The organism is Lederbergia galactosidilytica, from assembly GCF_017873565.1.
Lineage (GTDB): Bacteria > Bacillota > Bacilli > Bacillales > Bacillaceae_C > Lederbergia > Lederbergia galactosidilytica.
In genome coordinates, this window is record NZ_JAGGKH010000019.1 from 1 (window position 1) to 57,671 (window position 57,671).

Sequence of the window (57,671 nt, forward strand, 5' to 3'; positions counted from 1 at the left end):
CGTGTTTGTCAAGAGCGATTGCGGTAGCTTACCACCACATTTAGACCGTAGAGCTACGTTTAGGCTTTTGTTTTCATAGAATTTTTGACACTACCACTATAAAACTCTAATATGCACTATTATAGGGGTTCACAAGCTATTTCGGCAAGTCTTATGAAGAAATAGCATAGATTAATTTTCATGAATATGACTTTATTTCCAGATTGTAATTTCAATCATTCCCGGGGAGTAGATTAATCTAGGCCGAGCATATTTATACTTTTTATTGAAAAGTTATTTATGTAACCTTGAATATCGTTAAACCATATTCTCAAACACCCGTAGATTTCCCATAAGTAAAAAAATGTAGACAAAGTGAAATCCGCTTTGTCTACACGTGAAAGAAATCCCTTTTAATTTCCTTGGATGTATTTCGCCCGTGCCTCTATGAATATCTTACTTAGAAATTTCTCTGAATCATCCGTATCATTCTCTTGATAGACTTGAACTTCCCCTTCCTTTACGGGGACTTTTCCCTGGGTAACACCTCGAATCGCGTATAAGCCGTCTTGTTCCGGTGACAAGAAGAGTAGATATTGCTCACCTTCATTCATATTTTTATACCCATTATAACTAATTTGCTTTGTTCCATCAGAAAAGGAATGTTCCATAATCGGAATCGTATTTTCTTCTTTTATTTTCGCATTAGCCTGCTCATTTTTCATCACTTTATCGATTTTGAAATTTGCAGTTGTAATATCTCCATCCTCTGTCCGAGAAATATTTGGCTTCTCCTCACTTTTCTTTGTCCCAAGAACGATAATCTCCGTAGCTGCATCAAGATCAACAAACGAATCAAAACCTTCTGCTTTCCCAGAAATAATTTGGACTTTTGAACAAGCGACTAATAATAGCAGACAGATAATCGAAGACAATGCAATTAATGAAAACCTTTTCAATTCCTTTCACCTCTATTTATATTTTGCCTTTAATCCATTATAATCATCTTGTAATAGATAGTCCTTTTTGTTAAAGCCTGTTGCACGCATTACAGAAATTGAGTTATTTGCTTTTTGAGTATGACTTAATCCCGCTTCATGCCTACCTCATGAAGAATCGTTTCGCGCTTTTCGATTCCACCTAACTCGTCAGTCCACTTCTTATATACAACGATATGTCCAAGCCCTTGGCTAACCGCATAGATGTTACCGTTGTAACTATTTTTATAATGGACTCTAATATTACCACTACCTCTATTGGTTGTTTGTTTACTAATATTTATCTCAGGTGCAGCCCCTATTCTTATTACTCCCGTTTGTACATTAGAAGTTTGTCTGCTTAAATATTCTTGACACCTACCACTCGATAAATTTCAAGTTCCCTTTATAAAATGAGCGCCAATCTATATAACGCTTAATTTGAGTTTCACACCTTATAACAACGCGATATTTATTCTTTTTAAATGCCATTCCACATAAGCGTTAAATTTTGACATGATTAGGGTATTTACATTAAATCCACCGAAAGAAAAACTGTATTCATTCCAACTATTTTCCGATTATTCCTTATCTATATTCCTTCCTACTGTGACTAAAAAGCCCGACGAACTTTTTCATTGGCTGCGGATTTAAGAACCTATTTTTTGACGACAAAACGATGTCGCTTTGTGATTTGCGGCCTCCATACCGAAGACACTAAAAGTAGGCAGAGATATGGTGGCATTTCCATCCCTTCCCTTCAAACTCCTGCACGGATAACATGGGATCTAGCTCCAAAGATTAGTTTCCTTCATAAAAAATGAGTTTATTTCCAAATGGATCATGGACAGTGAATTCCATTGTACCCCAAGGTGATCTCTCTAGCCCTGGGCGAGCATAAGTATAATTCTTTGCTAAAAGCTGTTGCTGGAATTCCTTGATCTGGTGTACCCTTATTCTTAAAGTAGTTCCAGGTGAAGCATCCCCATGATGTTCTGACAAATGAAGGATACAACCTTGTTGAGAAACTTGCATGTACATGGGGGAATTTTCGTCGAATTGATGCTTCCAATCAAGATTAAAATCTAAAAAATCTAAATAAAATTCTTTTAATTTCTGTCTATCAAAAACTCTTAAAATAGGAATTATCTCATTTGTAAGTGAATGTACCTGTTCCATTTTTCTATAGACTCCTTTCGTTACTACTCTAGGTATGGCCAAAATATTGCTTTTATTTTAAAAATATATATAATAATATTGTTCTTATTTTTCTATTATGCTGGGGGTTTATTTTTAATGAAGAACAAAGTTGTAGCAGGATTACTTGGTATCTTCCTAGGTGGTTTCGGTGTTCATAAATTCTCCTTGGACAAATTGGACTAGGGGTTGTTTACCTTCTATTTTGTTGGACCACTATTCCAGGAATTATTGGTTTTATTGAAGGGATCATTTATATCGCAACAAGCGATGAAAACTTTGATAAAAAATACAATAACGCCGCTTAAAAAATCGCAGGGGGAGTATCCCCTGCATTTTTATTGAAAAGAAAGTCAATCATTTTTTCTTTATTAATATCAATCTCTGAAAAGCAATCCAGATAATCCATTTTTAAGAACCTACTTCTTCACGGAGCTGGCTATGGAATAAGTCGTAATAGAAACCATGTTGTTGCAGTAAAGTTGTGTGTGTTCCCTTTTCGATTATTTGCCCCTGGTTTAATACCAAAATTTGATCAGCATTTTGGATTGTATTCAATCTATGCGCAATTACAACACTTGTTCTTCCCTCCATCAATCGCGATAGCGCTTCTTGAATCTTCATTTCCGTAATCGTATCAATATTGCTTGTAGCCTCATCTAAAATAAGTAAAGAAGGATTAGAAAGCATCGCCCTTGCAATTGATAAGAGTTGTCTTTGCCCTTGACTAATCCCACTACCATCCTGTTTGAGAATGGTATCATATTGATTTGGTAGTTTTGTTATGAAAGAATGGGCATTTGCCATTTTTGCTGCCTCTTCCACTTCCTTATCAGATGAATCAAGTTTTCCATAGCGAATATTTTCCCGAATTGTCCCTTGAAATAGATAGGCATCCTGTAAAACAAATCCCATATGACTTCGTAGATTATTTCTTTGAATGGTGTGGATATCCATACCATCAACCAATATCGTCCCACTACTTGCTTCATAGAAACGGGCAAGAAGGTTAATAATCGTCGTCTTTCCTGCTCCCGTGGGGCCAACAAGAGCAACTGTCTCACCTGGTTTAACTTGGAAGTTTATTTGGTAAATTGTTTGATTTTGCTCTTCTTGATCATATGAGAAAGACACATTCTTAAACTCGATTGCTCCATTAATATGGTCAATTTTTCGGCTTGATTTCTGATCTTTTTCTTCTTCTTCGTCCAGTATTTCAAACACTCTTTCTGCTCCAGCAACAGCTGAAAGTAATGTATTAAATTGATTGGCTAGTTCGTTTAAAGGACGAGTGAACTGACGTGAATATTCTGTAAAGACAACGATTGTTCCGATGCTTACATAGCCTTTTAAAGCCAAAATTCCGCCTGCACCTGCAATCACTGCAAAATTTAAATTATTCAACATGTTCATTAGCTTGGGAATAAAGCCAGAGTATACTTGGGCCCAATAACCTGCGTTTCTTAACTTTTCATTTTTCTCCATAAATTCACTGATTATCTTTTCCTCTTGAGAAAAAGTTTTCACGATTGTTTGCCCAGCAATCGTTTCTTGAATAAATCCATTTAAATCGCCAAGATGCTTTTGTTGTTCTTTAAACAACCTGCCTGTACGATTTGTGATCCATTTCATTCCAAAATACATGATTGGAACGACAAACATTGTGATTAAAGTTAGTAATGGACTTAATATTAACATGACCGTAATAGTGCCCACAAGCGTAATGATACTAGAAGAAAGCTGAATAACGGAGGTATTTAACGTTTGGCTGACATTGTCAATATCATTTGTCAAACGACTCATTAATTCTCCATGTTGACGTTTATCAAAAAACTTAATTGGTAATTTGTGAAGTCGGTTAAAAAGCTGTTTTCGCATTGTAAAGACTGTTTTCTGACCTATACCAATCATCCAATAACTTTGCATAAAGCTTGTAAGCGAAAAGAAAAAATAGACAAAAGCAATCATAACAAGAATAAAAATTAATGTATGTCCATTGTTTTCAGCAATATACTTATCGATAGTTTTACCAATTAAAAATGGTCCTAACAAGCCAAGCGAAGAACTCGCTAAAACTGTGAACAGTACGAGGATTAATTGGCCTCGATAAACATCGAGATATCGCCAAATGCGTAATAAAGTTCTTTTCCAATTTCTTACTTTTTCCACCTTCATTGGTTGCCCTATCTTCTTATTAGACATCTGCTAACCCTCCCTTAGTAAATTGAGACTGATAGATCTTTTGATAAAGGGGGGAAGTCCTTAATAAAGTTTCGTGATTCCCGCATGCTACTAAATTTCCCTCTTCCAATAAAAGAATTTGGTCAGTTTTCATAGCAGTTGTAATTTTTTGCGTAATAATAAAAATAGTAGAGTCATACTTTTCTAAGGCATCTAATAGCTTTGCTTCCGTCTTCATATCAAGAGCACTTGTACTATCATCTAAGAATAATAGCTTTGGCGTGCGAACGAGGGCTCTAGCTATTGAAAGTCTTTGTTTTTGTCCCCCGGATAAATTAACCCCTTTCTGTCCTACTTTTGTTTGAAACCCTTTAGGTAATTCCTGAATTGTTTTGTATATCTGTGCATCCTTAGTACTCTCTAAAATTTCTTCGGCAGATGCCCCCTCTTTCCCCCAGGCAATATTGCTTTCAACTGAACCAGTAAATAAAATAGATTCCTGTGGCACAAAACCGATTTGTTTCCTAAGTGATTGTAAGGTCATATTCCGAATATCTTGACCATCAATCATTATAATGCCCTCATTTACATCATAAAGTCTTGGTATTAGCTGAAAGAGTGTTGATTTCCCTGCCCCTGTTGCTCCCATAACAGCAATCGTTTCCCCTGCGTTTGCTGTGAAGGATATATTTTGCAGTACATAATGGTCAGTTCCAGGATATTTAAAATTAACATCCTGAAATTCTACTCTTCCCGTTTGTATCCTTTTATCTGAAAGTGCCGATACATCATCTTCCAAATCAATAGGTGTTCTTAGAACTTCCGTAATTCGTTGAGAAGAAGCAGTCCCGCGAGAGAATGCCATAATAATCCAAGATAGCATGGATAAAGCCATAGTAATTCGAAAACCATAGTTGACGATTGCAACAACTTCCCCTACATTAACTCTTGCTTGATGGACATCTGCTGCTGCAAACCATAGGATAAATAATATTGCTAGATTCATAAAAAATAATAAAAGCGGTCCTAGTAACTCCACTAATCTAAGCGATTTCACTGTTTGTTCTCTTAAATCTTTGTTAGCTTTACCAAAACGATTTTCTTCAAAATTCTTTCTAATAAATGCCTTAATCAGACGGATCGACGTTAAATTCTCTTGCATCACATTATTGACCTTATCCAACTTATCTTGTACGAATCGGAATAACTGACCTGTTTTTTTCATCATCCAAATTAGGACAAGCAGTAAAATCGGAATTGGCAGGACTAAAATAAGGGCCAACTTTACATTAACAAGAAAAGCCATCGTTACCCCACCAATGATCAATAACGGCGTGCGCAATGCAACTCGCAAACTCATGAACAATGTATTCTGAATTTGAGTAATATCATTGGTTAGGCGGGTGATAAGCGAAGAGGTTTGAAACTGAGCTAAATTATTAAATGAAAATGATTGCACTTTTTTAAATACGGCAGAACGAACATCAAAGCCAAAGCCCTGACTGGCATGGGCAGAAAAATAAGAGTTCGTTATGCCAGCAATAAACCCAAGTAGGGACATTCCAACCATGATTCCCCCCCACTTCATTACAGCATTTAAATCTTGCTTTAAAATACCTTCATCAATTATATTTGCCATAAACATGGGATGCCATAATTCTACCGCTAGTTCCACAAGCATTAGCATCCAAGCTATGGTCATTGCCCAACGATATGGTTTTAAATATGAGATCACTTTCTCCATTTATATTCCCCCAGATCATTCGTAAATCTAAATATATTTTTATTACCTAATCTTAAAGTAAAAAGCAGAAAATGTCATCCAATCATGCTGATTTTTCAAAATCTTAGTAAAATACAATAGTTATGGAAGAATTCCGTCAAGTATGTTTAAATAAAATGATTAACTATGTTTTGAAGGGAAATATATGCAATGAAGAATTTAGAAAGAGCGACGTTTGCAGGTGGATGTTTTTGGTGTATGGTTAAACCATTTGATCAATGGGACGGGATCGATCGTGTTGTATCTGGATATTCCGGAGGCATATTAGCAAATCCAACCTATGAAGATGTAAAATCAGGGAAAACAGGCCATTATGAAGTTGTGCAAATCACTTTTGATCCAAAACAAATGCCTTATGAAAAATTATTAGAAATCTATTGGCAACAAATTGACCCAACAGATGCAGGCGGGCAATTTCATGATCGTGGTGATTCCTACCGCACAGTCATATTTTACCATAATGAAGCACAAAAAATCGCCGCTGAAAAATCAAAAGAAAAATTGGCCGCTAGTGGCAAATTCAAGAAACCGATCATCACTGAGATTAAACCAGCAGAAACATTTTACCCTGCTGAAGATTTTCACCAAGACTTTTATAAAAAAAACGAAGCGGACTATTTAGCTGACAGAGCAAAATCAGGGCGGGATCAATTTATACAAAAACACTGGTAATGGGGACAGTCCCCCACCACGGTAACGCGGTAATGCGATGGGGGACTGTCCTTTCAAGAAGTTGTATAATCAATTTGATCATCGTCAAGTAGCTTTAATGGTCTTTCTGCTGGTCCTTCTAATACTTCCCCTGTATAGGTAAAGCGTGAACCGTGGCATGGGCAATCCCATGTTTTGTCCCCACTGTTCCAATTTACTTCACAGCCCATATGGGTACAGGTTGTGTCGATGATAAAAAGTTGACCTTCCTCAGTCTTATAGGCACCAGCACGTTTCCCTTTAATGGAAATAGCCGCACCTTCTCCTGCTTTTATATCTTTTAATTCTTTGTCGGGAACTTCTAATTTTCCCGTAATGAGGTGTGAGGCAACGTTTAAATTTTCCTTAATAAATTTTTTCACACTCGGATTCGCCTTGAATCTCGCGGGTGCAAATAATTCTTTATAAGGATTGTCCTTTTCTATAATCAAATCACTGATTAATTGGGCAGCAACATGACTGTTGGTCATTCCCCATTTCCGATAGCCTGTGGCTACAAAAACACGACTACCTGCAGATAATTCACCAATATAGGGTAATTTATCTGGAGTAACAAGATCTTGTGTAGACCATCTGTAGTCAATTTTTTCAATACCGAATTCTTCCAATGCAAATTTTTCTAACGCTTTATAATGATCTATTTCATTTCCCCCTTGTCCAGCCTTATGGCCGTCCCCGCCAATTAATAGCATTTGCTCCCCGTCGATTGTCACAGGACGAATGGAACGTGTTGGCTGCTCTGCATTAATATACATCCCTATTGTAACAGGCTTCAGTGGCTTTCCAGCAATCACATAAGAACGCTCTGGGTAGAGACGGGAAAAATATCCTCTGTTATCGTGAAAAGGAAAATGAGAAGCGGAAACAACGTAATCTGCTTCAACACGTTTTCCATTTTTAAAACGTATGGTAGGTGGAGAACCTTCTTCCATTTGGGTGGCAACAGAATTTTCATATATTTGTACACCGAGGTTCTCTAGTTGCTCAACCATTTTCACTAAGTAGTGAAGAGGATGAAAATGTCCTTGATTTTTCATAACGATGGCGCTTTTATGTGGTAAATCGATCGAGAGTCGGTCTATTAATCCGCCCTCAATCCCCAATTTTTGATATGCCTCTGCTTCTTTCTTAATTTCGCCAATATAACTCTCGGTATTGGTATATATATAGGCATCCGTCTTTTGGAATTCGCATTCAATATTGTATTCCCTGATCCATTTCTCGATTTGCTTTTTTGCATTTTGGTTGGCTTGATAATATAGTCTAGCTTTATTTTCTCCAAAATGCTGAATCAATTCATTATAGATTAAACCATGTTGGGAAGTGACTTTCGCCGTTGTATGCCCTGTTGTTCCCTTAAATAGGGAATCTGCTTCTAATAAAGCAACTTGTAATCCCTCTTTTGCTAATTTAAAAGCCGTAGTAATCCCTGTGATCCCTCCTCCAATGATGGCCACTTCTACTTTTAAATCATCCTCAAGGGAAGGAAATTTATGTACTTTTGTGGAATGAATCCACCATGACTCTGGGGATGCCGGAGACGTTCTATCGCTATTATGACTTTGCTTCATTATTGAATCCTCCTTCGATTTCCTATTAATTGATATTCCCTCAAAATCATATTTTATGTAAAGTTATGAATTTAAAGTGAAAAGGATTGCCTTTTTACAAAGACAACCCCCTTTACATTAACTGATAACAGGTAGCACTCTTACTTCTTTTTCCATTTCCGATTTACAAATCGGACAAATCGTTTTTTCTTCATTAGAAAAGGCATCCCTCATCCAACATGAGCATTCTTCATTCGTACATGACCAAACAATTGTTTCTTTCTCTGGAATAGGTTCCTTAGGTCCCCTTCGATAAGCCATGGCAAGATCCCCTTTCACATTTATAATTTTATTATACGCCAATAAGATCAATAAACCAAATCACCATGTAAATCATTATTCAGGTAAATATAAGTCTCTCGATTATGGGAATTTTTGCGTAAGAAGGTATTCTGACTTCTCTATAATAGAATGAAGCTTTTTTGCATTTTTATGATACATTTGTTTAGCCGTTTCTGAATCGGTTTCAAGTGAGAATGTTTCCAAATCAGCTTGACATTTTTTTAAAGCTGTTAAAAGAGATTGCCTTGGTTTTGCTTCAGGTATTTGTATCTTGTCATCATATATATCCACAGTTAATTGACCATATGTATCAACTTGACCTAAATACACATTTTCAAGTGCTACACCTAATTTCTCTAATTCAATTTCAAGCCATGATCTGTTTAGTCCTCTTGATGTAAGACCGATATCTATGATCTTTCCTTCCATAATGACGGTTTGAGGAACTTTTTCAGGAGCTACTTCTAATTGAAGATCCGCTGGAGTAATGGGTTGCTTATCTTTTTTAAGCATTACATTTAGATCCCCATTCGATTCCAAAATGGCAAATTCCACATCAGCAATTTGAAAGGCATTCTTCTTTCTTAAGAGTTGTAATAATTCATCAACTGTGTACTGTTCCTTTGATAGATTTTCCTCTTGGATTTTTCCATCTTTAATGACAACAGTAGATGAACCCTCAATGAAGTTACGGACCTTTTTGCTTTTTAGCCCGATAATCCCTGCAACAAAAGGAATGATTGTCCAGATTAAAAGACTATATACCCCATTCATATAATTGGTTTCCAATCCTGTAGAAATTTCTGCTGCTATACTACCGATCGTAATTCCAACAATATATTCAAAAAAGGATAGATGTGATAATTGTTTTTTTCCTAACCATTTTGTTAATAGAAATAAGATAATGACCATGGTTGAAGAACGAAGGATGATTTCAAGCCAATTAGGAATATCCACTAATTTCCCCTCCCTTTTATGAATTTCGATACTGTTGTTCTTCTGCCTTCATAAATTCAAGCCTTTGCTGTAAATCTAGGATGACTGAATTCATATCTTCCATACATTCATGAAAAACCCTTTTGGCTTCATGATCAGATGTGATGTCAGCTAATCGACTAAATTCAGCTTGAATGGCTTTTGCAGAAGCAAAAGTTCCTTTGACATTGGCAAATACAGTCATTTTTGTATCCTCCTAGAAATAGAAGAGGCAGGGACAACATCAAATTGATTAATCTTAAAGGGAAACAATTTAATCATTTAGTGACATAACTCTTGCGGGAGAAAAAGCATGAGGCCTCACAGTGTGAGGCTCACCATGCGAGCATGAAAGTGAAGTATATTTCCGGAGCTAGAGTTTGCACTAAGCATTATCTTGTTCAGATTCATCTTTGATATAAAATGCTTTAGTCCCTGCCTCTATTTAAATTACTGGTTATATTGCGGCTCTTCCTGTAAAATTTCTTGTACTCGTGGTTCCAGTGAATCAATAATAGACTGAGTTTGCTGTGCACATGTTTTGTAAAGTTGTTTCGCTTGTTGATTATCAGTATCTAACGCAAATCCTTCAAAACTTGCCTGTGCTGTTTTTAAACCAGTTAATGTTTGCTGCACCTTTGTGATAACAGTCATTTTATAAGCCTCCTCAATCTTTTTTGGAACGTTCATATTATGTGATTCTGCCCATCATCCATACATTGAAAAAAATGGGAATAGAGTTAAATACGTTGACTACAACTCAAAACACTCAAAACGATAGGATTTTTCATCCAAAGTTACGATTAGACATAAAAAAACAGCATCACTATAACCAGTAGCAATGCTGTTTTAAGATATAATTAAACACTAGTTTCTAATTCGCGTTTTAGGTTTTCGATTCTTTCTTTTACCTCGTCGTCACAAAGATTATGTTCCTGAATATATAAATTTCTTGGATGAACACGGCATTCATCTGTACAACTTCTCATATACTTATGTTCATTTTCTTCTGAACATAAGATTTGTTTATTGCATTCGGGATTTGCACAGTTTACGTAACGTTCACACGGTGTGCCATCAAAATAATCGCGTCCAACGACGACATGTTCTTTTTGATTAACTGGAACAGCAATTCTCTCATCAAAAACATAGCATTGCCCATCCCAAAGTTCACCCTGAACTTCTGGGTCTTTTCCATAAGTTACAATACCCCCATGTAGTTGGGCGACATCTTCAAAACCTTCTTTTTTAAGCCATCCAGAAAATTTCTCACAACGAATTCCACCGGTACAATAGGTAAGGATTTTTTTTCCTTCCAATTTCTCTTTATTTTCCCGAACCCAATCAGGTAACTCGCGAAATGTTTTAATATCAGGTCGGATTGCTCCTCTAAAGTGACCAAGATCATATTCATAGTCATTACGTGCATCAAGCACAATTGTTTTTTCATCTTGCATAGCTTGAAAGAATTCACTTGGCTTTAAATATTTCCCTGTAATTTCATGTGGGTTGATATCATCTTCCAAGCGAAGCGTAACAAGTTCCGGGCGAGGGCGTACATGCATCTTTTTGAAAGCATGCCCATCAGCTTCGTCTATTTTAAAGATCATTGTTTCAAAGCGAGGATCTTTTTTCATTTCCTTCATATATGTTTCTGTTTGTTCCCACGTACCAGAAACTGTACCATTAATTCCCTCACTAGCTACTAGGATTCGCCCTTTTAACCCAATACTTTTACAAAGCTTTAAATGTCTCTTTGCAAACACATCTGGTTCTTCAATTTCTACATACTGATAATACAACAATACTCGATAATTAGGATTTTTTTCCACAAAAAATACCACCTATCCTGTTATATTTGCAAGATATAAACGTGTTTAGGAGGATTCAATTTCGGTTTCCCGAATATATACACTTTACTCTTACTCCTTTATTTTACCGATTCTAAAGTATAAAATCAACACCAACTAACTCCAGAATCAATTGTCTAATTGATTAAAATAGTTAAAGTATTTTCAAGAATCTTAATTAAGTTTATAATAAAGGAAATACTTTGTAATTCACTTCTCTCTTATGCGGACTGTCAAACTTATCTAGCTTTTATACTTCACGGGTGCAAATTCTCGATAATCTCCAGAAAGGATGATGAAATGAAACAAAGCAATCTAGAGTTCAAACAGCACCATAAAAAGTTAAAAAGAAAAATTTTATTTTGGCGTATTATATTAGTGACGATTGGCGCTATTTTAATGGCGATTTCTCTAGAGTTGTTTCTTGTTCCCAACAATATATTAGACGGCGGGATTACTGGTATATCCATTATACTCTCTCATCTAACTGGCTGGAGAGTGGGATTTATCCTTTTCTTCTTAAATCTCCCTTTTATTTACCTCGGTTATAAACAAATAGGAAAAACATTTGCTCTAACAACTTTGTATGGAATCTTTATTTTATCACTCACATCCGTACTATTAAATAATGTATATGTCGTAACTAACACTTATTATTAGATACAGTTTTTGGTGGAATTATTTTGGGTATGGGTGTCGGTATCGTAATTCGCTTTGGTGGATGCCTTGACGGAACAGAAGTATTATCCATTCTTCTAAATAATAGACTCCCTTTTTCAGTTGGAGAAATTATTATGTTTTTTAATTTCTTTATTTTTGTTACGGCTGGTTTTATTTTTGGTTGGGAACGTGCGATGTACTCGATAATTACATATTTCGTTGCTTTTAAAATTATTGATATCGTTGTAGAAGGATTAACTGAATCCAAAGCCGTGTGGATTATAAGTGAGCATTCGAGAGATATTGGTGAAACCATTTTAGCAAGACTTGGAAGAGGTGTAACTTATTTAAGTGGTGAAGGGGCGTTTACAGGAGACGATAAAAAGGTTATTACGAGACTTGAAGAATCAAAATTAAAATCTATTATAGAAGATCATGATGATTCAGCCTTCCTTGCCATCGGAAATATTTCAGAAGTACATGGGGGACATTTTCGAAAAAGACATATTCATTAACAGTAATAGCGGAAGCTCTCAACTTAAAATGGAGGCTCCGCTAACTTTTAACTTTATCAATAATACTTTTTTGCATAGAGAAGTTATAGTTACAGATCATTTCTCAATCAACTTAGTAAAGAGTTCTTCCACAAAAGCATCACATTCATGGATTGAATATACAGGTATTTTCGGCAGTGTAGCATTGGGAATCCAGGAAATAATTGCTTTAATATTGGATAATTCCTTTAATTGCTCTAGATCATCCTCATTTCGGATTAACACAAACTTTGCAAAGCTCTCCCTTTTATATCCTTCAATAAAGAGAAGATCTAGCGAAAAGGCCTGATAAATGGAAACAATCTCTTTTAAATTCCACTTTAAGTTTGGTGTCTCTAATTGTAAAATACCCTCTCCTTCAACAGCGGAAACAACTGCCCCAGCAGTTAGATGCTTTTTGCTATCTTTTTGTTGAATCTTTCCCTCAGGAGCTCCTCCATGACCATGGTGTTTTATTGTTCCGATTCGAAACCCCTGTTTTTGTCCATAAGCAATTAATTTTTTCATCAAGGTTGTTTTCCCACTATTTTGGAAGCCTACAATTTGGAAAATCTTGGTTCTCTCCATGGATCCTCACTACCTTCTTGATCTTCTAACAATAAAATATCAGCAGAGTCTTCAACTGTGAATCCTTTTGTTCCTCCTGGCAGTATCGCTAAACAATCTGCCCATGCTAATGATGTGACCACACCTGACTTGTCTAATCCGACTGGATTAGCATATACATGTCCGTTCTCTATGGATAGCTTGCATCTAACAAATCGACTGAATGGATTTGCTTTTGAAAAATCAGTTTTCATTTTCCCAGTAATTTTCTTTAAATATGGTTTATTTGAATAAAGCCAATAACGAATATATGGGCGTACATATAATTCAAAGCCAACATAGCAAGCAGAAGGATTTCCAGAAAGGCCGAAAAAGAGTTTTCCATCTTTTTGAGCACAGCTTGTCACACTTCCTGGTCTCATCGCAATCTTATTAAATAACAGTTCCGCCCCTAGCGCTTGATAGACCATTGGCATATAATCATAGTCTCCAACTGATACTCCTCCCGTTGTAATCACAATATCACAATCTGCCATTGCCCTTTTGACGATCGTGAGCAAGTCTTCAAATTGATCTGAAACAGATCCATATCGTTTGTGTTGGCCTCCAGCTCTAGCTATTTGGGCTTCAATCATATAACCATTACTATTACGAATTTTCCCAGGAACTAAATCTTCTTCTGGTTGTAATAATTCACTACCAGTTGTAATAATTCCCACTAATGGAGGGGTAACACAAGGGACTTCATTATATCCGAAAGTTGCTAATAAAGCTTTAATGCCTGGATTAATTTTTTCCCCTTGATTAATCAAAGTGGTTCCAAGTTGTGCATCCTCACCCTGAAAAGATATATTTTCACCTTCCCGTAATGGCCTTTTTAGGATGATATAAGGTCTACCATCTGAATGTTTTTTCTCTTGAACAAGCTCTAGCATAATGACACAATCAGCGTTTCGGGGAATTTGCGCCCCGGTCATTATCCGGATAGCTTCCATCGAACGCAATTCATAATGACTAACTGAACCGGCTCCTATTTCATCAATTACCTCGAATGCAAGAGGATTATTCCTTGAAGCTTCAATTGTATCGCCTGCTCTTAAAGCGAATCCATCATAAGGTGAACGATTAAATGGTGGCACATCATGATCTGCTTTTAATGGTTGCGCGAGAAATCGTCCATCACAATCATCAAGGGATATTCTTTCACAGGACCCCCTTTTTTTATAATGCATAACTTGTTCTATTGCTTCTTTAATCCAAATTGGCCTTCTATTTTCTACCAAAATTTCGCTCTCCTCTCTGCTCTTATCTCCAATTAAGTATGTAAAAGGGTAGTTCCTTATGGTATTTTAAGTTTATCATTTTTTAAATAACAACACTAATAACATTCATTTCGCTCACGTAGAGTGTAACAATGGTTCCACATACTTTAATTGTGAAAAATATATTGAAATTAGGATAAAAGAAGGGTAGACTTATTTCTTAATTTGGTAAACACTTAAAATAGAGATTTGATTGTGAAAGGAATTATAACTATGAAGAAATGGCTTTATAGCATCCTGCTAATTTCTATAATCTTTTTTTCATACCAATCTGTCTTGGCGGTAGATGTCCCAAAACCGAATGGGGATATCTATGTTCAAGATTTTGCCGATTTATTGCCGAAAAAGGTAGAAAAAGAGATAACGGAACTAGGAACTTATCTTGATAAAGAAACTAAGGCAAAGTTAAGCGTTTTGACTGTCCCCTCGCTCCAAAATACTCCCATCAATGAGTACGCGGAGGAAGCGTTCCGTACCTATAAGCTAGGGGATAAAAATGACGAGAATGGTATTTTATTATTATTCGCGGTTCAGGACCGAAAAATTTACATAGAAGTTGGTAATGGATTGAAAGAACACTTTTCTCCAGGAATGATCGGGGAAATATTAGACTCTTATTCACTTCCCTTTTTAGAAAAAGATAATTTTCAGAAAGCTATTTCAAATACATATAATCAGTTATTTAATGAAATGGCCATTACATATGATCTTGACAAGAGAGCCTCTGCAAAAGGATATGATTATGGCCAAGGTAGCTCATCCTTTCTGACCATTCTTATTTTTATGTTTGTTTTTTTAGCCATCATCTTCTTGGATTTTAAATTTTTAGGTGGTGCAATATGTTTCGCCATTCTTCGAATTTTAACATACCCGTTACGACGATGGAAAATAAATAGAAAACAAGTGAGCAATTCTAACCATAAACAAGAAAAAAGTGAAAAAAGAGTAAAGGTAAGAGATAAATATAGGAGATAAAGCTATCCCTCTGCTGCTTTAACAGCGGGATAGCTTTTTTTATAAAACAATCATCTTATGATCAATCATTTAAAGATTTAAGAAGCAGTTTCTTTAATAATGGAAAGAGTAATTCCGGCAAAGTTTCAATTGAAGGTGAAATTAAACTGTAAGCCCCGTAAATATTTTGGAAAACCTTACGTTGTTCATCTCCTACTCCATTTACAGATAGATATATATTGATTACTTCGATTCCCATTTTCCGGGCATCTGTAACAGCCATATGAGTGTCAATAATCCCATTTTGGTCGTATCCAAATGCAGCAGGCTCTCCATCAGAAAATATAATTAGAAATTTTTGCTTTTCACCTCTATTTAATAATCTTTCGGTCATTACTCTTATGGCGAAACCATCTCGATTATCTTCCTCTGCTTGTAATTGCATAATTTCGGGACCCGTTTTCTTTTTCAGTGAATTTGAAAAAGTGATCGACTGGGAAAAATAATTGGGTTGTCTTGTTTTAGTCGCCTCATTGGCATCCTCCCAAAATCCTGTTATTTCATGAGGAACACGAACAGATTTTAAAGCTTCATGAAATAAAGTAATACCTTTCTTTGTCTCATCCATTTTATCTTGCATAGAAGCTGAACAATCAACTAACAGACTAAAAACCGCATCAATCTTAGTTGATTTTTCCGTTTTTTTATAAAACAATCTCTTTTGTTCATCTGTGAAAAATTCTATTAATTTTTTGTCAAGACGCCCCATTTGTAGCCGAGTACGTGGCAGCTGTTTTTTATGTTCAAGAGTCATATCAATCGTTCTTTTCAACTTTTTTTGATACAAAACCATTGCCTCTTTATAAAAGTGATATTGACTAAGCTCTTCATTGTTGGGATAGGATGGTTTGAGAAATATCGCTTCAGCATAACGATTTTCTATTCCATATGGCGCTTGAACGGAATCATTCCCATTGTTTTTCCTTCCTAACTCCTCCATATTAGAATAGTCCTTATATTGGCTTTTACCAGTTTTTCCCTTTACGATCGCTAAGGCTTGATCACCAGCTTCTCCTTCTCTTGCTTCATTGGTAAGGATATCTGTTTGTGTACCTTGATCAAGATCAAATTGTAAAAAGTTTTTTCCGGGATCACTCGTTTCTCGATGCCAAGTTTTCATCTCTTCTTTGAAAAACTCTTCATCTCCCGTAGCTTTCTTATCTGATTGATCATCATTAATGAGCTGATCCTTTCTTAATAAATCTCGATAATCTGCAGACTGGTCTTCCGTTTCACTAATATGAAGATGAAAATAATCATTTAATAAATCCCGTTTTACAACCCCTTCTAGTAGTTGCACAATTTGCGTACAAATATGAGCTATCTCTTCCGTTGAGTTAGCATCAAATAAGCGTTCTAGATTCTCGCGGTATAAAGTGATAACTTGATCAATATCAGGATGAATTTGCGGAATATTGAGAAGTGGTGTTTGGGCATTCCAAACGAGATAAGCAAGATTAAAAAGGACATCAGTAAATAAACTTCTTTCCATATTAACCTTCCATTGATTTTGAAAAAAGCCTAAATAAACCTTCCGTCGATTAATAAACTCTCTTCTCATTCCTGGTCTTTTTCTTTTACAAATTTCCTCTATTCTCAAATCTTCTGCAAGTGAAAATAATTGTTTCGCAAAACGCGGAAAACTTGTATGTTGCGACCAATCAAGAAATTTACGCACTACTTTCGGATCAGTAAAATAATAATTCCCAAGAGCTCGTAAATAAATATCACTTTTCATCCCTGAAACCATATAAGCTTCTGAACGATGATTCCAGAAATGACTTGCATATATTTTTTTGTCCGCCATGTCTAAATATGAATGAACACGTAACTCAACTTCATAGTCCGGATCCTTTACAAGTGTTTTAGCTAGATCGGATAATTCCATCATGAGTAGAGAATCAATTTTTTCATCATTGAAATCGATGAAACGATACATTCTTTTCACTCCTTATATTAGAAAAAAGCAAGTTCCATTGTAGGAATGCGCCGTCCTGCCTTTGGTCTTACGGCCTACGAGAAAACTGTTCTGGAACCTAGAGAGAGGTTCTCCAAAATATTTTTATCTCTTCTTTTCTTCGAATAACGTTGATGCAATATTCATGATGGCAGACTTTTCCCTTTCTTCTTCAAGTTTATCGGCAATTCCACGTTGGATAGCTCTTAATGGAGGCAAATATGCGGATAAATCACAGGTATCAATCAAGGCGCGGATGGAAGCCGCCTCTTCCGGTACTTGTCCATTACGTACTTGTGTGATTAGATCTTCAGATAATAAAACGTACTTATCTAGTAGCATTTCATCCTTTAAAATACTTTCCGTCATAAGAACCTTTTTTAAAATATCTCCTTGAATATAGGGCACATCTAGCACAACAAATCTATTTTTTAATGCTTCATTCAGAGGAACTGTTCCGATATATCCTTCATTAATAGCCGCAATTACTCCAAAACCACTTTCTGCATGAATCGTTTCTCCTGTAAAAGGATTAAAAACTGATCTCCGATAATCAAGGATACTGTTTAAAATCGGTAATGTTTCTGGCTTAGCCATATTGATTTCGTCAACATATAATAGATGACCATTTTTCATTGCCTTAACGACTGGACCAGGAACAAATTCGATTATCTGTTTTCCATCTTTTTCATTTATTGTTTTAAAACCTAAAAATGCTTCAGCATCCAAGTCAACAGAACAATTAATACTATGCATTGGTTGCTTAAAAATTTGCGATAAATTTTCTGCCAACTTTGTTTTTCCTGAACCTGTAGGACCTTTGAGCAAGAGATTTTTATCTAATGCCAAAGAAATAACAGCATCAGCTAATAATTCATTGTCTTCTGATAAAAATTGAGATACCTGGTTTGAACGCGCATTCGTTTCCTCTGAAAACATCTTCTGTCTATTCTTAATTACTTGTTCAATTGTCTGCGGTAAAGATAATGTATTCATGAATAATATTTCCTCTCTAAATTAATAAAAATCCACATCTATTTATTCTAACAAAAATAAAGAAGACTTGCTCATAAGCAAGCCTAAGCAATATTCAGTTTCTGCTGAGTTCAATCTTCCTGTTCATCGCCATCATAAGCATAAAGGCCTCTTCCTACCTTTATAATATTTTGATCTGATTCCCGTATTGTATTCATAAATGTTGTCATATTCGCGATATGCGAATGAGACACAGCCTCAATCTGTTCTTTTAATTTCTTTCCACGTATAGGGGCATCCGCCTTTTGTAATATATCAATCGCGATTTCTCTTAATTTAGTTGTTTTACTCCTTCTAGAAGGCCGTCCTTTTCTTTTTCTAGGAATTGGGATTGGCATACTTTCCGATTGGTTTAATTCAGAATTTGCTTTTTGGTGCTGTTGGTGCTCCCTAATATCTTCAATTTCAGTTGTTTCCTGTTCATCTAATTCCCTTAGGCGATTAAAAATAAAACTTCTCTCTTTATATATATCTTCTAAAATTCTTTTCTCCACATCACGCATTTGCTCTAATCTGATTTTTAAGGCGCTTCTTTCATCAAACAACATATATTCCCTCCTCATCCCCAACTCCATTTATCTTTTCTTTTTGGTAACCGGAAAACAGTATAAATGAAATAATGTATTGACCATCATAAATGATGGGATTTATTCCTATTCCTTGGTTGAAAAATGACATAATATTGTCCATTCAGTCTGCTTTCAGAATAGATTGGTAAGTTCTCAATAAAATCGCTCTTCTCACAGAAATTTCAAATATCTATTGCTTGGACTCATATTTTCCACACGATAATCAGAATACCAACCTTCATGATATAACATAAATTATGGGCAAAAATGGATAGAAAGGCAAGATGATTTAGAAAATTATATATCATGGAAAAATTAAAGTTTGAACATTTTTAAAATTATTTCGTTTTGCTCTTTCCCCTATTTGGTATATTAAACAACTTACCTTTTTAAATACACATTTTTTAAAGTGTTTTCTTTTTAAGGAATTTTAAGCAAAACGCTTTCTTTTTGTTCTTAAAACGAGTAAAATAATAATAACAATTGAATAATCCAATTTCACGAGGAGGTTTTACTAGCAATGAAGATTATGAGTAATGAACTGCTGGTCGCTGCCTATCGAGATGCAAAGAAAAATAAACATGAGAGTGAATGGATTAGGTTACTGAAGTCAGAAATTAGAAAACGTGGATTAAAGGCTTAATTTAAATATAAAACTATATAACTATAAATTTATTAGCGTGTCCATTTTATTGGGCACGCCTTTTAAATTTTATTACTCCCTACAAATATATAAAGGGCCGAAATTTTTCGGCCCTTTAATTTACTCGCATATTATCCTTCTAAAAGAAGATCTTCAGGATTTTCTAACAGTTTTTTAATGGTTACTAGGAAGCCTACAGCTTCTTTTCCATCAATAACTCTGTGATCATAAGATAAAGCAACATACATCATTGGACGATTTTCCATACGTTCTGCATCAATGGCAACAGGACGGGTTTGAATAGTATGCATTCCCAAAATCCCTACTTGCGTTCCATTTAGAATAGGAGTTGATAAGAGAGAACCAAATACACCGCCATTTGTAATGGTAAATGTTCCCCCAGATAAATCACTTAAGGTTAATTTATTATCTCTAGCTTTATTCGCAACTGCTAAAATATCTGATTCAATTTCAGCAAAATTTTTACGATCACAATCGCGAATAACAGGTACCACCAATCCTTCGTCAGTTGAAACAGCAACACCAATATCATAGAAATTTTTCATGATCAACTCATCGCCATCAAGTTCAGAGTTTACAGCTGGGTATTTTTTTAGTGCTGCTACAACTGCTTTTGTAAAGAATGACATAAACCCTAACCGAACATCATGTTCTTTTACAAAATTATCTTTTTTACGTTTACGTAAGTCCATAACAGCTGTCATATCAATTTCATTGAAAGTAGTTAACATTGCTGTGTTTTGTTTCACTTCTAGTAGACGCTTAGCGATTGTTTGACGACGCCTAGATAGACGTACCCTTTCAACCGGCTTTCCATCTTCTGGCACAACAGAAGGTGAAGGTTTTTGCACAGGTGCTGATTCTTGTTTTGGTTGATCAGAGTATGAAGAAACATCCTGTTTTCTAACACGTCCCATTGGATCAACTGTTGGCACTTGTGAAAGATCAATCCCTTTTTCTCTAGCTAATCTTCGTGCTGCAGGGGAAGCAATTGGTCGTTCTTTTTTCTCTTCAGTCACTTTTTCTGATACATCTTCTGCTTTTTGTTCTTCTTGCGATTTATCCTTCACTTGTGTATTTGCTGGAGCCTCATCGTTATTTGACTTTTCCCCTCCAGCTTCTACAATCGCGATTACTTCACCGACTTGAACGGTATCTCCTTCAGTTGCTTTTAATTCCTTTACAATTCCTTCTTCTTCGGAAATGACTTCAAGATTTACTTTATCTGTTTCAAGCTCTACAATATATTCTCCCTTATCTACATGATCGCCTGGTTGTTTCAACCACTGAGCGATTGTACCTTCCGTAATTGATTCTGCTAATTCAGGTACTTTAATTTCAGCCACTTTGAAATCCTCCTCTATATAGTTACCATACATTTGTGTAATAGTTAGTTTTTGTTTAGAGCTTCTTTAATGATGCGTTTTTGTTCTTTCTTATGAACAGTCGGATCTCCTTCAGATGGGCTAGAGCGTTTTCTACGACCAGTATATTTAACCTCCACACCGTTTGGAGCAAGTTTTCGTAAATATGGATCAGCGTGTGTCCATCCTCCCATATTCTTCGGCTCCTCTTGAACCCAAACAAGTTCTTTTAAATTAGGATATTGAGCCAATATTTCTTTAATCTTTTCGGATGGAAACGGATATAATTCTTCGATTCTTAAAACATGAAGCCACTCTAAATCTTTCTCGTTGTCCAATTGCTCCGCCAAATCGATACTAATTTTCCCACTGCATAGAATGATCCTTTCTACAGCTTCCTTCTTTTGACCAAGACCAGTTTGTTCAATGACCGTTTGGAAGCTCCCTTTTACAAGCTCATGTATTTCTACGGAAGCAAGCGGATGACGTAATAAATATTTTGGCGTCATAATCACAAGTGGTTTCACATTTTCTTTACCAAGAGAAGCAGCCTGCCTTCTAAGCAAATGGTAATATTGAGCTGCACTTGAAAGATTGGCAACAGTCCAATTATTTTCTGCAGCACTTTGTAAAAACCTTTCCATTCTTCCGCTTGAATGTTCAGGCCCTTGTCCTTCATATCCGTGAGGGAGAAGTAATACCAAACCAGACTTTTGACCCCATTTTGCTCTTCCAGATGAAATAAATTGGTCAAAATAAACCTGTGCCATATTGGCAAAATCCCCAAATTGGGCTTCCCATAGTACAAGAGTTTCCGGTGCAAAAACATTATAACCGTATTCAAAACCTACTACTCCTGCCTCTGTTAATGGACTATTATACACAGCGAAAGAAGCTCGCGCCTCAGGAATATGGTGCATAGGTATTAACTCTTTTCCAGTCTTCTCATCATGCAAGACGAGATGGCGGTGGGCAAATGTTCCTCTTTGTGTATCCTGGCCAGTGAATCGAATTGGAGTACCATTTCTTAGAATGGTTGCAAATGCGAGTGACTCTGCATGTCCCCAATCAATTTTGCCTTTTCCGGAGAAAACGGCCTCTCTTCTTTTTAAAATCCTGCTTAGCTTCTGGAAAACGTGGAAATCCTTAGGCCAATCTAATAATGCATTATTGATAATTTTTAGCTCTTCTTCTGAAACAGTTGTTTGTTCATCTTGAAAAGCTTCCATCACTTTTTCAGGTGGGTTCATTAAAATATCGGGTTCATCTGAACTTTTAGCCGCACCATCATACTCATTTTGCAGTTTTTGAAAGATTTTTTCGTCGATTTTTTTAACATCTTCTTTTGAGAGTAGACCCTTTTCTATTAAACGTTCTGCATAAATTTCTTTAACCGTTGGATGGTTATTTACGACGTTGTACATAATAGGATTTGTCACCATTGGTTCGTCCGTTTCATTATGACCATAGCGACGATAACCGATCAAATCAATGACAAAGTCTTTATGGAATTTATGCCGATATTTATAAGCTAAAATACCAGCTGCTAATACTGCTTCTGGATCATCCGCATTCACGTGAACAATCGGAATTTCAAATCCTTTTGCAATATCAGATGCATACTTTGTGGAACGTGAATCCAAACTCTCTGTAGTAAATCCAATCATGTTATTGGCAATTATGTGAATAGTACCGCCCGTATCATAACCTTTTAAATGGCCCATATTTAATGTTTCTTGAACAATTCCTTCCCCAGCGAACGCGGCATCACCATGGACAGAAATAGCTAAGCTACTTGCCATATTTTGCAGAGGAATCCCTGCTTGACTTCTATCCTCTTGGGTTGCACGTGTGTAACCGTCAACAACTGGACCCACAACTTCTAAATGGCTAGGATTGTTAGCAAGTGTAATCCGAGTTTGGGTTGTATCAGCTCGTTTTACTCTTTTGTCAGCGCCAAGATGATATTTCACATCTCCTGTCCAACCATATGTAATTCCAATTGAACCTTCCGATGGGATTAAATCCTTATTCGGTGCATGTTGGAATTCAGAGAATATTAATTTGTAAGGCTTTTCTAATATATGGGCAAGAACATTAAGTCTTCCACGATGCGCCATTCCAATATTAATTGTTTTAGTTCCTGATTCCACTGTAGAATTAATAATTTTATCAATTAAAGGAACGAGAGTATCAAGACCTTCAATTGAAAATCGTTTTTGGCCTACAAATGTCCGATGGATAAATTTTTCAAACCCTTCAACTTCTGAAAGACGGTGTAATACTTGGATTCTTTCTTCCTTTGTAAGAGAAGGATAAAAACTCTCAGATTCAATTTGTCCTTGAAGCCATTTTTTTTCTTCTAGCTCGTGCACATGATTATATTCAAAAGCAATTTTTTGTGTATATACTTTTCTCAAATGATTAATGGCTTCGAGTCCATCTTTTAAATCCGCTGGTGCATTTGGAGAAATAAATGACGGTGGAATATTTTTAAGATCCTCTTCCGTTAAATCAAATTGAGACGGCTCTATGTATCTCACATCAATATCCCGGAGATTCAAAGGCCTAATGTCCGCAGCTAAATGTCCATATGTACGAATATTATCTGCTAGCTTAATAGCACCAGCAAGCTTACTATACATGTCAGGGCTTTCGGGAATTTGAAAAGAAACATTAGCCTGCCCTTTTGTTGTTACGCTTACTTCTGCTTCCTGCGGTGCTCCCCATTGATCAAATAATGACTTTAGTTCTGGATCAACACTACTGGGATCATTGACATACTCATCGTAAATTTCCATTACATAACCAAGATTCGGACCTGAAAATTTCTGCCAGGGCGACGCTTGATATGAAGTGTTTTTACTCATTTGTGATACGCCTCCACGATTGCAACCAATTTATTTTGAATAAACAATCCATTGAAAATATAAAACCCTATCATTATTTTAGCATTGTACTTACATAAATTAAAGGAAATTTGTCTAATTTATGAAGGTTTTAAAATAGATTAACATTTAGGGTTTTAATAGAAAATTCAACCATATCAATCTTACTATGATTCCATAAAAATGCAATGATTTTGTTTGGGATTTCTTTCCTTATTATCCTTTCCATTTTTGTCCAATAAATCCGAAGTTAGATTTCTTCGAAAAAGACGTTTATCAGGATAAAAAGAAAAAATCTGTTAATAGTAAAATTATTATGATTGAAAGGAAAAAACGATGGAAACAAATAACAAACAAGCAGAATTAAATAATACGAATAGAAAACCAAATAAGAAGCTCGCTATTATGGCAATAGCCTCTATTCCACTAATCATGACTCTGGGAAATTCAATGTTAATTCCACTACTGCCTTTAATGGAAAAGGAACTTGATATTTCTAAATTTCAATCTAGTTTGATCATAACTGTGTATTCAATTGTTTCCATTTTTTTAATCCCAGTTGCTGGTTTTCTCTCCGATAAATACGGTAGGAAAATTGTGATCATCCCCTCGCTGATCTTAACTGGGATTGGAGGAATTATATGTGGATGGGCAGGATGGCAACTTGACTCTGCCTTTACTTGGATTATTATTGGAAGAATCTTTCAAGGAATTGGTGCATCAGGGGCCTTTCCAATTGTTTTACCTTTAGTTGGAGATATATGCAAAGAAGAAGCTGAAGCAAGTGCCTCGTTGGGTATTATTGAAACCTCGAATACTTTTGGTAAAGTACTGAGCCCGATTTTAGGTTCATTAATTGCAGGAATTATTTGGTTTATGCCTTTTTTTGCCATTCCGGTGCTAAGCCTTTTATCTTTACTATTAATCGTTTTTTTTGTTAAAAAACCTAAAGGAGATAATCACGAGCTTTCATTCGGCCGTTTCACTAAAAATATTAAAGTAATATTTAAACAGCATTGGAGATGGCTTACCGCTGTTTTTATTATTGGCGCCATTCTTATGTTTGTTCTATTCGGTTTGCTTTTTTATTTATCATCTATCTTGGAGGATAAATATCATTACGATGGAGTAAAAAAAGGATTCCTTCTCGCTATACCTTTAGCAGCCTTATGTGCAGCTTCTTTTATAGCTGGGAAGGTAATAAAAGACAATTTAACGAGAATGAAATGGATTACATTTTTCGGCATTGTTTTGACAGGAATATCCATTGGCGCTACATTGTTTTCTGAGAAGTTTATCTATTTAATTGTTGTCTTCCTCGTTTGCGGAATTGGAATTGGCGCTGCTTTACCATGTCTGGATTCAATTTTGACACAAAGCATTGAAAAAGAAATGAGAGGGACAATTACTTCGATTTTCAGTTCTATGCGTTTTCTGGGTGTTGCCGCTGGCCCACCTGTCATTGCTTTGCTTATGAAAGGGAAAATCCTTGATATGATCATTTTATTAGGTGTACTTAGTGTGATTGGTGCTTGGCTTTCCTTTAAAGCTATAAAACCAGAAGAAAAAAAACAGGCCACAAAAGTGAAACCCGTTTTAGAATGAAAGTTATAAGCTTAAGGTTGGTTTTGTAGTTAGTTTTGATATAAGCACAAAGACAATTAAAGATATTAGTACAGGAAGTACAACAGTATGCATCCCTAAAGCATTTGGCCAGAAGAGATGGAAACAAATATACGTGCCCATTCCAGCCACCATTGAACTAATTGCGCCATATCTATTGGCATTTTTCCAATATAATCCTAATACAATTGGCCAAATAAATACTGCTTCTAATCCTCCGAAAGAAAAAAGATTAAGCCAAATTAAGAAATCAGGAGGTTGTATTGCCAAAAAGAAAACGGCCACTCCTATCATGGCTGTAACCCAGAGACTGATTTTCTTGACTTTGTTTATATTTGCATTTGGATTAATAAAATTTAAATAAAGATCTTTCACAAGAGCGGATGAAACTAATAATAATAATGAATCCACCGTAGACATAATCGCTGCCATGGGAGCTGCTAATACAATTCCTGCAGCCCATGGGGGCAATATTTCAAGAGTTAGTAATGGCATTACTGTGTCCGCATCTTCTAAACCAGGAATTATCACTCTGGCAAACACTCCAGCTAAATGCATCCCAAGCATGATTATACCCGTGACAAAAGTTCCGATTATAATTGCTCGATGCATAGCACTCGAATTTTTATAAGACATCGCCCTTACTGCTACTTGTGGGAGACCTACTACACCAACACCGACTAATATCCAAAATGATGATAGGTATAATGGAGTTAAACTTCGATCTGAACCATATGGGCTTAATAAATTGGGATTCTCGTTTCTTAATTCTGCCATGATTGTATCAATACCACCGCCAGCAATAATGGCGGCAATAATTAAAACAACCGTCCCACCTAACATAATGATTCCTTGAATACTATCGGTAATTGCCACAGCTCGAAATCCGCCAACGACAACATAAACTAATACAGAAACTGCGAAGATTACAAGAGCAGATAAATATGATACACCGATAACTGACTCAATCAGCCTTGCTCCTCCCACCCACTGGGCTATCATTGCAGAAAATAAAAAAATCGTAATGCTAACGGCAGATAGTATACTTACCCATTTGGATTGATAACGACTTTGTAAGAAATCGGTCAATGTGACGGCTTTATATTTTCTTGCCATGATAGCAAACTTTTTGCCTAACACCATTAAAATAAAATAACCTGTTACAACTTGGGACATTGCGAGTAACACCCACGCTAACCCATAGTGATAAGCTGCTCCTGGTCCCCCCAAAAAGCTACTTGCACTTCCATAGGTCGCTACCATCGTCATAGCTAATACAAAGCCACCTAATTGTCGGCTACCCAAAAAATATTCCTGAATAAATGAATCAGAGGATTTTACGAATCTCGCCGCATAAAAACCAGCTATAAAAATAATAATTAGAAATAGAAGAAGTGGAATAATAACTTGAATATTCAATCCTGCTCCTCCTCTTCAAAAGATAGATCACGAAAAAATACCTTTACAAAAATGACTACTAATAAAAAAATGATGATAAATCCTAAAATACAGCTATAAAAAAACCAAGCCGGAAAACCTAGTACATATTGGTAGTCCTCTACTGGTTTATTACCTAACCCATAGGCAAATCCGTACCACCAAAGAAAATGAAAGAACACTAATCCAACCCCAATCCATGCTTCCCTTTGAGAAATACGCGACTGTCTATCAGTTAATTCAAACTTCTTCACCGGTTCTTTACTCCTTCCAACATAAAATCCCAATTTCTTGTTTTATTATATAGAAACTACTAAGATCGCTCAACTTCTACGATAATTCATTAACTCGCTTCGTCCCATAGCATAAAAAAAGACAAAAGGGTTGGAAATCAAAATAAATTCCAACCCTTTTGCTATTCATACAGGATAATTCTCTTAAAAAGAGCCATAAATGCTCTCCTTATGTTTCTATTACGCCATGGTTGGCGTAATCCAAGTCCAGCTGGCCAGCTTCATAAGATTTAAGGCAGCAAAAGTCAGCATCGCCTGCATGGACATTTTTTTAACCCCCCTAACATCAACGGCAACGATGACTGGACGTCCTACTTCATGGTCAAGGCTGAGAAGCCCGCGGTTTGTCACCTCGTTTAGAACTTTATAGAAGATCTGCTCGAATAGATCTGTATCTGCAAATCGACGCACATAGGTTTTTCCGAACGTGGAAAAGTGAGGAACCTCTGCATGAAGGCCAAGGAACCAGCGATATGCCACATTCGTTTCAATTTCCTTGATTGTCTGGCGCATGGAACGGATGCGGAAGGTATACTGAATGGCCAGGATATATGCTGAGTCTCCCAATGGTTAAGTAAAGATCTTCGACTAATGGATAGATAAAGGAGAAATCAATAGCCGCATCCAGTTTGCGCACCAGATGGTCGTGGGGAACCAACTGCTCTATTGCCAGCATTTCCAGCTGTTCGCGTTCATTAATTTGATTCTTCGTCATCATATCCATCACCTCATTCAGTTAATAGGAAACACCGTTGATTGGAGCGGAGAGCGGCGACTCCAGCGGGAACAGCACGAGCTGAAGACCCTGGACTGTGCGCAGCGAGGGAAGCGGCTGAAGCCGTGCCCGCGGAAAGCGACCTTTCCTGCTTTATCTCTATCTAGATAGACATGGAAATGCCAGATATGCTATAAAGTAGCTAGAGTTTCTCAAAGAGATGTAAAATCGAAACGGCATTGGGAGAAAGACATTCCCAATGCCGTTTGTCGACCAATAAGACAAATCCGTTCATGGATTACTTCTTAAACTTAATCATTCACTTCTTTTGATTTAATTTTTCCAGTTCGAGAGTCAATCTTTATTTCCACTTGATCTTCATTTGAATATAGTTCAATTTCATATTCTTTATCATCAGAGTCAAAGCTAATTTCGGTAATATCTCCTGGAGTATCTTTTATAGCAATAGATACAGCTTCATTCAGTGAAATAGTCCCTTCTGTATTAGAGCCGTTCAATGTAATATCTTCATATGAAATTGATTCAACATCCTTTGCATCATAATCAAATTCAACGATTTCACCTGTTTTAGCATCTATCTCTAGCTCTACTCTCGTATGCGAATCACCCCTTGCTTCTATTTCATAAACAAACTGGCCATCATCTTTATCAAGCTCTATACTTTGGATTGTTCCATCAAATTCTTGTAGCGTAATATCACGTGCTTCCTCCAATGAAATCAAACCTGTCTCTGTTATTTTTTCATCCACGGAACCATTACCACTATTCGTAACCTCAGCTTCAGTAGTACTTGAGTTAGAAATGGCTGCTACTCCAAGCGCACCACTAAAAATAACAGCAACTACTATAAATGGAATCATTAATTTTTTACTCATTTTTTACTCTCCCTTCCTTGATCATAGTTTTATCATAATCAAATAAAATGAGGAAAGAAGAATAGGATAATGAGAATTTCATGAGAATGACAATTGCCAATTTTAATCATCCCATGTAATAGTTTTTATCTCTCCTGTAACCGCATTGATCTGTATCGTGGCTTCCATATCATCTGACCGCTCAATTTCAATAAAATAATAGCTGATTCCGTCTTCTTCTTCAAAGTCGACATCATCTACATCACCTTTAACTTCTTTTAATGCAATATTCACGGCCTCTTCCTTTGGGATAATAATATTAGCATCATCATTAGGAGTGGGAAAAATGGCATCATCCTGTTTAACAGGTTTTTCCTTATCAACGTTTGGTTCTACCTCTTTAAGTCTGCTAACTTTAAGGATATCTCCTGATTGGCGATCTAATTTAATTTCATATGTTCCGGTATTTAATTCGATTGTCACGACAAAATTTTTAGTTGTATTGGTTACTTCTTTAATTTCTCCTTTGTAAATATCAGTAACAATATTTTCAGCATCAGCTGTTGTTACAGGTTCAGCTAAAGTTTTATATTGAAACAATTGCCAAATTGCAAAGGTTAACACCACTATACTAATGAAGATAATAAACGGCTTTATAAATTTTTTTCTCATAAATTGATCCTTCTCCATTTTTTTAACCATTTTACTCCCTATTCATGAGAATTTAATGAGAATTGCTCGTTCTCAACAGTAGATAACCCCGCAAATCACGCTATCAGAAATATTAAAAGGCTTTAGGTAAGATAATTTGCACAGTTGTCCCTTGACCTTCTTTACTTTTCATATCTAGTTTTGCATTTATTGAATTGGCAATTTCTTTAGCTAAGGGAAGGCCTAAGCCAAATCCACCCGATTTTCGTGATCTCGCCTTATCCACTCGATAAAAACGATCAAATATTTTCGATAATTCATCTGCTGGAATTCCAATCCCATTGTCTATAATTTCGATAATTCCGTATTTTTCCGAAGTGCTTATTTTCACTTCTACCTGACCTTCACTATACTTTAAGGCATTATCCATTAAAATATACAAAAGTTGTTTTAGTTTTTGTAAATCCGTTTGAATAACAATAGGTTGCTCAACTTGTAGAAGGATATCCCGATGGAAAGCCATATGGAAAGACTGAACAGATTCTTTTACTATTTGTTTTAAATCCACTTGAGTTACTTCTACTTTCCATTGATCATTCTTTGCTAAAAGTAAGAGTTGTTGGGTTAATTCCTTCATCCGGATCGCTTCTGATTGTATTGCTTCTACGGATTCATCAAAAATTTCTTCTCTTTCCTTCCCACGGCGTTTTAATAAACTAGCATATGACTCAATAATAGTAAGAGGGGTTTTTAACTCATGGGAAGCGTTAGATACAAAATCTTCTTGTTTCTCATAATTCTTCTCTAATTGAAGTATCATTTCGTTAAATGTTTTTCCCATTTGATAAAGCTCATCATTAGATGGTTTAGGCAGATTTATAAGTTTATATTGATCATTCTCACGTATATCATTCATTGTGCGAATTAAATTAGCAACTGGTCTAGTAATCAAATTTCCTAATAACCGTGATGAAAAAATAACAGGGATTGCCGCTAAAATTGTAATGATAATCAATACCCATTTTAAAATGGATAAAATATGCACAGAGGAGGAGAGATTTTCTGTTAATTGTAATTCTACCACTTCCCCGGTAGGTACCCAAATAAGTGGAATAGAAACAAATGCATAGACGATTCCGTTCTCTTTGACGATCTCATGTTGTTCTTTTCCTAAATACGATATTGGTAAATCGATTAGATTTTCTTGATTTTTAGCAGTTGTTGCTGTTTCGGTTGTTCCATCTTGATTAACAATACGAATCATACTATTAACAGGTACATAAGCTCTTAACGCATTTTTAGTTGCCGCGCTTGACTCCGTCTGCTTCATCCCTCTGGCAATATTTAGAACTTGAAAAGTAGTCTTTTCTAGTTCGTTCTTTAAAATAAAATGATTGAAGGTAAAATAAATCGATCCATTAATTAATACTAATAGAACAATAATAAGTGCTGAAGTATATAAATTTATTTTAGTTCTTAGCTTCATATTTTATCCTTTAATACATAACCAACACCGCGAACGGTGTGTATTAGTGCATGGTCATACGGTTTATCGACTTTATTGCGCAAATACCGAATATAAACATCAACTATATTGGTATCCCCATAATAATCATAACCCCATACTCCGTTTAAAAGCTGCTCTCGATTTAAAACGATTTTTTCATTCTTCATTAAATATGTAAGCAAGTCAAATTCTCGTGGCGTAAGATCTATGGTATCATCCCCCCGATAAACTTCTCTCGTTGCCTCGCTTAATTTCAAATTCCCAACTTTCAACCAATCTTCTGGCATAGTTACGTCGTTTTGTTGTTTAGTTAGCCTTAGAGCAGCACGAATTCGGGCAAATAATTCCTCAATTTGGAAGGGCTTTGTTAAGTAATCATTAGCTCCCAAATCTAACCCAGAAACTTTATCTTCAACAGAGTCTTTTGCGGTTAATAAAATTACAGGCATTTTTTGATCATGAGCTCTTATTCTTCGCAATACTTCAATGCCACTTAGACTTGGTAACATCACATCTAACAATACAAGATCCCAAGATTGTTCACGGATCATCTCTAATCCTTCCAGACCATCTAGAGCCTTCCCTGTTTCATACCCCTCATAAGTGAGTTCAATTTCAAGTAAACGGGCAATTTTCTCTTCATCTTCAACAATGAGAATTTTTGTTTTTAGCTGTTCCATTATTACATCATCCTGATAACTTATTTTTATTCTCTAGTTTACACGAGGAATATTCTTTTTAAAAGAAAAGCGCTGATATCGGGAAATCCATTCACTTTCTAGCTGTTGACTATAACTCCATCCTCCTTATCTTTGATTTCATAAAACAAAGGTTTGCCCATATTAAGACAAACCTTTAAAAAGAAAATATTATGCAAGTAGCTTCTGACATTCTTCTGCACATTTTAAGCAAGCTTCTGCACACTTTTGACAATGATCATGGTTATGTTGCTTACATTCGTTTCCACAATCTTTACAAATTGTAATACAGGTAGTAGCTAACTCAGAAACATAGGCTGTTCCTCTAGAAATTGCTTGCTCAAAGTAAGAACAGAAATCGGCACATTCCCTATCTAAGCGAATACACTCAGTCATCTTCTGAACATCATCTTCTTGCAAACAAGCTTGATAACAAGTGTTGCACGCAACCATACATTCATGTAAAACAGTTAATAGTGATTGATACTCATGAGTTTGATTCATTATCCATCCTCCTTCTTTGTTCTCTAATACTCCTATCCTGATTAGTCTTATATAAAACATTTTTATTATACCGATCTAAAAATATTGGTAGAACTAATAGACTGTCGCCAGGAAACCCAGCCATGGTAAAGGGCCGATTAAAGACGTGTAGTTAGAGTTGATTAAAGATTGAGCAAAAGGGAAAGGAACTGAATATATTTTTAAGTGAAAATACGAACTATTAAGATAGTTGATACAAATAGCAAAGGAAATTCTTGGTGAACAGACCCTTTTGGCATTTATGAAAAACCTGCTTTCAGAAAATAAAAAGACTGTAGACGCGTTTCTTAGTTTGTCTACAGTCTAGGCTTGAAGTAATATCTGTTAATCTCGAAATGCTTTAAGTTGTTCATTAATTTCTTTCGTTTGCGGATAAATCTCTTGGTAAATGTTAAACAATTGTTGATATTTCTCAACATTCTCTTGCTTAGGTAAAACAGTTTGCTCTTCCTTCAAAAAGGCATCGGCACATTCCTTTAGAGATTCAAACCAATTGCAACCATAGGCAGCTAACATAGCAGCCCCCATACCTGGCCCTTGCTCACTAGCTAATTTTATAATCTTAGCATTAAAAATGTCGGCTTGAATTTGAAGCCATTCACTGTTTTTAGCTCCTCCGCCAATTGAGATGATAGTATCAATTTGTTTCCCATTTTTCCGAAAGATATCTATCGATTCATTTAGTGAAAAAGTAATCCCCTCTAATACAGCACGAACAAAATCTCTGCGCCTATGGGAACCATCCATTCCGATAAAGCTTCCTCTAATCGCAGCATCCGCATAAGGAGTTCTTTCCCCTACCAAATATGGAGTAAAAAGCAAGCCTTTTGAACCAACTGGCACAGTCTGAATATCTGCTAACAAATCATCAAAGGATTCTTCTGCCGCAAATACATCTTTAAACCAGCTTAAGCTATAGCCAGCTGCTAATGTAACTCCCATCGTATAATAGGCATTGGGGGCACCATGGTTAAAATAATGAACTTTACCACGGAAATCCTTATCATCGCTTTTTTCATAAGACAATACTACTCCGGATGTTCCAATACTACACAATGTACGACCATCTTCTAATATGCCTGCCCCAATGGCACCACACGCATTATCAGCTCCACCTGCAAACACGCGAGTAGAAGGTGAAAGTCCAGTTTTCTCAGCCATTTCTGCTGTAATTGTTCCTACTTCATCAAAGGCTTCTATTAACGGCGGACATAGTGTAGGATCAATTTCCACTAAATCACAGATTTCCTCACTCCATACCTTCTCACTTACATTAAGCAAAAGTGTTCCGGCAGCATCCGAGTAATCCATATGAATATTTCCAGTTAATTTATAACGTAAATAGTCTTTCGGAAGTACAAATGTTTTAGCCTGCTTAAATATTTCTGGTTCATGCTTTTTCACCCATAAGATTTTAGGTAATGTAAACCCTTCTAAAGCTGGATTTTTTGTAATAGTGAGTAGACGTTCTTCGCCAACTTGTTCATAGATCTGCTTACATTCTGCTGTTGTCCGGGTATCATTCCAAAGGATCGCAGGTCGCAAAACCTCATTTTCTGTATCTAGCAAGACTAGGCCGTGCATTTGCCCTGAAAAGCTAATCCCTTCAATATCTTCTGCATCACCAGTGAATTTCTGCAAGAGATCAGACAATCCGGTGATTGTCTGATCAACCCAATCCTGGGGATTTTGCTCACTATAGCCTGTCTTCTCTTGATAGAGTGGATAAGGCTTGGAAACTTCTTCTACCACTTCACCTATTTGGTTCACTAATAAAATTTTTACAGCACTTGTGCCTAAATCAACACCAATCACATATTTCATAGTGTCACCTTCATTCTTGTACTCGGTTTATTCACCAGCAAATGCTGTTAGTAAATACTGGTTAATTGTTGCTTTAATTTTCTCTAGTCGGCCTGATTGATGTTGGATATCCTTCAATCCTAATGCATATTCTTCAAGTTGATGGAAATCAGCTTTTCCTTGGACAATATCAAGACCGATTCCTTCTCTATAACTGCTGTAACGGTCTTCAATCACATCATCTAGCACTTTATCATCGACTAGTTTTTGCGCCACTTTAAGCCCAACAGCAAATCCATCCATTCCAGCAATATGAGCATGGAATAGATCTTCAGGTTCAAAAGAACCACGGCGAACTTTTGCATCAAAGTTTAGTCCACCTTTTCCTAGTCCGCCATTTTTAATAATTTCATACATTGCTAGGGTTGTAGAATAAAGATCAGTTGGAAATTCATCCGTATCCCAGCCTAATAGTGGATGCCCCTGGTTAGCATCGACTGAACCTAGCATACCGTGTATCCGAGCATAATGTAATTCATGTTCAAAAGTATGACCTGCAAGTGTTGCATGGTTTGCTTCAATATTAAATTTAAAATGATCTTGAAGATCGTAATTTTGTAAGAACGCATAACCACTTGCTACATCAAAATCATATTGGTGTGTGGTTGGCTCTTTTGGTTTTGGCTCAATAAGGAACTGACCATCAAAGTCAATTTCTTTTGCATAGTCGACAGCCATATGGAAGAAACGACCGAGATTATCAAGTTCTAGCTTCATATCCGTATTAAGGAGAGTTTCGTATCCTTCACGCCCTCCCCAGAATACGTAATTCTCAGCCCCTAATTCTTTAGCAATGTCTAATCCTTTCTTAACCTTTGCCGCTGAATAGGCAAATACATCTGCATGATTAGAGGATGCGGCACCATGAATAAAACGTGGGTTTGTAAAGTTGTTAGCCGTATTCCAAAGTAACTTTGTTTTACTATCTTTCATATAGTCTTTCATCAATGCTACAATCGTGTCTAAGTTTTTGTACGTTTCTCTTAAACTATTTCCTTCGGGCGCGATATCAACATCATGGAAACAGAAATAAGGGACATTTAATTTTTCAAAAAACTCAAATGCTGCTTCAAGACGGGCTTTAGCAAGGTCCATGCCTTCGTATTGATCCCAAGGTCTCTGCATTGTTCCAACTCCGAATGGGTCTGAACCATCTGCTACAAATGTGTGCCAATAGGCTACCCCAAATCGGAGATATTCTTCCATTGTTTTACCGCCGACTATTTCCTCAGGATTATAAAATTTAAAAGCGTAAGGGTTTGTAGATTTCGGTCCTTCATAATTAATTTTACCAATGTTGTTAAAGTAACTCATATTGAAACCTCCTTGAAATTTAAGTATCATGTAAATGCTTGCAAATGTATTATACCAATCATTTTTAAGTTTGTCTATCGGATAAACTAAGTGTATACTAAATAAATAATTTAAATTGAAAGAGCTGAAAATCATGAAGAGCGAAAAAACCTGGAATCAACATGTTGTTAAAAAGGAAAATAAATTTTTAGTATTTAAAACTGTGATCCAATCTTCTCCTATCTCCAGAGCAGAAATTGCTACTAAAACCGGACTCAATAAAGGGACCGTTTCTTCCCTTGTTAATGAATTAATAGAAGAAAAATTCATTTATGAATCAGGACCAGGTGAATCTAGCGGCGGGAGAAGACCTGTTATGCTTCTCTTTAACGAGACTGCTGGCTATTCAATTGGAATCAACATTGGCGTTAATTATTTACTTGGTGTTTTAACTGACTTAAATGGGAATATCCATTTAGAGAAACAGATAAATATTAATTCACAATCATTTGAAGTGTGGCAAGAAAAGCTTTTTTCCATGATACACAATATAATTCAATCTACGCCAAAGAGTCCTTATGGGATTATCGGAATTGGTGTAGGCGTACCAGGAACAGTAAATATGGATGGGAAAGTATTACTTGCTCCTAATCTGTCCTGGAAAAATATAGAACTTCAGTCCATATTAGAAGAAGAATTCAAGATTCCGACGATTATTGAGAATGAAGCCAATGCTGGAGCGTACGGGGAAAAAAAATATGGTGTTGGGAAAGATTCAAATCATTTAATTTATGTAAGTGTTGGGATCGGGATTGGGGTAGGTATGATCTTAAATGGTCAATTATATAAAGGAAATAATGGCTTTTCCGGAGAACTCGGACATATGTCAATCAATGTGAAAGGAGATCTCTGTCGGTGTGGAAATGAGGGCTGTTGGGAGTTATACGCTTCGGAACAGGCGCTTATTCAACAAGCCAAAAAATTAAACCTCCTTTCAGCTGATCAAACTGATCTCTCATTTGAGTATTTACTAGATCTTGCCGAAAATGGTAATGAAAAAGCCATATATTTATTTAATAGGATCGGGGAATATCTCGGAGTGGGGTTAAATAACATCATTAATATTTTTAATCCCCAAGAGATTGTGATTGGAAACCGAATGGCTAGCACAAAAAAATGGATTCAAACTTCGTTAGAAAGTCAATTAGCTGACCGGATTCAATTTTTTCAAGAAGATGATTTACAAATTAAGTTCTCTAATCTATCTTCCTACTCTGCCGCACTTGGAGTTTCTGCTTTTTCAACAGAAAATTTTTTACAGTTTAGCATTCATTAAAACAAATCGGCGAGGATTCTATTCTAGTAGTTCCTCGCCGTTTTTCATCATTTGAATATAAAAAACGCTATACAATGTGCTCGTTTAGCATTTGCTAAAAGCTGCCCCAAGATAGGTAGTATTAACTTACTACCCGTTTCTGCTTCCCTTTTATTACACTTACCTGCCGCTTCATTTCCAAAGGAGATTAAGTATTCTTATAAAAGTCTATTCAAATCTTTCGTGTAACTCTTTTTTATAAGTTCAAATAATCCTCTCTTGTTTGCCCCACATCATAAGATTTTTCAACGTCTAGTAATCTTTAAAAGTTTGTGGTTCCATTTATTAATAGATTATTACGGATTTCCTTCAAAGATCTAGAGATACCTTTCCCTTTAGAGCAGAAGTGTCCTCTGTTTTTAAGATATCATTCACTCATCCTTTTATCTTTTCAACAAAATCGGCGGACAGAATTCCTATCTTATTGACATCTCCCTTTTAAGCATAATATTATTATCTATGCTTTAAAAAATGAAGCTGGACTGTCGAAGAAGTTTACATCGATTGTTTCTTGAGTAAACACTAAATAATCGTCAATGCCGGATTGCTTTGCCAGGTCACGATAACTAATGATTTCATTTTCATACCGTTGGGCTACAAGTAGCTTAAACTCATTACTATACTTGGACATTTTCAAGACCTCCTAATGTTGGATGGAGCGTCCAACATTAGGGGAGCAGCCAAAGCCTGAGAAGGATTGACACTAGGGAACGCAGGCTAAGTTCCCGCCGTCCTGCCGCAACGCCTGCATGACCCACATCCTGTAGGCCTTCGGAAAGCGATGTATATTTCGGGAGTGGGTTATTTTCACGCTAATAGTTCGGACTTTACTTAAGCGAAAACACTTTTGTCCCAGCCTCGGAATAATTTGCTGAAATCAAATTAATTGCCAAATATTATAGAAAAATGGCATGATTAGCTTTGGACAATTTTAAATTTGTAATGGTTGCTATTAAACATCAATCATGTTAATATCATAAAAGATACTACATTTTGTGTTTTACTCTATACACTAACACTATATATTGATTTCAACAAATGAAGGCACCCATATAGGGTTTAATAGGGAATCCGGTGAAATTCCGGAGCTGTCCCCGCAACTGTAAATGCGAACGACCGGATTAGCCACTGGTTCGAAATAATCGAACTGGGAAGGCCCCATTAGGATGATGCATGAGCCAGGAGACCTCCCTTTTATTTGTCGGAGTTTCATTTCTTCGGGGAACGAGAAGGTGAAACGATAGTGAATAATTGCCTTTCTTTCCTATCGTTTAATTCGCCTTTTTCTATGGCGAATTTTTTATTTTTTATACTAATGATTATCCTGTCCGTAAGTTTTTTGAGAAATGATCTAATAAATATTTCTCCTTGCACAGGGTTGGAATGCTTTGCCGCCCACTCCCCAAAGACGGTTGAGCTTTCTGATTTAATTATATTGATAGAAAGGTGAATTTCATTGACTACAATTATTTCAAAGCAAGAAACACATCCTACCCACTTCAGCCAGGAGCGAATCCAGGCTTATATTCAAAAAGTAACTTCTATTCAATCCCAGGAATATATAGAGAAAGTCATCCGAGCAATTGAATCAAAAGTACAAATCAACACGGACGAAATTACCACAATTTTAATTAATACGGCATTAGAAAATGTTGATGAAGTTAATACCCAGTGGAGTTTTGAAGCGGCAAAACTTTATTTACACAAACTTTATAGACAAGCGAGCTTAAATCGCGGATATAATCAGGAACAAAAATACGGTGATTTCTATTCATTAATAAGACAATTAAGCGACAAAGGGATTTATTCGCCGCAAATTCTAGAAAAATATGAAAAAGCGGAAATTGAACGTATTTCCAATTTAATGGACCCTGAAAAAGATTTCTTATTTGATTATATTGGTCTCCATACTTTGGCCACGAGATATTTAGCAACAGATCATCAAAAAAATACATACGAGCTACCACAAGAACGTTGGTTAGTGATTTCCATGCATCTAATGCAAGATGAGCCAAAGGAAAAACGATTTGGATTAATTGCTGAAGCATATTGGGCTTTATCTAATCTTTATATGACTGTCGCAACCCCAACATTAGCAAATGCTGGACTTGCTCATGGACAGTTATCTAGCTGCTTTATTGATACAGTCGAAGACTCCCTTATTGGGATATACAATAGTAATACTGATGTTGCCCGACTTTCTAAGGATGGCGGTGGCATCGGAGTATATATGGGAAAAGTTAGAAGTCGTGGTTCATCTATAAAAGGCTTTAAAGGCGCATCTTCGGGTGTGCTCCCATGGATAAAACAATTAAACAATACGGCGGTTAGTGTGGACCAACTTGGCCGTAGAAAAGGGGCTATTGCCGTCTATCTTGATGTATGGCATGCTGATATTTTGTCATTTTTAGATTTAAAATTGAATAATGGTGATGAAAGGCAACGAGCACATGATATTTTCACTGGAGTAAATCTACCTGATCTGTTTATGGAGAAAGTAGAAAATCGTGAAGATTGGTTCTTATTTGATCCTCATGAAGTGAGAAATGTATTAGGTTTTTCTCTAGAGGATTATTATGATGAACAAAGAGGAAATGGTAGTTTTAGAGAAAAATATGAAGAGTGTGTTCAACATCCGGAGTTAAAGAAAACAAAAATTCCTGCCATTCAAATTATGGTACGTATTATGAAATCACAACTTGAAACAGGTACACCTTTTATGTTTTATCGTGATGAAGTAAACCGAAAAAATCCAAATAAACATGCTGGGATGGTTTACTCAAGTAATCTTTGTACAGAAATTATGCAAAACATGTCCCCTACTCTGCAAACAGAAGAAATTGTAGAAGATGGAACAATTATTACGTACAAAAAACCAGGAGATTTTGTCGTTTGTAATCTCTCATCTATTAATCTTGGGAAAACTGTTCAGCTTGATGGGGAACAAGAAATCTTAGAACGGCTCATTCCTATTCAAGTGCGGATGTTAGATAATGTCATTGATCTTAATACAATTGATGTCAAGCAAGCGATGATCACCAATAAAAAATATCGCGCAATTGGATTAGGTACCTTCGGATGGCATCATATCCTAGCTCTTAAAAATTTGAAATGGGAATCTAAAGAGGCTGTTGAATTCGCTGATCAATTATATGAACGTATTTCGAAGCTGACCATCAAAGCAAGCATTGATTTGGCAAAAGAAAAAGGAGCTTATCCACTGTTTGCTGGGAGTGACTGGCAAACTGGACAGTATTTTACACAACGCGGATATGAAAATGACGAAGAATGGAAATCCATTATGGAGGATGCTGCAAACTTCGGCTTAAGGAATGGGTATTTAATGGCTGTTGCTCCAAACTCTAGCACTTCCGTTATTGCAGGTTCAACAGCTAGTATCGATCCAATTTTCAAACCTTTTTATTATGAAGAAAAGAAGGACTATAAACTGCCATTCGTTGCACCAGACTTGAATCATCACACATACGATGTGTATAGACGTTCTGCTTATATTGTGGATCAACGTTGGTCTGTGCAACAAAACGCCGCTAGGCAACGCCATATTGATCAATCTATCTCTTTTAACTTCTATGTACCAAATAATATTAAGGCAAAAGTGTTGCTTGATTTACATTTACAAGCTTGGGATTCGGGATTGAAAACGACTTATTATGTTCGATCAACCGCTTCAGATATCGAGGAGTGTGAATGGTGCGAATCTTAATTTGCTATGCCAGTTATAGTGGCAATACAAAGGAAGTCGCCGAATTAATTAATCAAAGATTGCAACAAGAAAATTTCTGCACTGATCTCTATTGGATCGGTGCAGGAAAAATCCCCGATCCTTCTCACTATGACGTTTTCATGATTGGCAGTTTTACATGGGATAAAGGGGCGACACCTGATGAAGTGAAGGATTTTGTATACGAAATCGGTTATAAACCTCCTAATGTTTTTGTATTTGGAACAGGTGATACCCAATTTGGGGGAGATGATTTATTTTGTCATGCTGCTAAAAAGCTGGCAAAATTCTATCACTCTCCCTATCCCCCATTAAAAATAGAACAAAGTCCAAGAGGATCACAGGAAGAAAAAGTCATCCAATGGACGGAAGGAGTTATAGAACATTGTCCACAGTGCTTAGTAAAGTAAATATATTAGATCCGATGAATCCAAACCGCTCTACCGCCCTTTTCGGTGGAAAAGCAAGTGGGATTTTAAATTGGAATGATTTAAAGTATCCTCATTTTTATAAACATCGCGAGCAAATTCGCGCCCTATTTTGGCGTGCAAGTGAAGTCGATATGACTCACGATATTAAGCAGTTTCCGAATTTAACAGCTTCCGAACAAACTGCTTTCCTGAAAATTATTGGCTTATTAGCTACTTTGGATGGTCCACAAACTGATATGGCAGCTAGAATCTCACAATATTCAACAGATCCATCTGTTAAATCTGTGATGGCAACAATTGCTGATCAGGAAAGTGAGCATAATCATAGCTATGCCTATGTTCTTTCCTCTGTAACTACTTTGGATAAACAAATTGAATCCTTTGAGACTGGGCGCACGGATGAAGTGTTATTAGAGCGAAATAGCCGCATTATGGAAATCTATAATGAATTCGCCCAAAATCCTACTATATTAAATGTTTTAAAGGCAATGGTTTATACCACTTTATTAGAGGGATTATTCTTTTATTCAGGTTTTGCTTTTTTCTATAATTTAGCTAGGGACCAAAAAATGGTCGGCACTTCGACGATGATTAGCTATATAAACCGAGATGAACTACAGCACGGAAGGTTTATTAGTGAACTTTTCCGGGCGACTTTAGCAGAGCATCCTGAATACAACACAAGCGAATTTACAGATTGGGTTTATGACCAATTCCGGCATTCAGTAGAACAAGAAACAAAATGGAGCCATTATATTCTTGCAAATATTGATGGTATTGATTTATTAGAAATGGAAGGCTATATCAAGTACCGTGCCAATAAAATGCTACGTTTATTAGGTTTAAGTGAAATTTACCAAGATCATACGGAGAACCCAATGAAATGGATCCGCGCGTACGTGGATAATTTTGATGATACTAAAACAGATTTCTTTGAACAAAAATCAAGACAATACACTAAAACCAGTGATCTGAATGGATTTGACGAATTATAAGGACAAGAAATATAGACAGTAGTAAGAATACAAATCGCTTCAATAACGGTTATCTAAAAGATTTCATAAAAAAACCTAACTCATGATGAGTTAGGTTTTTCGTATTATAGTTTTACAACGTTTTCTGCTTGTGGGCCACGTTGACCTTCAACGATATCAAATTCAACTTGTTGACCTTCGTCAAGTGTCTTGAAGCCTTCTTCACTGATTGCACTATAATGAACGAATACATCATTTCCGCCTTCAACTTCGATGAAGCCAAAGCCTTTTTCACTGTTAAACCATTTTACTGTACCTGTTGCCATTCGTATAAAACCTCCAAAAAATTTTTAATATGTTCTTCATATTTACCATGTAAATAAAAAATCACATATTATAATCAATACCCACTTTTAGGAGCAGATATTCATTATAACATGTGAATTTTAACTCCAAAATAAAGATTGTAGCTGGTATCTGCTATAAAGGATTAATTAGAAATATTAAACTTTAATCAGCTTATGCTAAGCACTTTCATCATACATGAGAAATATGGAAAAAGCAAGAAATTGACGAAAAACTTTTTCGTCTTTTTTCGCCAAAATTCTTGGTATTCCATGGGTTCATGCATATATATTATTTAGATTCTGCTATTTTTTTTGTAGTCTTTTTTCGTTTTGTTGTTTTCTTTTCAGGCTTTGATTTGTCAATAGACGCTTGTAATGCTGCCATCAGATCTGTAATATTTTCTGTTGGCTTTTCTGTTTTCGCTGTGACTGTTTTTTCCCCTTTTTGCTTTGATTGAATAAGCTCCATTACTCGGTTTCTGTATTCATCTTCGTATTTTTCTGGTTCAAATAGGGTCGTTAATTGATCAATTAATAAAACGGCTGTATCAATTTCCTTTTTAGACACCCCATCCTCATTCGGTACATTAGGGACCTCAGCAACATTCCTAACTTCATCAGGATAATGAATTGTTTCCATAAGTAATGTTTTTTCGTATACTCGGATAACAGCTAATTGCTCTTTTGAGCGAATGATTATTTTAGCAAGACCCGCTTTACCAGTTTCCATTAGAGCTTTACGTAAAAGCCCATAAGCTTTAGCCCCACCGTCTGGTGACATATAGTAGCTGCGATTAAAATAAATGGGGTCAATTTCATTTAATTGAATAAAATCAATAATCTCTACAGCCTTTTCCCCTTTTTCCCCTTCTAAAGCTTTTAATTCATCTTGTTCTATTACTACGTACTTTCCTTTTGTTAATTCATACCCTTTTACAATATCATCAACTTTTACCTCTTCTTCACATACAGGACAAATTTTTTCATATTTAATAGGAGTGTTACATTTGTTATGAAGGGAACGAAACTTAATATCTTTATCCTCCGTCGCTGCATGTAATTTAATTGGAATGTTTACAAGGCCAAAACTTATGCTTCCTTTCCACATTGTATGCATTCTAACACCTTCTTCTTGGCTTTTTCTATTAGGATTTACAAAAAAAGAAATTTCATCCACTGTAAGAATTGAGAAAAATCTATATAAAATTGGGTATGCTAATTTCAACAATAAATTAAAGGTGATCTTATGTTAAAGCCAATGCTCCCTACCTTAGTTTTTGATCCACCCACGCAAGGTAAATGGTTATATGAAATAAAATATGATGGATTTCGTGGCATACTCGAATGGAAGGAAAACGAGTGCTTCATATGGAGCCGTAATGGAAAAAATTTATTACCTCAGTTTCCCGAGTTGGAGGAGTATCTAAAAGCGCTTCAAGAACAATTTCATCCATGGCTGCCATTAAAGATGGATGGTGAATTAGTCATTCTGGAGAATGACTATAAAGCCAACTTTTCACAAATCCAGATTCGCGGACGTCTAAAAGCAAAAAGCAAAATAAAGGAAGCCGCTCTTCAACGCTCTTGTCGCTTTTTAGTGTTTGATTTATTAGAGGTGGCCGGTCAATCAAACACTAAAATACCTTATGTCAGCAGAAAAGAACAACTATTCTCAATGCTAAAACAATTGGATTTACCTTTATCACCAACTTGTGGAACGGAAAAACTTATCCAATTCATTCCCAATGCGGAAGATTTTCACCTAGTTACAAAGAAAATGTATGATTATAATAGTGAAGGTATCGTAGCGAAACAAGATGCTGGTACCTGGGAGGAAGGTAAGAGAAGTAGACAATGGGTTAAAATCAAAAATTGGAAAACACTCTCATGTTTTATTACCGGATACGATGAGGAAAATCAATACTTTTACATAGCTGTATATAAAGATGAGCAAAGAATTATGCCTTTAGGTGGATTTGTTAATGGCCTAGATACCGAAACTAAGGATGCCCTTCGAAAAATTGTTATAAATAATTCTCATTCTAAAAAAGGGTCAATTTTTAGAATGGAGCCAGCTATTTGCATTGATCTTTATTATTTAGAGTGGAAAGGCGAGCAATTAAGAGAGCCTTTCTTCAACCAATTACGCTTGGATTTAACACCTGATCAATGTTCATTTAATTATTTTCTTATCAAAGATGCGGCTTTTCCCCAAGAAATTGATATCTCTCATCCAGAAAAACAGTTATGGGCAGGACATAATGTGACGAAAGTCGATTACTTACGCTACTTAAGAAAAATAGCTCCATATCTCTTACCGTTTTTAGAGAATCGATTATTAACAGTCATTCGAGCACCACATGGCGAATTCGGGGATTATTTTTATCAAAAAAACAAACCTGACAGTGCACCGGATTTTGTTAAATCAATTCCATATGATGATAATCATATGATAGTTTGTGATACTTTGGAAACATTGATTTGGCTTGGAAATCAGCTAGCTATTGAGTATCATATCCCCTTTCAAACAGTTGATGATGACTATGTGAGCGAAATCGTAATTGATTTAGATCCACCATCTCAAGAACATTTTCAAATGGCTGTGGAAGCAGCGGCCATTATCAAAAAGATATTGGATTCATTTTCTCTAACCGGTTTTGTGAAATTTTCAGGTAATAAAGGTATGCAGGTGTATATCCCATTACCCGATTCCCGATATACTTGGGAGGAAACACGAATATTTACGGAATTCTTAGCGAAATTTCTTGTTTCATATAATCCTGCTTTATTTACTATTGAGCGCTTGAAAAAAAACAGACATGGAAGGCTTTACGTGGATTTTATCCAACATGCCGAAGGGAAGACAATCATTGCTCCATATTCTGTTCGTTTACCTTCTAAAGGACTTGTCGCTGCACCATTATATTGGCATGAAATTAATGAACAGTTAAATCCGAAAAAATTTACAATTGCAGAAGTAAATAAAAGGATCGAAACAATTGGGAACCCATTCGCCGCTTTCTTCTATACAAAAAAGCATCAACCTTTTGCGCAAGTTCTCAAGACAATTCAAAATGATTCGTTTAATTCGTAAAATAAAGGAGTAAACAAAAAATGCGCTCTTCTTCGTTTGTTTGCCGATCAAATTTTATAATCGGTGTACTTGCCGAGAAGATGCGCTGCATACTAATTGGCATTAATCCCCTAGAAACAGTCATGATTTTCATTCCATTCTTTTTAATAGAAAATGTATACGCTGACTTCACGATCCGATAATCATTTCCATCAGTGGTATGAAATTCGCGTTTGTCGCTTTTTAAAGCTTCAAAGGAAATTTCCTTTCTGATCTTTAATAGTTGTATACCAAAATCATTCACTTTGGCCATCCAATATGTATTTTTTCTATGATCTGTTATAGTGAAAAGTGCTTTTTTCGCTTGCTTTCTTCCTTTTTTTATGGAGAAAACACAATAGCCACTCCCAGAGAACAATTTACCTTGATATGCGGTAACAGGCGATGGCTCTAGCATTAGCAGTACCTCCCCTTCATTGTGAAAAATGGAGGGATTAGGGAGACTATGACTTTTGTATACGAAATAAATATGACGAAAAATAAAATATATAAGCATGGTGAGTATTAAAATCCCTGCGGTATTTGTTGGAAAGAAATTTGTGATTTGCAGTGCTGGAAAAATGATGACCATAAAAACAATTACACATAAAATGCTTTGATGAATATATAATCTTGACATCCCTGAGTAATAATCCTTTATATTCATATGATTCACCTTTTTATATAATGTACAACTAATATATGAAAAGATGGACAAGCTTATGACAAAAACGCTATAAGTATAGTTAATAAATCGGGGTCTTAACTTCCAGCTTTTTTCATAATTTGCTAATGAATATTTTTTACAAATAAAACAGTCCTTGATAATATTTATCAAGGACTGATCAAAATCTCCCTATTATTTAATAATACGGAAGATTAATGGCATACGATAAGCTTGACCATCGTAAGCTTTGACAGCAGCAATAATGGTGAAAACAGTTGCCGCAATTCCGACGATAGGTAAAAGGATAAATCCGATTAAAACAATCATTAAAATGGAAGCGACGATCGCATATACTGCATAAGAGATGAAAAAGTTCATATATTCTTTTCCGTGATAATCAATAAAAGATGATTCATCTTTCTTGATTAACCAAATAACTAAAGGACCGATAAATGCTGAAAAGAAACTAACGATGTAAATAACAGCGGCAAGTACTCTGTCATTATTATTGCTTTCCACTTTGTTTTCCATATTGGTTTCCATATAAATACCCTCCATTTCTTATTCCTTATCTAATCTACGTATTAACTATATTATAAGTTTCATATATTTTCACCCTTTCTATATAAAATATGACTTTTGTCATTTTTCTGTAATCGAATATGATGGAACTTGTCTAAATTTATATCCATATTTGTTCCTAGATTGTATAAGGAATTAGATCGCAAAATTTAATAAAATTATGAACTAAATGCGTATACTTGCTTATATTAATTTATAGAGAATAATAAGTAAAATGAATAATGAATAGGACAGGAATTTCTTAGCAGCTAAAAATTTTAGTCACCCATTAAATTTTATCCATTTTCTCCAAAATAATTACTTTTTTGTTGTTTTTACTACTATGCAAATTAGATTTTTTTTTGTATGATGTCATTAAAGATTTACTAATTTTATATCGCTCATAATTGAGGGAAGGCAAATGGTGCGCCACCAGTAATTGACTGGTTCTAGTGGGTTCGATTCCCACCCCGAAATTTTTTATGCAACTTTAAAAAATTTCGTGGGGCAGAATCGTATCCATAGGACTGCCCCAACTAGGAGGGGTTCATTATGCTCAAAAAACGTGAATTAAATGGGCATGAATGTCAGGTTCTTTATGAATTAATGATGCACCCGGATGTCTTCCCTTATGTGCGTCAAAAAGTATATTCCTTTGAAGAATTCTTATTTTCAACAAAACAAACAATTGAAGCTGAAGACCGCGGAGAACTATATTCTAGGACTATCTTAGATGAATGGGAAAATCCAATTGGTACAATTAATTTATTTGATGTTAGTGACGGAGCTGGTTTCCTAGGGACTTGGATTGGGAAACCCTATCATGGTAAAGGATATAATTCGTTAGTGAAAGAATTATTTTTACAGGAATTGTTTTTTGAGAAGGAAATTGAAACTGTCTATATGAGAATAAAAGTGGAAAATCATCGTTCAAGAAAAGCGGCAGAAAAATTATCTTATGTTTTAAAAGCAAATAAGACAAAACCATTGGTTTTCCAACAATTAAATCCAACCTGTCACATATATGATTTATATGAGATTCCTAGAGATTTATTCACAATGCACTACATGAGAGAAATGGAGACACAAACTTCCCTACAGCAACTAGAAGCATAATTTTCAATAAAATAATCGAAACATATTTTAATGCAATTGGAAATTCCAATTGCATTTTGTCTTTAATGTATACTAATACATTTGCATGCCTCCCCTTCCTTTATTTAGCTATGTTATAATGGTTGTCGGTATGATAATCGTAGAGGTGAAAGAATGGAACAAACTTTTACTCAGGTAGAAAAGATCAAACAATTATGGATTATTTTTACACCCATTTTAATAACACAGCTAGCGATGTTTTCGATGAGCTTTTTTGATATTATGATGACCGGAAAATATGCTGCTCATCACTTAGCCGGTGTAGCTGTTGGCTCTTCATTATGGGTGCCAATATCAACTGGAATAGGTGGCATTCTTTTATCGATTACTCCAATTGTATCCCATTTCATTGGAGCCAATCAAAAGAAGAATGTCTCTTTTTCTGTTCTACAGGGTGTCTATACCGCCATCGGCCTTGCGTTACTCATTATTTTAATCGGTGGATTTAGTATTAATCCGATCCTAAATGCTATGAATCTTGAATATGATGTCCGTTATGTTGCTAAGTCGTATCTCGTTTCGATCAGTATTGGGGTCATTCCATTATTTATATACAATACTTTGCGTTCTTTTATTGATGCTCTTGGAAAAACGAAAGTTTCCATGTTCATCACATTGATGACTTTGCCTATTAATTTAATTTTAAATTATTTATTAATCTTTGGTAAACTTGGTTTCCCGGAATTCGGTGGGATTGGGGCAGGGATCGCTTCAGCTATCACATATTGGATCGTTACTATTATAGCGATCGTATTCATCCACACACAAGAACCTTTTACAAAATTTAAAGTTTTTCACAACCTACCAAGAGTTTCTTTTAAAAAGTGGAAAGAAATTCTACAGTTGGGGATTCCTATTGGACTTTCCATTTTTATTGAAACGAGTATTTTTTCCGCCGTTACCCTTTTTATGAGTAAATACGGAACAATTGTAATTGCTTCACATCAAGCGGCGTTAAACTTCACCTCATTTCTTTATATGATCCCATTGAGCATTTCAATGGCTCTCACTATTTTAGTAAGTTATGAGACGGGAGCAAAAAGATTTAAAGATGCTCATAGTTATAGCTTTTTAGGAATTACAATCGGTGTTAGCATTTCTTTCATTACTGGTGTCTTACTAATTATTTTTAAGAACAAGATTGCCCTATTGTATAGTTCAGAACCAGAGGTTATTGCTCTTACATCCCGCTTTTTATTATTTGGTGCTTTTTTCCAACTTTCTGATGCCATCCAAGCACCTATTCAAGGTGCTCTGCGTGGCTATAAAGATGTTAGAGTCACTTTTATAATGGCGATTATTTCTTTTTGGATTATTGGCTTGCCATTAGGCTTCATCCTTGCAAATTTTACTATCTTAGAGCCTTTCGGTTATTGGGTTAGTCTAATCATTGGGCTAGCAATTGGCGCACTGACACTAACAGCTCGCCTCTTATATGTACAAAAGAAACAATTAATAGAACAAGGACAACACAATATTTCAGTATAATCGTTAAAAAATAAGGCTATCTGTCTTTAGATAGCTTTTTACCTTCGTCTCTCAAGGTAGAGTTATATACGTGTTTTAATCACTATTGAAAAATCGCCCTCTCTGTTAATGGTGGATGGTAACTACATTTTACTAGAGTGAGGCGATTTTTTATGTCTTTTTCAAATAAAATTAGGTATTCCCCATTGCTTTAAGGAGAACTTTATTAAAAAAAGAGCGTCCAAAAAAGTCAATTTCTTGACCTTTTTAGACAGCTCCATTTTTTAAAAGCTTACTTTCCAATAAATTCTTGAGTCCAATAGTTTCCATTAGAAATGTACCCAACACCAATATGAGTGTAATTTTCGTTCAAAATATTAGCACGGTGCCCTGGGCTATTCATCCAACCATTTACTACTTCTTGTGGTGAACGTTGACCCATAGCAATATTTTCCCCTGCTGAACGATAGCTAATACCATACTGCTTCATCATATCAAAAGGAGATCCGTAAGTTGGGCTATTATGATCAAAATAATTGTTTGCTGACATATCTCTTGATTTCTCTCTAGCCATTTTACTTAGAGTTGTGTCTACTTTTAATGCTGACAATCCATTTTTAGCTCTTTCTTGATTTGTTAACTCTACTACTTGTTGTTCAAATTCATTTAATGTATTTGTAGATTCAGTAGTTTGGTTATTATTTTGTGACTCAGAAGGTTTTTGTACTGGTTGTGCCGGTTGTTGCTGTTCAGGCTGCTCAACAGATGGTGTGTTTTGATTAGTATCTTGCTTCTCTTCATTTTTTTCCGGTTTTTGTTCACTTTGATTGTTTTGCTTATCTACATTTTGCTTGTTTTTTTGATTCCAATCAAATTTAAATACATGCTTGCACCAATCATCAAAATTGGCTACTTTCCCATTTAAATAGAATACCTTATACGAAGTATGTGCTGGACTTTGCTCCGTATTAGAAGCAGCATCTGCATTACCTGTAAAAGGCAGTGCCATTAAAGCTGTTGCCGCAACCGTGGATAAAATAACTTTCTTTATATCTTTTTTCATTTTTGTTTCTCCCCTTTGGTTCTTTTTTGCTTGCACGAATATAGTATCATACGTTTCTATGTAATATTTAAGGGAGAAAATCCCAATTAGTAGAATTTCAATCTGCCTTACGTCTTTTCAATCGGCTTTCTCTTAAAATAACAATAAAAATAACGACTTTTTAAACAAACCATTCTCTGGTAATCATTTCTATTTAAACCTACTTTTCGGGAAATCATCCAAAATCTGGTTTAAATTTAATCTTGACAACTTTTTAGACTAGCGAATATATGACATTTATTACAGAAAAATGTCTTCTTTAACTTTTTAACTACCTGTCGCTAATTCCTTGACTAGGAGCTAAATTGACCACTAAATCTATTATATTAATCTTTTCAGATTGCTATTTTTAATCAAAGTTTTCTGTGTGACAATCTTTATTTGTTCATAAGCCTTTCAGAGAATATACGATTACCTTTTCGTCATTCCAAGCAGAAATATATAATCATTCATATCGTTCCTTGATTTCTGATTATGTTATTAGTCCTTTAAATCTTTCTAAAACCTATATTATTTTGTAATTTCGGTTAACCTAATGATATTCACTATTAAAGGAGGTTTACAATGACTAGTCCTTATTGTTGTCCTAATTGCAAAACAAATCGTTCTCGATTTAATATTATTGATCAAGTTGTAAATGCTGTCCGCCTAGATCCCCAATCTGGAGAAGTCATTGAGGATTATAATGGGATAGATCCAGGACCTATACATGCAAAATATCAAGGTCCGGCAAAAAGAGTACAGTGTGGTTCTTGTGGGTTGATTGAGGATGAAAGAACTTTTATAAAATTTGGCGAAAACCACAAATAAAGCTGATTGTATTGGAAGCTGGTCTAAAAAACGAAGCGAGCATCTACGTTACTATGTAGATACTCGCTTTGTTTTTTATTATTTATCAGGGATTTATAAATCTTTACTTTGTCTAACAAGGAAGCTTTGTCTTTCCTTTACCTTAGACCAATAGGATATTAGTAAGAGCGGTGTGCCATTAACCGCTCATGGTTGGAACTTAAATTTGCGTTACCATACAGGCCCATTTACCTTTAATTTTTAAGATGCCTTTTTCTTTTTATCTTTTGTTAATACCTCAACAGCTTTCTTTACTTGTGGATCATCTTTAATTAGATGTTCACTTAATTTTGTCATTAACTTTACTGTTGTATCTCCAGAAAGAACACCTGTAACTTCTAGTTTTTCATCCTTTTGGAACTTTTCAATGGCTTTCTTCGTTTTTTCATCAAAAAACCCATCTACTTTTCCTGGATCGTAGTCTAATGTTTTAAGCATTTCTTCCGCTGCTTTAACTTCTTCTGCGGATGAAGAAACTTTCCATTCGTCATCAGGACTAATATAAGGCAAATTCGCATATTCTGGAAGCTTTACTTCATAGTCAGGCTTAATACCTTTTTCATGAATCCAGTTACCATCAGGTGTTAACCACTTTGCGATAGTATATTTTACATTCGATCCATCTGAAAACTTCTTCTGTGTTTGAACTGTTCCTTTCCCGAACGAGTTTACCCCAATTAAAGGTATATTAGCAGCTTCTCTTGCAGCAGCAGCCAATATCTCGGAGGCACTGGCGCTTCCCTCATCAATCAACATGACAGTTGGAACATCAATTTTTTCGTCTGTTCTAGAAATCGTCTCTTCAACCACACCATTTCGATCTTCTACTTGTACAATTTTTTGTCCTTTTGGTACAAAGAGCTCTGATAATGAGATTGCCTGGTCTAACAAACCACCAGGATTCCTTCTTAAGTCTATAATTAATGATGTCATGCCTTTATCTTTCATTTCAGTTAATGCTTCTTCTAATTCCTCATCTGTATGTTGCGAAAAACTCGTAACTTGAATCTTAGCCACTCCATCTTCTAACATTTCAGCATAAACTGTATTAATTGGAATTTCAGCTCTTGTTAGTGTAAGTTTAATTTCCTTATTCTTCTCTCCCCTTAAAATCGTGAGCTCTACTTTTGATCCTTTCTCTCCACGAATTAATAAGACTGCCTCATTCGAACTCATCCCCTGAATATTTTTTTCATCTACTTTGATGATTTTATCATTCGGTTGAATTCCGGCTTTTTCCGCTGGAGAATCTTTGATTGGAGAAACGACAACAATATTTCCATCTCGCTCCTGAATTTCTGCTCCAATCCCTTCAAAGGAGGAAGTTATACTTTCTTCAAATTTATCATTTTCTTCCTTTGTCATATAATCAGAGTACGGATCTCCTAGTGCATTCACCATACCATCAATTGCACCATTAATGAGTTCTTCTGAATTGACTTCCTCAAAATAGTTCTTATCTAATTCATCATAGGCTTGATATAGCTTACTGAATTCTCTTCTCTCTTGAATAATCACATTAGCAGGACTTTCTCCACCTAAGGATAATGCTAATAGCGTTACACCCGCTGTAGCAAAAATTAATATAAATATCAGCATGATAAATTTAAATTTTTTAATATGAATATAACTATTGGGTTCGGGAGAATTATCTTTTGTCTGATTTTCATCTTCCAATCTACTCACCACTTTCATGTCACAATTAAATTCGGATAGGTTCTTTATTTTTAATAATACAACCTCTTCATTCTAACAGTTTTTACTAAATTATGAAAGAAGCTACTCCCATTCTTGGGCATTAAATCATAGATTTTAAGAGGCATAAAGTCGATGTGACCGATTGATAATATGTGAAAAACTATAATTTCTTTTTATTACAGTTATAAATACTTGACAATAAAGAGACTATATAGTAGGAGGTGTGAAGCAATCTAAATGCGTACAGGAAAGGTAAATTCGACAAATTTAGGGTCAACACAAGGGTAACGTTTCTAAAAAAGGAAAAAGCGAGATTCCCATTATAAATGGAACCTCGCTTTTCACCAATTCGTCAAATTTATTTAAGAGATAAGCCTGTACTCTCGATCTTAGGGGTGCAATGTTCTGTTCAAACATCAGCATTTTGAGGGCCAAATAACTTGATTCTAAAAAAGGTAAAAACTCCTCTCTTTAAATCTAACCATTCGACTCTATCATTTTACCTAGTGTTCTTCCTAATTTGTAGCGGTTTTTAAAGCTACATGAATCATATCATTAAATGTAGTTTGTCTTTCCTCAGCTGTTGTAGCTTCTCCAGTTAAAATATGATCACTCACTGTTAATACTGATAAAGCCTTCCTATCATATTTTGCAGCGAGAGTGTAAAGTGCAGCTGTTTCCATTTCAAGTGCTAAAATTCCGTATTTAGCCCACTTTTCATGTTCTGCATTATCATTATAAAACAGATCGGCTGTAAAGACATTTCCTACCTTCACATTTAAACGTTCTTTAATAGATTGTTCATAGGCAGTTTGCAATAAAGCAAATGAAGCAGTAGGAGCATAACTTACTTCACCAAAGGTTAAACGGTTGATTTGAGAATCCGTTGAGGCGCTCATAGCCAAAATTACATCACGGACATTTACGTCCTTTTGGATAGCTCCACATGTTCCAACCCGAATAAGATTTTGGACATCATATTCTCGCATTAATTCCTCAATATAAATTGAAATAGATGGAATCCCCATCCCCGTTCCTTGAACAGATATCCTTCTTCCATTATATGTACCAGTGTAGCCAAACATATTTCTAACTTTATTATAGCATTTAACATCATCCAAAAAGGTTTCTGCAATATACTTTGCCCGTAAAGGGTCACCAGGTAATAGTACTGTATCGGCAATTTCGCCTTTATTTGCCCCAATATGAATACTCAATCACTTCGCCTCCTCTATTACCCCAATTTTAATTCTTTCTTACGAACCTTGCAACTAGCACCTAGACAAAACTTGGATAGAGGGCATACTAAATGCTGCTTAACCTTCCTCCCACTCTTCGTCAATAATACTTTTTGCTATTAAATAATCGAACATAATATCTGCTAATTCCAAAACTTCCTTATCACTAGGTGTAAACCCTCTTTTTATTAATTCATGATAGAAAAATTCAGCAATTTCTTCCGTATCTATAATAACCTCCATCTCTTCCATTCCTATTCTCTCCCTTCTGAATCTTCTATCCACTTAAATCTCATGATTATTTATTTTCGGACTCTACATATAAATCCCACACTTGATCAAAAAGAGAAACAGTTGGTAAATAATCCGTTTGTAACTCTAAGTAGTTGCTAAGTTCGTGGTAATCACTCGAGTATTTAGGAAAACTATGATCTTGATAAGCATTATTGGCAAATTGGGTGATATCATCCCCTGCAGAATGCTGCCGAAATTTCATTAAAAAATGATAGAAGGATTTTTCCATACTTGAGACCGCCTTTCTGATTGTCTGAATACTCCACTTACAGTTAATTAAAATTAAAAATATAAACTGAACGGAGTTTGTTTATTTAATCAGTATAGCGGATTGAATCGTTTACGCAAATAACCTTAGGACACAGAATATTAATATAATGTATGCACACAGTCACTAATCATGCATGGATGCTGAATCAGAAAAGATGAAAATCGTGGATAAAAATAAGCAACCTTACCACAATGTGATAAGGCTGCTATTCATTAATTTGGAAAGCACCAGCAAGCACCGATGATAATCAGCAAAATAAATAAGACAACGATCAGCGCAAAGCCGCCTCTTGCCGGATAGCCGCAACCTCCGCCATAGCTATATGCCGGATAGCAACTATCGTAACATCCATCATATCCGCCATAATACATAATAATCCACTCCTCGATTCTTTTGTCTTACGATTACAGCATATGTGCCGAGTGGGTGGGCGGTTTGTGTGTTTGCCTAGAAGTTTTAAAATTTAATACTTCTTCTTTTCACTATTCAACAGGTACTAACATTTTCATAACAATTTCATTTTCTTCAAGATTAAACTTTTCCGCACGAACTTGAATATCATTGTTTAATCGCATACTTTGTAAAGATACATAAATTTGCTTGTCGGCTGGCTGAATGATCACCCATTCGGGTAATTTATAGGCACTTCGTATAATTTTAAGCACTTCTGAAACCGGAAGTCGTATCCCACCCAGCGAAAGTGATTTTTGCTCGAGTAGTAAATCCCCATTTTCTAATGCATATGCTTCAAAGCTCATTTTTAATTGCAATGTACTTGTGAAAACATTTAGTTCCCCATTTAATTCAACTTCATCTGATAATACCACTGAATAATTAATTGGCCCATTTAAATTTTCTTTTTCAATATAATAGTTAATTAATTCATTAAGATCATTTTTATTTGTTTGAATCAAAAACTCTGACATTTTTTTCGAATCTTCGGCCGGTGATTCTGGAATAGCCTCCTCCTCTCCGGCAAGAAATAAGAACATACTTATAGCGAAAAAGAAAAGAATATTGATTGATAAAAGGGCAAAAAACAGGACTTTCCAAACATTCTTCTTTTTCATAAATTCTCTTCTCCTAACATTTAGCCATTTTGAAAGGCTTTTTCAACAATACCATGCTCATTAAAATAGGTATAAAAACGAGCAGCAATTAATTCATATCCCTTATTATTAGGATGAAAGTAATCTGTATATAATAAATCTTCTTCATAATTATTAAAAATATCGGCTACCGGCACAAAGTACGCCTGATCAAATTGATCTACCACATCTGAACTTGTGTCATTCCAAGTTGAAATAATTTGATCCATTTCTTTAATATCTGCAAACCATCTCATAAAAGGATTATAAATCCCCATTAAAATAATTTTCGCTTGTTTATTGTATGAAGAAACAAGTTCAATAATATTAGTCAATCTCTCTCGATAATATTTCTCTTCTTGAAGAAATGTTTCCAATTTTAGATGAGTAAGGTTTTGTTTAAAAACTTTCATAACGTCATTGCCACCAATTGTAATCATTACTATATCCGCGTTCTGAATAGCCGTTTGTACCTCAGGTTGGTCCAATCGCTTTAACAACTGATCAGATCGATTGCCTTTGATACCAAAATTTATGAAGTCTGCTGTTCTTATATCTTTTTGGCTTTCTAATTTTTCCTTTAAATAAGGAATATAACCACCTAATTCTTTTACATCGCCAACCCCTTGTGTTAATGAATCTCCGATCGAGACAACCCTGAGATCTTTCGGGATAAAATCATCTGGTGGTATTTGTTTATATCCATGTTCAGTAATTCGTGCCTTTTGCTCTTTATAGGGGGTTGAGCAACCAGAAAACACAAAAATACTGCAGAATAATAATATGATAAATTTTTTCATCGTTCTATGTCCCCCTAGATTAAATCGTTTTTCATTATAACATACGAACATATTTAGCAATCAACCATAATTTATAACGAGCGAAAAAATGGAGAGATACTGATTGAAGAACAGCTACACTTGTCTCATATCGTTTTCGCGCTTCTTTTTTCAAATAAACCAGTACTTAATATCTTCCCTTACAGTTTAAACTTACCATTTCGCTTTGATTTATTATTTTTCACTATAAGAAACAATCATGAGAGGAGGCTCACAATCATGCAAGGAAAGATTTGAAGCACTTTTCCTTGTACATAAGCCGGTGTAAGCGAAGGCATTTAGTTTCATGACTGTGGTCAATAATCTTTTATTTTTACTCAATATCTTGGAATAGAAACCCTCTAGCATAAGAAAAAGAGGCTCGGACGAAAGCAATCATCATCATAAAGTCCGAACTGAAGTGATAATTAGCTGTATAAACCGGTACAGGATATATACTTCGCTAAAACCACTTCATTGTTCGTCTTCAGAGTTGAATGCTTCATTATGTCCCAGCCTCGTTCCGATTCACTAAAATTCATCAAAATAATACATAAATCCTATAGCTCCAGGACCTGTGTGAGTACTAATAACCGGCGTTGTATAGTCGATTTCTACTTTGGAAAAACCCGTCATTTCTTCAATTTTTTCTTTCATTTTTACAGCAAGCTCTATGCCTTCCGCATGGCTAATGCCGATACTGTTAATCCTTTTCCCTTTAATATCTTTCATAAACTGTTTCATTAAGAAATTCAGTATTTGTGTTTTACTTCTTACTTTGGCAATGGGGGAATACTCACCATTATCTAGGTGAGCAATCGGTTTAATGTTTAATAGCGAACCGATCATCGCCTTCCCTTTTCCAA

Annotated in this window: 54 protein-coding genes, 2 pseudogenes and 1 riboswitch (1 of these 57 running past the window's edge); of the genes and pseudogenes, 14 read left to right on the plus strand and 42 right to left on the minus strand. The window is 35.6% G+C overall.

The genetic code is table 11. The features are described 5' to 3' along the window. Nucleotides 1-392: 392 nt before the first annotated feature. On the minus strand, nucleotides 393-938 hold the full coding sequence (locus tag J2Z23_RS17375; RefSeq protein ID WP_209974697.1) for a hypothetical protein: 546 nt from the start codon (nucleotides 936-938) through the stop codon (nucleotides 393-395). Between the two features lie 819 nt (nucleotides 939-1,757). Next, on the minus strand, nucleotides 1,758-2,135 hold the full coding sequence (locus J2Z23_RS17380; RefSeq protein ID WP_057989338.1) for a glyoxalase superfamily protein: 378 nt from the start codon (nucleotides 2,133-2,135) through the stop codon (nucleotides 1,758-1,760). 117 nt (nucleotides 2,136-2,252) lie between these two features. Between J2Z23_RS17380 and J2Z23_RS22830 the strand changes: the two genes are divergently transcribed. Continuing rightward, entirely contained in the window at nucleotides 2,253-2,339 is an 87-nt protein-coding gene (locus J2Z23_RS22830; RefSeq protein WP_420798643.1) for an NINE protein, read from the plus strand. Between the two features lie 225 nt (nucleotides 2,340-2,564). Here the strand turns inward: J2Z23_RS22830 and J2Z23_RS17390 are convergent, their stop codons facing one another. After that, nucleotides 2,565-4,355 (minus strand): ABC transporter ATP-binding protein, encoded by a 1,791-nt coding sequence (locus tag J2Z23_RS17390; RefSeq protein WP_057989336.1) that lies wholly within the window; start codon nucleotides 4,353-4,355, stop codon nucleotides 2,565-2,567. Then, a complete protein-coding gene (locus tag J2Z23_RS17395; RefSeq protein WP_209974699.1) occupies nucleotides 4,348-6,078 on the minus strand; it encodes an ABC transporter ATP-binding protein in 1,731 nt (576 codons plus the stop codon). Before J2Z23_RS17395 ends, J2Z23_RS17390 begins: the two co-directional genes overlap by 8 nt. Nucleotides 6,079-6,267: 189 nt before the next feature. On the opposite strand from J2Z23_RS17395, the gene msrA reads away from it, so the two are divergent. After that, nucleotides 6,268-6,789, plus strand: a complete 522-nt coding sequence (gene msrA, locus J2Z23_RS17400; protein WP_057989332.1) for a peptide-methionine (S)-S-oxide reductase MsrA — start codon at nucleotides 6,268-6,270, stop codon at nucleotides 6,787-6,789. A 53-nt stretch (nucleotides 6,790-6,842) separates the two neighbouring features. Here the strand turns inward: msrA and J2Z23_RS17405 are convergent, their stop codons facing one another. The 6 genes from J2Z23_RS17405 to trhO form a co-directional block, all read right to left on the minus strand. Then, nucleotides 6,843-8,399, minus strand: coding sequence for an FAD-dependent oxidoreductase (locus J2Z23_RS17405; RefSeq protein WP_209974701.1), 1,557 nt, complete (start codon nucleotides 8,397-8,399; stop codon nucleotides 6,843-6,845). A gap of 117 nt (nucleotides 8,400-8,516) precedes the next feature. After that, nucleotides 8,517-8,699, minus strand: a complete 183-nt coding sequence (locus J2Z23_RS17410) for a cold-shock protein (protein ID WP_057989328.1) — start codon at nucleotides 8,697-8,699, stop codon at nucleotides 8,517-8,519. A gap of 102 nt (nucleotides 8,700-8,801) precedes the next feature. Further along, the gene (locus J2Z23_RS17415) at nucleotides 8,802-9,632 is read right to left on the minus strand and encodes a DUF421 domain-containing protein (protein WP_057989381.1); all 831 of its coding nucleotides are present in this window, start codon (nucleotides 9,630-9,632) and stop codon (nucleotides 8,802-8,804) included. Nucleotides 9,633-9,693: 61 nt separating this feature from the next. After that, entirely contained in the window at nucleotides 9,694-9,900 is a 207-nt protein-coding gene (locus J2Z23_RS17420) for a DUF1657 domain-containing protein (protein ID WP_057989326.1), read from the minus strand. 245 nt (nucleotides 9,901-10,145) lie between these two features. Further along, on the minus strand, nucleotides 10,146-10,349 hold the full coding sequence (locus J2Z23_RS17425) for a DUF1657 domain-containing protein (RefSeq protein ID WP_057989323.1): 204 nt from the start codon (nucleotides 10,347-10,349) through the stop codon (nucleotides 10,146-10,148). A 206-nt stretch (nucleotides 10,350-10,555) separates the two neighbouring features. Further along, nucleotides 10,556-11,527 carry an oxygen-dependent tRNA uridine(34) hydroxylase TrhO gene (gene trhO, locus J2Z23_RS17430; RefSeq protein WP_057989321.1) on the minus strand — a complete coding sequence of 324 codons (972 nt, stop codon included), beginning with the start codon at nucleotides 11,525-11,527 and terminating at the stop codon, nucleotides 10,556-10,558. Between the two features lie 318 nt (nucleotides 11,528-11,845). Between trhO and J2Z23_RS17435 the strand changes: the two are divergent. After that, nucleotides 11,846-12,720, plus strand: a pseudogene (locus J2Z23_RS17435) (YitT family protein). 96 nt (nucleotides 12,721-12,816) lie between these two features. Here J2Z23_RS17435 and mobB read toward each other — a convergent pair. Together mobB and J2Z23_RS17445 are read right to left on the minus strand one after the other, a co-directional pair. Further along, complete coding sequence (gene mobB, locus J2Z23_RS17440) at nucleotides 12,817-13,326, minus strand: molybdopterin-guanine dinucleotide biosynthesis protein B (protein WP_057989319.1); 510 nt, start codon at nucleotides 13,324-13,326, stop codon at nucleotides 12,817-12,819. Then, nucleotides 13,296-14,588 (minus strand): molybdopterin molybdotransferase MoeA, encoded by a 1,293-nt coding sequence (locus tag J2Z23_RS17445; RefSeq protein WP_057989317.1) that lies wholly within the window; start codon nucleotides 14,586-14,588, stop codon nucleotides 13,296-13,298. The genes mobB and J2Z23_RS17445 overlap by 31 nt, the downstream gene beginning before the upstream one ends. A 252-nt stretch (nucleotides 14,589-14,840) precedes the next feature. Between J2Z23_RS17445 and J2Z23_RS17450 the strand changes: the two genes are divergently transcribed. Further along, nucleotides 14,841-15,602, plus strand: a complete 762-nt coding sequence (locus J2Z23_RS17450) for a TPM domain-containing protein (protein ID WP_057989315.1) — start codon at nucleotides 14,841-14,843, stop codon at nucleotides 15,600-15,602. 61 nt (nucleotides 15,603-15,663) lie between these two features. Here the strand turns inward: J2Z23_RS17450 and J2Z23_RS17455 are convergent, their stop codons facing one another. The 4 genes from J2Z23_RS17455 to J2Z23_RS17470 form a co-directional block, all read right to left on the minus strand. Next, nucleotides 15,664-17,580, minus strand: coding sequence for a vWA domain-containing protein (locus J2Z23_RS17455; RefSeq protein WP_209974703.1), 1,917 nt, complete (start codon nucleotides 17,578-17,580; stop codon nucleotides 15,664-15,666). Between the two features lie 123 nt (nucleotides 17,581-17,703). Continuing rightward, nucleotides 17,704-18,537, minus strand: coding sequence for an ATP-binding protein (locus J2Z23_RS17460; RefSeq protein WP_420795708.1), 834 nt, complete (start codon nucleotides 18,535-18,537; stop codon nucleotides 17,704-17,706). Between the two features lie 167 nt (nucleotides 18,538-18,704). Beyond that, entirely contained in the window at nucleotides 18,705-19,181 is a 477-nt protein-coding gene (locus tag J2Z23_RS17465; protein WP_057988099.1) for a Rok-like winged helix domain-containing protein, read from the minus strand. Next, nucleotides 19,171-19,323: a hypothetical protein gene (locus J2Z23_RS17470; protein ID WP_209974705.1), complete on the minus strand. Its 153-nt coding sequence runs from the start codon at nucleotides 19,321-19,323 to the stop codon at nucleotides 19,171-19,173. The genes J2Z23_RS17465 and J2Z23_RS17470 overlap by 11 nt, the downstream gene beginning before the upstream one ends. A gap of 399 nt (nucleotides 19,324-19,722) precedes the next feature. Between J2Z23_RS17470 and sda the strand changes: the two genes are divergently transcribed. After that, nucleotides 19,723-19,845 carry a sporulation histidine kinase inhibitor Sda gene (sda, locus tag J2Z23_RS17475; RefSeq protein ID WP_057988101.1) on the plus strand — a complete coding sequence of 41 codons (123 nt, stop codon included), beginning with the start codon at nucleotides 19,723-19,725 and terminating at the stop codon, nucleotides 19,843-19,845. Nucleotides 19,846-19,976: 131 nt separating this feature from the next. Here the strand turns inward: sda and odhB are convergent, their stop codons facing one another. Together odhB and J2Z23_RS17485 are read right to left on the minus strand one after the other, a co-directional pair. Further along, nucleotides 19,977-21,212, minus strand: a complete 1,236-nt coding sequence (gene odhB, locus J2Z23_RS17480) for a 2-oxoglutarate dehydrogenase complex dihydrolipoyllysine-residue succinyltransferase (RefSeq protein ID WP_057988103.1) — start codon at nucleotides 21,210-21,212, stop codon at nucleotides 19,977-19,979. Between the two features lie 44 nt (nucleotides 21,213-21,256). Next, the gene (locus J2Z23_RS17485; RefSeq protein WP_209974707.1) at nucleotides 21,257-24,100 is read right to left on the minus strand and encodes a 2-oxoglutarate dehydrogenase E1 component; all 2,844 of its coding nucleotides are present in this window, start codon (nucleotides 24,098-24,100) and stop codon (nucleotides 21,257-21,259) included. A 354-nt stretch (nucleotides 24,101-24,454) separates the two neighbouring features. Between J2Z23_RS17485 and J2Z23_RS17490 the strand changes: the two genes are divergently transcribed. Further along, nucleotides 24,455-25,723 (plus strand): MFS transporter, encoded by a 1,269-nt coding sequence (locus J2Z23_RS17490; RefSeq protein WP_057988106.1) that lies wholly within the window; start codon nucleotides 24,455-24,457, stop codon nucleotides 25,721-25,723. 3 nt (nucleotides 25,724-25,726) lie between these two features. Here J2Z23_RS17490 and panF read toward each other — a convergent pair whose 3' ends face one another. The 10 genes and pseudogenes from panF to xylA form a co-directional block, all read right to left on the minus strand. Then, complete coding sequence (panF, locus tag J2Z23_RS17495; protein ID WP_057988108.1) at nucleotides 25,727-27,160, minus strand: sodium/pantothenate symporter; 1,434 nt, start codon at nucleotides 27,158-27,160, stop codon at nucleotides 25,727-25,729. Beyond that, complete coding sequence (locus J2Z23_RS17500; RefSeq protein ID WP_057995700.1) at nucleotides 27,157-27,432, minus strand: YhdT family protein; 276 nt, start codon at nucleotides 27,430-27,432, stop codon at nucleotides 27,157-27,159. Before J2Z23_RS17500 ends, panF begins: the two co-directional genes overlap by 4 nt. Nucleotides 27,433-27,789: 357 nt before the next feature. Next, a pseudogene (locus J2Z23_RS17505) lies at nucleotides 27,790-28,189 on the minus strand (transposase); the annotation flags it as partial. Between the two features lie 308 nt (nucleotides 28,190-28,497). Continuing rightward, complete coding sequence (locus J2Z23_RS17510) at nucleotides 28,498-29,082, minus strand: PepSY domain-containing protein (RefSeq protein WP_064468007.1); 585 nt, start codon at nucleotides 29,080-29,082, stop codon at nucleotides 28,498-28,500. Nucleotides 29,083-29,184: 102 nt separating this feature from the next. Next, complete coding sequence (locus J2Z23_RS17515; protein ID WP_209974708.1) at nucleotides 29,185-29,733, minus strand: PepSY domain-containing protein; 549 nt, start codon at nucleotides 29,731-29,733, stop codon at nucleotides 29,185-29,187. 112 nt (nucleotides 29,734-29,845) lie between these two features. After that, nucleotides 29,846-31,198, minus strand: coding sequence for a sensor histidine kinase (locus J2Z23_RS17520; RefSeq protein WP_064468008.1), 1,353 nt, complete (start codon nucleotides 31,196-31,198; stop codon nucleotides 29,846-29,848). Continuing rightward, nucleotides 31,195-31,899 carry a response regulator transcription factor gene (locus J2Z23_RS17525; RefSeq protein ID WP_209974710.1) on the minus strand — a complete coding sequence of 235 codons (705 nt, stop codon included), beginning with the start codon at nucleotides 31,897-31,899 and terminating at the stop codon, nucleotides 31,195-31,197. Before J2Z23_RS17525 ends, J2Z23_RS17520 begins: the two co-directional genes overlap by 4 nt. Nucleotides 31,900-32,088: 189 nt before the next feature. Further along, entirely contained in the window at nucleotides 32,089-32,421 is a 333-nt protein-coding gene (locus J2Z23_RS17530; RefSeq protein WP_057995705.1) for a four-helix bundle copper-binding protein, read from the minus strand. Between the two features lie 363 nt (nucleotides 32,422-32,784). Then, on the minus strand, nucleotides 32,785-34,284 hold the full coding sequence (gene xylB / locus J2Z23_RS17535; RefSeq protein ID WP_064468009.1) for a xylulokinase: 1,500 nt from the start codon (nucleotides 34,282-34,284) through the stop codon (nucleotides 32,785-32,787). Nucleotides 34,285-34,311: 27 nt separating this feature from the next. Next, nucleotides 34,312-35,637 carry a xylose isomerase gene (gene xylA, locus J2Z23_RS17540; RefSeq protein WP_057988121.1) on the minus strand — a complete coding sequence of 442 codons (1,326 nt, stop codon included), beginning with the start codon at nucleotides 35,635-35,637 and terminating at the stop codon, nucleotides 34,312-34,314. Nucleotides 35,638-35,770: 133 nt separating this feature from the next. Between xylA and J2Z23_RS17545 the strand changes: the two genes are divergently transcribed. Then, nucleotides 35,771-36,952 (plus strand): ROK family transcriptional regulator, encoded by a 1,182-nt coding sequence (locus J2Z23_RS17545; RefSeq protein WP_057988123.1) that lies wholly within the window; start codon nucleotides 35,771-35,773, stop codon nucleotides 36,950-36,952. A 496-nt stretch (nucleotides 36,953-37,448) separates the two neighbouring features. Here the strand turns inward: J2Z23_RS17545 and J2Z23_RS17550 are convergent, their stop codons facing one another. Next, the gene (locus J2Z23_RS17550) at nucleotides 37,449-37,622 is read right to left on the minus strand and encodes a transposase (protein WP_128738532.1); all 174 of its coding nucleotides are present in this window, start codon (nucleotides 37,620-37,622) and stop codon (nucleotides 37,449-37,451) included. Nucleotides 37,623-38,017: 395 nt separating this feature from the next. Beyond that, nucleotides 38,018-38,200: riboswitch (cobalamin riboswitch) on the plus strand. 247 nt (nucleotides 38,201-38,447) lie between these two features. On the opposite strand from J2Z23_RS17550, the gene J2Z23_RS17555 reads away from it, so the two are divergent. From J2Z23_RS17555 to J2Z23_RS17565, 3 genes are read left to right on the plus strand one after another with little or no spacing between them, the layout of a single operon-like run. Further along, a complete protein-coding gene (locus J2Z23_RS17555; RefSeq protein ID WP_082881282.1) occupies nucleotides 38,448-40,715 on the plus strand; it encodes a ribonucleoside-diphosphate reductase subunit alpha in 2,268 nt (755 codons plus the stop codon). After that, complete coding sequence (locus J2Z23_RS17560; RefSeq protein ID WP_420795707.1) at nucleotides 40,703-41,143, plus strand: flavodoxin; 441 nt, start codon at nucleotides 40,703-40,705, stop codon at nucleotides 41,141-41,143. Before J2Z23_RS17555 ends, J2Z23_RS17560 begins: the two co-directional genes overlap by 13 nt. Further along, complete coding sequence (locus J2Z23_RS17565) at nucleotides 41,095-42,159, plus strand: ribonucleotide-diphosphate reductase subunit beta (RefSeq protein ID WP_057988127.1); 1,065 nt, start codon at nucleotides 41,095-41,097, stop codon at nucleotides 42,157-42,159. Before J2Z23_RS17560 ends, J2Z23_RS17565 begins: the two co-directional genes overlap by 49 nt. 104 nt (nucleotides 42,160-42,263) lie before the next feature. Here the strand turns inward: J2Z23_RS17565 and J2Z23_RS17570 are convergent, their stop codons facing one another. Together J2Z23_RS17570 and ku are read right to left on the minus strand one after the other, a co-directional pair. Then, entirely contained in the window at nucleotides 42,264-42,464 is a 201-nt protein-coding gene (locus J2Z23_RS17570; protein WP_057988128.1) for a cold-shock protein, read from the minus strand. 310 nt (nucleotides 42,465-42,774) lie between these two features. Then, nucleotides 42,775-43,602, minus strand: a complete 828-nt coding sequence (gene ku / locus J2Z23_RS17575) for a non-homologous end joining protein Ku (RefSeq protein ID WP_209974712.1) — start codon at nucleotides 43,600-43,602, stop codon at nucleotides 42,775-42,777. A 129-nt stretch (nucleotides 43,603-43,731) separates the two neighbouring features. Here ku and J2Z23_RS17580 point away from each other — a divergent pair, with 129 nt between their 5' ends. Beyond that, nucleotides 43,732-45,579: a DNA ligase D gene (locus J2Z23_RS17580; protein ID WP_209974714.1), complete on the plus strand. Its 1,848-nt coding sequence runs from the start codon at nucleotides 43,732-43,734 to the stop codon at nucleotides 45,577-45,579. Here J2Z23_RS17580 and J2Z23_RS17585 read toward each other — a convergent pair. Together J2Z23_RS17585 and J2Z23_RS17590 are read right to left on the minus strand one after the other, a co-directional pair. Next, the gene (locus tag J2Z23_RS17585; protein ID WP_128738534.1) at nucleotides 45,569-46,015 is read right to left on the minus strand and encodes a hypothetical protein; all 447 of its coding nucleotides are present in this window, start codon (nucleotides 46,013-46,015) and stop codon (nucleotides 45,569-45,571) included. The genes J2Z23_RS17580 and J2Z23_RS17585 overlap by 11 nt on opposite strands. Nucleotides 46,016-46,456: 441 nt before the next feature. Beyond that, the gene (locus J2Z23_RS17590; RefSeq protein ID WP_238456124.1) at nucleotides 46,457-46,807 is read right to left on the minus strand and encodes a DUF4870 domain-containing protein; all 351 of its coding nucleotides are present in this window, start codon (nucleotides 46,805-46,807) and stop codon (nucleotides 46,457-46,459) included. Between the two features lie 570 nt (nucleotides 46,808-47,377). Here J2Z23_RS17590 and J2Z23_RS17595 point away from each other — a divergent pair. Both J2Z23_RS17595 and J2Z23_RS17600 read left to right on the plus strand, forming a co-directional pair. Continuing rightward, on the plus strand, nucleotides 47,378-47,941 hold the full coding sequence (locus tag J2Z23_RS17595) for a GNAT family N-acetyltransferase (RefSeq protein ID WP_209974716.1): 564 nt from the start codon (nucleotides 47,378-47,380) through the stop codon (nucleotides 47,939-47,941). 153 nt (nucleotides 47,942-48,094) lie between these two features. Further along, a complete protein-coding gene (locus J2Z23_RS17600; protein ID WP_057988138.1) occupies nucleotides 48,095-49,468 on the plus strand; it encodes an MATE family efflux transporter in 1,374 nt (457 codons plus the stop codon). A 271-nt stretch (nucleotides 49,469-49,739) separates the two neighbouring features. On the opposite strand, the gene J2Z23_RS17605 is transcribed toward J2Z23_RS17600, so the two are convergent. Next, nucleotides 49,740-50,510, minus strand: a complete 771-nt coding sequence (locus J2Z23_RS17605; protein ID WP_238456125.1) for a CAP domain-containing protein — start codon at nucleotides 50,508-50,510, stop codon at nucleotides 49,740-49,742. A gap of 603 nt (nucleotides 50,511-51,113) precedes the next feature. Here J2Z23_RS17605 and J2Z23_RS17610 point away from each other — a divergent pair. Next, complete coding sequence (locus tag J2Z23_RS17610; RefSeq protein WP_057988140.1) at nucleotides 51,114-51,359, plus strand: hypothetical protein; 246 nt, start codon at nucleotides 51,114-51,116, stop codon at nucleotides 51,357-51,359. Between the two features lie 240 nt (nucleotides 51,360-51,599). On the opposite strand, the gene J2Z23_RS17615 is transcribed toward J2Z23_RS17610, so the two are convergent. From J2Z23_RS17615 to J2Z23_RS17650, 8 genes are all read right to left on the minus strand, one after another. Then, nucleotides 51,600-53,093, minus strand: a complete 1,494-nt coding sequence (locus J2Z23_RS17615; protein WP_057988142.1) for a lmo1851 family serine protease — start codon at nucleotides 53,091-53,093, stop codon at nucleotides 51,600-51,602. 518 nt (nucleotides 53,094-53,611) lie between these two features. Beyond that, nucleotides 53,612-54,313 (minus strand): purine-nucleoside phosphorylase, encoded by a 702-nt coding sequence (gene deoD, locus J2Z23_RS17620; protein ID WP_057988143.1) that lies wholly within the window; start codon nucleotides 54,311-54,313, stop codon nucleotides 53,612-53,614. Between the two features lie 99 nt (nucleotides 54,314-54,412). Further along, the gene (locus J2Z23_RS17625; protein ID WP_064505138.1) at nucleotides 54,413-54,586 is read right to left on the minus strand and encodes a YozD family protein; all 174 of its coding nucleotides are present in this window, start codon (nucleotides 54,584-54,586) and stop codon (nucleotides 54,413-54,415) included. Between the two features lie 46 nt (nucleotides 54,587-54,632). Beyond that, a complete protein-coding gene (locus J2Z23_RS17630) occupies nucleotides 54,633-54,857 on the minus strand; it encodes a YozE family protein (protein WP_057988145.1) in 225 nt (74 codons plus the stop codon). 254 nt (nucleotides 54,858-55,111) lie between these two features. Next, nucleotides 55,112-55,270 carry a YjcZ family sporulation protein gene (locus J2Z23_RS17635; RefSeq protein WP_082881283.1) on the minus strand — a complete coding sequence of 53 codons (159 nt, stop codon included), beginning with the start codon at nucleotides 55,268-55,270 and terminating at the stop codon, nucleotides 55,112-55,114. A gap of 111 nt (nucleotides 55,271-55,381) precedes the next feature. Further along, nucleotides 55,382-55,969, minus strand: coding sequence for a YpmS family protein (locus J2Z23_RS17640; RefSeq protein WP_057988146.1), 588 nt, complete (start codon nucleotides 55,967-55,969; stop codon nucleotides 55,382-55,384). A 20-nt stretch (nucleotides 55,970-55,989) separates the two neighbouring features. Beyond that, a complete protein-coding gene (locus J2Z23_RS17645) occupies nucleotides 55,990-56,787 on the minus strand; it encodes an SGNH/GDSL hydrolase family protein (protein WP_209974718.1) in 798 nt (265 codons plus the stop codon). A gap of 549 nt (nucleotides 56,788-57,336) precedes the next feature. Then, nucleotides 57,337-57,671, minus strand: the 3' end of a protein-coding gene (locus J2Z23_RS17650) for a DegV family protein (protein WP_057988150.1). 514 nt of this gene lie beyond the right edge of the window; only the last 335 of its 849 coding nucleotides appear in the window; the start codon falls outside the window, past its right edge; it ends in the stop codon at nucleotides 57,337-57,339.

Bases quoted from the DNA above. Each gene is read 5' to 3' on its own strand.
- J2Z23_RS17625 (WP_064505138.1), bottom strand. From the start codon at position 54,586: ATGGAAGAGATGGAGGTTATTATAGATACGGAAGAAATTGCTGAATTT.
- J2Z23_RS17395 (WP_209974699.1), bottom strand. From the start codon at position 6,078: ATGGAGAAAGTGATCTCATATTTAAAACCATATCGTTGGGCAATGACC.
- J2Z23_RS17425 (WP_057989323.1), bottom strand. From the start codon at position 10,349: ATGACTGTTATCACAAAGGTGCAGCAAACATTAACTGGTTTAAAAACA.
- J2Z23_RS17550 (WP_128738532.1), bottom strand. From the start codon at position 37,622: ATGTCCAAGTATAGTAATGAGTTTAAGCTACTTGTAGCCCAACGGTAT.
- J2Z23_RS17605 (WP_238456125.1), bottom strand. From the start codon at position 50,510: ATGAAAAAAGATATAAAGAAAGTTATTTTATCCACGGTTGCGGCAACA.
- sda (WP_057988101.1), top strand. From the start codon at position 19,723: ATGAAGATTATGAGTAATGAACTGCTGGTCGCTGCCTATCGAGATGCA.
- msrA (WP_057989332.1), top strand. From the start codon at position 6,268: ATGAAGAATTTAGAAAGAGCGACGTTTGCAGGTGGATGTTTTTGGTGT.
- J2Z23_RS17545 (WP_057988123.1), top strand. From the start codon at position 35,771: ATGAAGAGCGAAAAAACCTGGAATCAACATGTTGTTAAAAAGGAAAAT.
- J2Z23_RS17460 (WP_420795708.1), bottom strand. From the start codon at position 18,537: ATGTTTTCAGAGGAAACGAATGCGCGTTCAAACCAGGTATCTCAATTT.
- J2Z23_RS17590 (WP_238456124.1), bottom strand. From the start codon at position 46,807: ATGGAAACCAATATGGAAAACAAAGTGGAAAGCAATAATAATGACAGA.
- J2Z23_RS17530 (WP_057995705.1), bottom strand. From the start codon at position 32,421: ATGAATCAAACTCATGAGTATCAATCACTATTAACTGTTTTACATGAA.
- J2Z23_RS17510 (WP_064468007.1), bottom strand. From the start codon at position 29,082: ATGAGTAAAAAATTAATGATTCCATTTATAGTAGTTGCTGTTATTTTT.
- J2Z23_RS17410 (WP_057989328.1), bottom strand. From the start codon at position 8,699: ATGGCTTATCGAAGGGGACCTAAGGAACCTATTCCAGAGAAAGAAACA.
- J2Z23_RS17615 (WP_057988142.1), bottom strand. From the start codon at position 53,093: ATGAAAGTGGTGAGTAGATTGGAAGATGAAAATCAGACAAAAGATAAT.
- J2Z23_RS17465 (WP_057988099.1), bottom strand. From the start codon at position 19,181: ATGTTGTTTGATGAAAGAAGCGCCTTAAAAATCAGATTAGAGCAAATG.
- ku (WP_209974712.1), bottom strand. From the start codon at position 43,602: ATGCATACAATGTGGAAAGGAAGCATAAGTTTTGGCCTTGTAAACATT.
- J2Z23_RS17585 (WP_128738534.1), bottom strand. From the start codon at position 46,015: ATGCTAGAGCCATCGCCTGTTACCGCATATCAAGGTAAATTGTTCTCT.
- mobB (WP_057989319.1), bottom strand. From the start codon at position 13,326: ATGGAGAGAACCAAGATTTTCCAAATTGTAGGCTTCCAAAATAGTGGG.
- xylA (WP_057988121.1), bottom strand. From the start codon at position 35,637: ATGAGTTACTTTAACAACATTGGTAAAATTAATTATGAAGGACCGAAA.
- J2Z23_RS17525 (WP_209974710.1), bottom strand. From the start codon at position 31,899: ATGGAACAGCTAAAAACAAAAATTCTCATTGTTGAAGATGAAGAGAAA.
- J2Z23_RS17470 (WP_209974705.1), bottom strand. From the start codon at position 19,323: ATGGACAATATTATGTCATTTTTCAACCAAGGAATAGGAATAAATCCC.
- J2Z23_RS17520 (WP_064468008.1), bottom strand. From the start codon at position 31,198: ATGAAGCTAAGAACTAAAATAAATTTATATACTTCAGCACTTATTATT.
- J2Z23_RS17600 (WP_057988138.1), top strand. From the start codon at position 48,095: ATGGAACAAACTTTTACTCAGGTAGAAAAGATCAAACAATTATGGATT.
- J2Z23_RS17635 (WP_082881283.1), bottom strand. From the start codon at position 55,270: ATGTATTATGGCGGATATGATGGATGTTACGATAGTTGCTATCCGGCA.
- J2Z23_RS17380 (WP_057989338.1), bottom strand. From the start codon at position 2,135: ATGGAACAGGTACATTCACTTACAAATGAGATAATTCCTATTTTAAGA.
- J2Z23_RS17405 (WP_209974701.1), bottom strand. From the start codon at position 8,399: ATGAAGCAAAGTCATAATAGCGATAGAACGTCTCCGGCATCCCCAGAG.
- J2Z23_RS17455 (WP_209974703.1), bottom strand. From the start codon at position 17,580: ATGTATCGTTTCATCGATTTCAATGATGAAAAAATTGATTCTCTACTC.
- J2Z23_RS17595 (WP_209974716.1), top strand. From the start codon at position 47,378: ATGCTCAAAAAACGTGAATTAAATGGGCATGAATGTCAGGTTCTTTAT.
- J2Z23_RS17610 (WP_057988140.1), top strand. From the start codon at position 51,114: ATGACTAGTCCTTATTGTTGTCCTAATTGCAAAACAAATCGTTCTCGA.
- J2Z23_RS17490 (WP_057988106.1), top strand. From the start codon at position 24,455: ATGGAAACAAATAACAAACAAGCAGAATTAAATAATACGAATAGAAAA.
- J2Z23_RS22830 (WP_420798643.1), top strand. From the start codon at position 2,253: ATGAAGAACAAAGTTGTAGCAGGATTACTTGGTATCTTCCTAGGTGGT.
- J2Z23_RS17390 (WP_057989336.1), bottom strand. From the start codon at position 4,355: ATGTCTAATAAGAAGATAGGGCAACCAATGAAGGTGGAAAAAGTAAGA.
- J2Z23_RS17630 (WP_057988145.1), bottom strand. From the start codon at position 54,857: ATGGAAAAATCCTTCTATCATTTTTTAATGAAATTTCGGCAGCATTCT.
- J2Z23_RS17645 (WP_209974718.1), bottom strand. From the start codon at position 56,787: ATGAAAAAATTTATCATATTATTATTCTGCAGTATTTTTGTGTTTTCT.
- xylB (WP_064468009.1), bottom strand. From the start codon at position 34,284: ATGAAATATGTGATTGGTGTTGATTTAGGCACAAGTGCTGTAAAAATT.
- J2Z23_RS17450 (WP_057989315.1), top strand. From the start codon at position 14,841: ATGAAGAAATGGCTTTATAGCATCCTGCTAATTTCTATAATCTTTTTT.
- J2Z23_RS17515 (WP_209974708.1), bottom strand. From the start codon at position 29,733: ATGAGAAAAAAATTTATAAAGCCGTTTATTATCTTCATTAGTATAGTG.
- J2Z23_RS17565 (WP_057988127.1), top strand. From the start codon at position 41,095: ATGGACGGAAGGAGTTATAGAACATTGTCCACAGTGCTTAGTAAAGTA.
- J2Z23_RS17420 (WP_057989326.1), bottom strand. From the start codon at position 9,900: ATGACTGTATTTGCCAATGTCAAAGGAACTTTTGCTTCTGCAAAAGCC.
- J2Z23_RS17415 (WP_057989381.1), bottom strand. From the start codon at position 9,632: ATGGTCATTATCTTATTTCTATTAACAAAATGGTTAGGAAAAAAACAA.
- J2Z23_RS17485 (WP_209974707.1), bottom strand. From the start codon at position 24,100: ATGAGTAAAAACACTTCATATCAAGCGTCGCCCTGGCAGAAATTTTCA.
- J2Z23_RS17580 (WP_209974714.1), top strand. From the start codon at position 43,732: ATGTTAAAGCCAATGCTCCCTACCTTAGTTTTTGATCCACCCACGCAA.
- J2Z23_RS17640 (WP_057988146.1), bottom strand. From the start codon at position 55,969: ATGAAAAAGAAGAATGTTTGGAAAGTCCTGTTTTTTGCCCTTTTATCA.
- J2Z23_RS17570 (WP_057988128.1), bottom strand. From the start codon at position 42,464: ATGGCAACAGGTACAGTAAAATGGTTTAACAGTGAAAAAGGCTTTGGC.